The organism is Solirubrobacter ginsenosidimutans, from assembly GCF_027587205.1.
Map to the genome: position 1 here is coordinate 1 of NZ_JAPDOD010000039.1, position 55,779 is coordinate 55,779.

The 55,779-nt window shown below is 71.1% G+C and carries 58 protein-coding genes (1 of these 58 only partly in view); 21 read left to right on the forward strand and 37 right to left on the reverse strand.

Translation table 11 applies throughout. The features are described from left to right. On the forward strand, positions 1-993 hold a 993-nt coding region (locus OM076_RS31545), incomplete at its 5' end, for a CU044_5270 family protein (protein ID WP_270044121.1). A gap of 184 nt (positions 994-1,177) precedes the next feature. Here the strand turns inward: OM076_RS31545 and OM076_RS31550 are convergent. Next, the gene (locus OM076_RS31550) at positions 1,178-2,116 is read right to left on the reverse strand and encodes an ABC transporter substrate-binding protein (protein ID WP_270044122.1); all 939 of its coding nucleotides are present in this window, start codon (positions 2,114-2,116) and stop codon (positions 1,178-1,180) included. A 28-nt stretch (positions 2,117-2,144) separates the two neighbouring features. Between OM076_RS31550 and OM076_RS31555 the strand changes: the two genes are divergently transcribed. Next, a complete protein-coding gene (locus OM076_RS31555) occupies positions 2,145-2,987 on the forward strand; it encodes a queuosine salvage family protein (RefSeq protein WP_270044123.1) in 843 nt (280 codons plus the stop codon). On the opposite strand, the gene OM076_RS31560 is transcribed toward OM076_RS31555, so the two are convergent. Genes OM076_RS31560 through OM076_RS31570 form a run of 3 tightly spaced genes read right to left on the reverse strand, consistent with a single transcriptional unit; the run spans position 2,981 to position 6,339 of the window. Then, positions 2,981-4,591 carry a PP2C family protein-serine/threonine phosphatase gene (locus tag OM076_RS31560; protein WP_270044124.1) on the reverse strand — a complete coding sequence of 537 codons (1,611 nt, stop codon included), beginning with the start codon at positions 4,589-4,591 and terminating at the stop codon, positions 2,981-2,983. The two genes, OM076_RS31555 and OM076_RS31560, sit on opposite strands and share 7 nt — an antisense overlap. Positions 4,592-4,609: 18 nt before the next feature. Then, complete coding sequence (locus OM076_RS31565; protein WP_270044125.1) at positions 4,610-5,677, reverse strand: S-adenosylmethionine:tRNA ribosyltransferase-isomerase; 1,068 nt, start codon at positions 5,675-5,677, stop codon at positions 4,610-4,612. Beyond that, the gene (locus OM076_RS31570; RefSeq protein WP_270044126.1) at positions 5,674-6,339 is read right to left on the reverse strand and encodes an SDR family oxidoreductase; all 666 of its coding nucleotides are present in this window, start codon (positions 6,337-6,339) and stop codon (positions 5,674-5,676) included. Before OM076_RS31570 ends, OM076_RS31565 begins: the two co-directional genes overlap by 4 nt. A gap of 141 nt (positions 6,340-6,480) precedes the next feature. Between OM076_RS31570 and OM076_RS31575 the strand changes: the two genes are divergently transcribed. Continuing rightward, positions 6,481-7,284, forward strand: a complete 804-nt coding sequence (locus OM076_RS31575) for a class I SAM-dependent methyltransferase (RefSeq protein ID WP_270044127.1) — start codon at positions 6,481-6,483, stop codon at positions 7,282-7,284. On the opposite strand, the gene OM076_RS31580 is transcribed toward OM076_RS31575, so the two are convergent. From OM076_RS31580 to OM076_RS31590, 3 genes are read right to left on the reverse strand one after another with little or no spacing between them, the layout of a single operon-like run. Further along, positions 7,245-8,006, reverse strand: coding sequence for a glycerophosphodiester phosphodiesterase (locus tag OM076_RS31580; protein WP_270044128.1), 762 nt, complete (start codon positions 8,004-8,006; stop codon positions 7,245-7,247). The genes OM076_RS31575 and OM076_RS31580 overlap by 40 nt on opposite strands. A gap of 55 nt (positions 8,007-8,061) precedes the next feature. Beyond that, on the reverse strand, positions 8,062-8,688 hold the full coding sequence (locus tag OM076_RS31585) for a response regulator (protein WP_270044129.1): 627 nt from the start codon (positions 8,686-8,688) through the stop codon (positions 8,062-8,064). Further along, a complete protein-coding gene (locus OM076_RS31590) occupies positions 8,685-9,815 on the reverse strand; it encodes a GAF domain-containing sensor histidine kinase (protein ID WP_270044130.1) in 1,131 nt (376 codons plus the stop codon). Before OM076_RS31590 ends, OM076_RS31585 begins: the two co-directional genes overlap by 4 nt. A gap of 67 nt (positions 9,816-9,882) precedes the next feature. On the opposite strand from OM076_RS31590, the gene OM076_RS31595 reads away from it, so the two are divergent. Next, a complete protein-coding gene (locus OM076_RS31595; RefSeq protein ID WP_270044131.1) occupies positions 9,883-10,887 on the forward strand; it encodes a potassium channel family protein in 1,005 nt (334 codons plus the stop codon). On the opposite strand, the gene OM076_RS31600 is transcribed toward OM076_RS31595, so the two are convergent. Then, the gene (locus OM076_RS31600; RefSeq protein ID WP_270044132.1) at positions 10,864-11,646 is read right to left on the reverse strand and encodes a hypothetical protein; all 783 of its coding nucleotides are present in this window, start codon (positions 11,644-11,646) and stop codon (positions 10,864-10,866) included. The two genes, OM076_RS31595 and OM076_RS31600, sit on opposite strands and share 24 nt — an antisense overlap. Beyond that, the gene (locus tag OM076_RS31605; protein WP_270044133.1) at positions 11,643-12,536 is read right to left on the reverse strand and encodes an ABC transporter ATP-binding protein; all 894 of its coding nucleotides are present in this window, start codon (positions 12,534-12,536) and stop codon (positions 11,643-11,645) included. The genes OM076_RS31600 and OM076_RS31605 overlap by 4 nt, the downstream gene beginning before the upstream one ends. A 111-nt stretch (positions 12,537-12,647) precedes the next feature. Between OM076_RS31605 and OM076_RS31610 the strand changes: the two genes are divergently transcribed. Together OM076_RS31610 and OM076_RS31615 are read left to right on the forward strand one after the other, a co-directional pair. Further along, positions 12,648-13,760 (forward strand): sensor histidine kinase, encoded by a 1,113-nt coding sequence (locus OM076_RS31610; protein WP_270044134.1) that lies wholly within the window; start codon positions 12,648-12,650, stop codon positions 13,758-13,760. Continuing rightward, positions 13,757-14,425 carry a response regulator gene (locus tag OM076_RS31615; RefSeq protein WP_270044203.1) on the forward strand — a complete coding sequence of 223 codons (669 nt, stop codon included), beginning with the start codon at positions 13,757-13,759 and terminating at the stop codon, positions 14,423-14,425. Before OM076_RS31610 ends, OM076_RS31615 begins: the two co-directional genes overlap by 4 nt. On the opposite strand, the gene hypF is transcribed toward OM076_RS31615, so the two are convergent. From hypF to OM076_RS31715, 21 genes are all read right to left on the reverse strand, one after another. Then, entirely contained in the window at positions 14,355-16,616 is a 2,262-nt protein-coding gene (gene hypF, locus OM076_RS31620) for a carbamoyltransferase HypF (protein ID WP_270044135.1), read from the reverse strand. The two genes, OM076_RS31615 and hypF, sit on opposite strands and share 71 nt — an antisense overlap. Continuing rightward, positions 16,613-17,623, reverse strand: a complete 1,011-nt coding sequence (locus OM076_RS31625; RefSeq protein WP_270044136.1) for a D-sedoheptulose-7-phosphate isomerase — start codon at positions 17,621-17,623, stop codon at positions 16,613-16,615. The genes hypF and OM076_RS31625 overlap by 4 nt, the downstream gene beginning before the upstream one ends. Beyond that, complete coding sequence (gene hypB / locus OM076_RS31630) at positions 17,620-18,300, reverse strand: hydrogenase nickel incorporation protein HypB (protein WP_270044137.1); 681 nt, start codon at positions 18,298-18,300, stop codon at positions 17,620-17,622. Before hypB ends, OM076_RS31625 begins: the two co-directional genes overlap by 4 nt. Beyond that, positions 18,301-18,408 carry a DUF6893 family small protein gene (locus OM076_RS46985; protein WP_372518103.1) on the reverse strand — a complete coding sequence of 36 codons (108 nt, stop codon included), beginning with the start codon at positions 18,406-18,408 and terminating at the stop codon, positions 18,301-18,303. It lies immediately after the preceding gene. Further along, positions 18,405-19,037, reverse strand: a complete 633-nt coding sequence (locus tag OM076_RS31635) for a hydrogenase maturation protease (RefSeq protein ID WP_270044138.1) — start codon at positions 19,035-19,037, stop codon at positions 18,405-18,407. Before OM076_RS31635 ends, OM076_RS46985 begins: the two co-directional genes overlap by 4 nt. Beyond that, entirely contained in the window at positions 19,034-19,759 is a 726-nt protein-coding gene (locus tag OM076_RS31640; protein ID WP_270044139.1) for a hypothetical protein, read from the reverse strand. Before OM076_RS31640 ends, OM076_RS31635 begins: the two co-directional genes overlap by 4 nt. Next, positions 19,756-20,373 (reverse strand): DUF6084 family protein, encoded by a 618-nt coding sequence (locus OM076_RS31645; protein ID WP_270044140.1) that lies wholly within the window; start codon positions 20,371-20,373, stop codon positions 19,756-19,758. The genes OM076_RS31640 and OM076_RS31645 overlap by 4 nt, the downstream gene beginning before the upstream one ends. Then, positions 20,370-20,540 carry a hypothetical protein gene (locus tag OM076_RS31650; RefSeq protein WP_270044141.1) on the reverse strand — a complete coding sequence of 57 codons (171 nt, stop codon included), beginning with the start codon at positions 20,538-20,540 and terminating at the stop codon, positions 20,370-20,372. Before OM076_RS31650 ends, OM076_RS31645 begins: the two co-directional genes overlap by 4 nt. After that, positions 20,537-21,073, reverse strand: a complete 537-nt coding sequence (locus OM076_RS31655) for a DUF5947 family protein (RefSeq protein ID WP_270044142.1) — start codon at positions 21,071-21,073, stop codon at positions 20,537-20,539. Before OM076_RS31655 ends, OM076_RS31650 begins: the two co-directional genes overlap by 4 nt. Further along, positions 21,049-21,531: a NifU family protein gene (locus OM076_RS31660; RefSeq protein ID WP_270044143.1), complete on the reverse strand. Its 483-nt coding sequence runs from the start codon at positions 21,529-21,531 to the stop codon at positions 21,049-21,051. Before OM076_RS31660 ends, OM076_RS31655 begins: the two co-directional genes overlap by 25 nt. Continuing rightward, entirely contained in the window at positions 21,531-23,324 is a 1,794-nt protein-coding gene (locus tag OM076_RS31665; RefSeq protein ID WP_270044144.1) for a nickel-dependent hydrogenase large subunit, read from the reverse strand. Before OM076_RS31665 ends, OM076_RS31660 begins: the two co-directional genes overlap by 1 nt. Before the next feature lie 3 nt (positions 23,325-23,327). After that, positions 23,328-24,314, reverse strand: coding sequence for an NADH-quinone oxidoreductase subunit B family protein (locus OM076_RS31670; protein ID WP_272598652.1), 987 nt, complete (start codon positions 24,312-24,314; stop codon positions 23,328-23,330). 31 nt (positions 24,315-24,345) lie between these two features. Beyond that, complete coding sequence (locus OM076_RS31675; RefSeq protein WP_270044146.1) at positions 24,346-24,702, reverse strand: hydrogenase maturation nickel metallochaperone HypA/HybF; 357 nt, start codon at positions 24,700-24,702, stop codon at positions 24,346-24,348. Further along, entirely contained in the window at positions 24,702-25,721 is a 1,020-nt protein-coding gene (hypE, locus tag OM076_RS31680; protein WP_270044147.1) for a hydrogenase expression/formation protein HypE, read from the reverse strand. Before hypE ends, OM076_RS31675 begins: the two co-directional genes overlap by 1 nt. 3 nt (positions 25,722-25,724) lie before the next feature. Then, a complete protein-coding gene (gene hypD, locus OM076_RS31685; RefSeq protein ID WP_270044148.1) occupies positions 25,725-26,840 on the reverse strand; it encodes a hydrogenase formation protein HypD in 1,116 nt (371 codons plus the stop codon). Then, a complete protein-coding gene (locus OM076_RS31690; RefSeq protein WP_270044149.1) occupies positions 26,837-27,034 on the reverse strand; it encodes a HypC/HybG/HupF family hydrogenase formation chaperone in 198 nt (65 codons plus the stop codon). The genes hypD and OM076_RS31690 overlap by 4 nt, the downstream gene beginning before the upstream one ends. After that, positions 27,031-27,297 (reverse strand): HypC/HybG/HupF family hydrogenase formation chaperone, encoded by a 267-nt coding sequence (locus OM076_RS31695; RefSeq protein WP_270044150.1) that lies wholly within the window; start codon positions 27,295-27,297, stop codon positions 27,031-27,033. Before OM076_RS31695 ends, OM076_RS31690 begins: the two co-directional genes overlap by 4 nt. A gap of 51 nt (positions 27,298-27,348) precedes the next feature. After that, the gene (locus tag OM076_RS31700) at positions 27,349-28,725 is read right to left on the reverse strand and encodes an FAD-binding oxidoreductase (RefSeq protein ID WP_270044151.1); all 1,377 of its coding nucleotides are present in this window, start codon (positions 28,723-28,725) and stop codon (positions 27,349-27,351) included. Between the two features lie 15 nt (positions 28,726-28,740). Then, positions 28,741-29,919 carry a hypothetical protein gene (locus OM076_RS31705; RefSeq protein WP_270044152.1) on the reverse strand — a complete coding sequence of 393 codons (1,179 nt, stop codon included), beginning with the start codon at positions 29,917-29,919 and terminating at the stop codon, positions 28,741-28,743. Positions 29,920-30,063: 144 nt separating this feature from the next. Then, positions 30,064-31,377: a hypothetical protein gene (locus tag OM076_RS31710; RefSeq protein WP_270044153.1), complete on the reverse strand. Its 1,314-nt coding sequence runs from the start codon at positions 31,375-31,377 to the stop codon at positions 30,064-30,066. Next, positions 31,367-31,894 carry an RNA polymerase sigma factor gene (locus OM076_RS31715; protein WP_270044154.1) on the reverse strand — a complete coding sequence of 176 codons (528 nt, stop codon included), beginning with the start codon at positions 31,892-31,894 and terminating at the stop codon, positions 31,367-31,369. Before OM076_RS31715 ends, OM076_RS31710 begins: the two co-directional genes overlap by 11 nt. A 50-nt stretch (positions 31,895-31,944) precedes the next feature. Between OM076_RS31715 and OM076_RS31720 the strand changes: the two genes are divergently transcribed. Together OM076_RS31720 and OM076_RS31725 are read left to right on the forward strand one after the other, a co-directional pair. Next, positions 31,945-32,406, forward strand: coding sequence for an NUDIX hydrolase (locus tag OM076_RS31720; RefSeq protein WP_270044155.1), 462 nt, complete (start codon positions 31,945-31,947; stop codon positions 32,404-32,406). Positions 32,407-32,451: 45 nt separating this feature from the next. Further along, entirely contained in the window at positions 32,452-32,931 is a 480-nt protein-coding gene (locus OM076_RS31725; protein WP_270044156.1) for an ATP-binding protein, read from the forward strand. A 4-nt stretch (positions 32,932-32,935) separates the two neighbouring features. Here OM076_RS31725 and OM076_RS31730 read toward each other — a convergent pair whose 3' ends face one another. Both OM076_RS31730 and OM076_RS31735 read right to left on the reverse strand, forming a co-directional pair. Then, entirely contained in the window at positions 32,936-33,853 is a 918-nt protein-coding gene (locus tag OM076_RS31730; RefSeq protein ID WP_270044157.1) for an alpha/beta hydrolase, read from the reverse strand. A 12-nt stretch (positions 33,854-33,865) separates the two neighbouring features. After that, positions 33,866-35,233, reverse strand: a complete 1,368-nt coding sequence (locus OM076_RS31735; RefSeq protein ID WP_270044158.1) for a TrpB-like pyridoxal phosphate-dependent enzyme — start codon at positions 35,231-35,233, stop codon at positions 33,866-33,868. Positions 35,234-35,778: 545 nt separating this feature from the next. Between OM076_RS31735 and OM076_RS31740 the strand changes: the two genes are divergently transcribed. Genes OM076_RS31740 through OM076_RS31750 form a run of 3 tightly spaced genes read left to right on the forward strand, consistent with a single transcriptional unit; the run spans position 35,779 to position 39,106 of the window. Continuing rightward, positions 35,779-36,546 (forward strand): DUF4097 family beta strand repeat-containing protein, encoded by a 768-nt coding sequence (locus OM076_RS31740; protein WP_270044159.1) that lies wholly within the window; start codon positions 35,779-35,781, stop codon positions 36,544-36,546. Beyond that, entirely contained in the window at positions 36,543-38,075 is a 1,533-nt protein-coding gene (locus tag OM076_RS31745) for a sensor histidine kinase (RefSeq protein WP_270044160.1), read from the forward strand. Before OM076_RS31740 ends, OM076_RS31745 begins: the two co-directional genes overlap by 4 nt. Beyond that, positions 38,072-39,106: a sugar ABC transporter substrate-binding protein gene (locus tag OM076_RS31750; RefSeq protein WP_270044161.1), complete on the forward strand. Its 1,035-nt coding sequence runs from the start codon at positions 38,072-38,074 to the stop codon at positions 39,104-39,106. Before OM076_RS31745 ends, OM076_RS31750 begins: the two co-directional genes overlap by 4 nt. 41 nt (positions 39,107-39,147) lie before the next feature. On the opposite strand, the gene OM076_RS31755 is transcribed toward OM076_RS31750, so the two are convergent. Next, positions 39,148-40,383, reverse strand: coding sequence for an ROK family transcriptional regulator (locus OM076_RS31755; RefSeq protein ID WP_270044162.1), 1,236 nt, complete (start codon positions 40,381-40,383; stop codon positions 39,148-39,150). A 220-nt stretch (positions 40,384-40,603) separates the two neighbouring features. Here OM076_RS31755 and OM076_RS31760 point away from each other — a divergent pair, with 220 nt between their 5' ends. From OM076_RS31760 to OM076_RS31790, 7 genes are all read left to right on the forward strand, one after another. Continuing rightward, positions 40,604-43,963 carry a glycoside hydrolase family 2 protein gene (locus OM076_RS31760; protein WP_270044163.1) on the forward strand — a complete coding sequence of 1,120 codons (3,360 nt, stop codon included), beginning with the start codon at positions 40,604-40,606 and terminating at the stop codon, positions 43,961-43,963. Positions 43,964-44,106: 143 nt separating this feature from the next. Beyond that, positions 44,107-45,000, forward strand: coding sequence for an SIS domain-containing protein (locus OM076_RS31765; RefSeq protein ID WP_270044164.1), 894 nt, complete (start codon positions 44,107-44,109; stop codon positions 44,998-45,000). Continuing rightward, positions 45,000-45,905: a carbohydrate kinase family protein gene (locus tag OM076_RS31770; RefSeq protein ID WP_270044165.1), complete on the forward strand. Its 906-nt coding sequence runs from the start codon at positions 45,000-45,002 to the stop codon at positions 45,903-45,905. Before OM076_RS31765 ends, OM076_RS31770 begins: the two co-directional genes overlap by 1 nt. A 42-nt stretch (positions 45,906-45,947) precedes the next feature. Next, on the forward strand, positions 45,948-47,081 hold the full coding sequence (locus tag OM076_RS31775) for an ABC transporter substrate-binding protein (RefSeq protein WP_270044166.1): 1,134 nt from the start codon (positions 45,948-45,950) through the stop codon (positions 47,079-47,081). Positions 47,082-47,086: 5 nt separating this feature from the next. Then, entirely contained in the window at positions 47,087-47,821 is a 735-nt protein-coding gene (locus OM076_RS31780) for an ATP-binding cassette domain-containing protein (RefSeq protein ID WP_272598656.1), read from the forward strand. Beyond that, positions 47,818-49,050, forward strand: coding sequence for a sugar ABC transporter permease (locus OM076_RS31785; RefSeq protein ID WP_270044168.1), 1,233 nt, complete (start codon positions 47,818-47,820; stop codon positions 49,048-49,050). Before OM076_RS31780 ends, OM076_RS31785 begins: the two co-directional genes overlap by 4 nt. A 149-nt stretch (positions 49,051-49,199) precedes the next feature. Next, positions 49,200-51,353: a polysaccharide deacetylase family protein gene (locus OM076_RS31790; protein WP_270044169.1), complete on the forward strand. Its 2,154-nt coding sequence runs from the start codon at positions 49,200-49,202 to the stop codon at positions 51,351-51,353. A 51-nt stretch (positions 51,354-51,404) separates the two neighbouring features. On the opposite strand, the gene ybaK is transcribed toward OM076_RS31790, so the two are convergent. Both ybaK and OM076_RS31800 read right to left on the reverse strand, forming a co-directional pair. Next, a complete protein-coding gene (gene ybaK / locus OM076_RS31795) occupies positions 51,405-51,881 on the reverse strand; it encodes a Cys-tRNA(Pro) deacylase (RefSeq protein ID WP_272598657.1) in 477 nt (158 codons plus the stop codon). Beyond that, on the reverse strand, positions 51,878-52,816 hold the full coding sequence (locus OM076_RS31800) for an SRPBCC family protein (protein WP_270044171.1): 939 nt from the start codon (positions 52,814-52,816) through the stop codon (positions 51,878-51,880). The genes ybaK and OM076_RS31800 overlap by 4 nt, the downstream gene beginning before the upstream one ends. Before the next feature lie 26 nt (positions 52,817-52,842). Between OM076_RS31800 and OM076_RS31805 the strand changes: the two genes are divergently transcribed. Continuing rightward, positions 52,843-53,319 carry a hypothetical protein gene (locus OM076_RS31805; RefSeq protein WP_270044172.1) on the forward strand — a complete coding sequence of 159 codons (477 nt, stop codon included), beginning with the start codon at positions 52,843-52,845 and terminating at the stop codon, positions 53,317-53,319. Here OM076_RS31805 and OM076_RS31810 read toward each other — a convergent pair. Continuing rightward, a complete protein-coding gene (locus OM076_RS31810; protein WP_270044173.1) occupies positions 53,316-53,504 on the reverse strand; it encodes a hypothetical protein in 189 nt (62 codons plus the stop codon). The genes OM076_RS31805 and OM076_RS31810 overlap by 4 nt on opposite strands. Positions 53,505-53,510: 6 nt before the next feature. Beyond that, positions 53,511-53,870 carry an organomercurial lyase gene (gene merB, locus OM076_RS31815; RefSeq protein ID WP_270044174.1) on the reverse strand — a complete coding sequence of 120 codons (360 nt, stop codon included), beginning with the start codon at positions 53,868-53,870 and terminating at the stop codon, positions 53,511-53,513. A gap of 47 nt (positions 53,871-53,917) precedes the next feature. Between merB and OM076_RS31820 the strand changes: the two genes are divergently transcribed. Both OM076_RS31820 and OM076_RS31825 read left to right on the forward strand, forming a co-directional pair. Then, a complete protein-coding gene (locus OM076_RS31820; protein WP_270044175.1) occupies positions 53,918-55,390 on the forward strand; it encodes a glutamate-cysteine ligase family protein in 1,473 nt (490 codons plus the stop codon). 58 nt (positions 55,391-55,448) lie between these two features. Next, positions 55,449-55,779: the 5' portion of an ATP-binding protein gene (locus OM076_RS31825; RefSeq protein WP_270044176.1), read on the forward strand. Its footprint extends 47 nt past the window's final position; only the first 331 of its 378 coding nucleotides appear in the window; the start codon lies at positions 55,449-55,451; its stop codon lies beyond the right edge, outside the window.

A 55,779-nucleotide genomic window follows, 5' to 3' on the forward strand; every position in this document is an offset into this window, starting at 1 on the left:
GCGCGTCGCCGCGCCGCGACTCCCGGCGCCGCCGGGTTCGGCGCTCCCGGTTCGCGCCGCGCCGCCGGCTCCGGCGACGCCGGTTCGGGCCGCGCCGCCGGTTCTCGCCACGCCGCCGGTCCCCGCAGCTTCGCGCTCACCGCCTCGCGCTGGCTCGTGCTGCCCGCCATCGCGGTCGCCGCGACGATCGTCGCGCTCGCCGCGCCGGATCGCGCCCCGCAACCCCTTCGTCCCGCGCCGGCGACCGCCGCGACGGTCCTCGCGCAGCTCGGCGGCAAGGTCGCCCACGCGCCCGCGCCCGCCGGCCGCTACGCGTACGAGAAGCAGCTCTCCTACGTCTCGCACATGCGGCCCAAGCCCGGTGGCAAGGGCACGTTCGTCGTCGTGCTCCCGCACACCGACGAGCAGTGGATCACCGACGACGGCGGCGTGGCCATCACCCGCAATCAGATCGGTTGGGACCAGCCGACGTTCCCGACCCCCGAGGACAAGGCCGACTACGAGGCGGCGGGCACGAACCAGCCGCGCTGGGACGACTCGCCCCACCGGGTCGACGGCGTCACCGTCGCCGGCTTCACGCCCGCCGAGGTCCGGGCGCTCCCGACCGACCCGGTCGCCCTGCGCGCGCGGCTGATCGATCCCCACGTCCAGCTGACCGCGATCATCGGCCAATTGCTCGGCTCGGCGCTGACGCCGCAGCCCGTCAAGGTCGCGCTGTTCGCCGTGCTCAAGGGCCTGCCGGGGGCGACGCTCGTCCCCGACACGACGGACCCGAAGGGCCGCACGGGGGTCGGTGTCCGGTTCGAGAGCGACGCCTGGAACACGCTCTTCCTGTTCGATCCCCGCACCGGCGCGCTGCTCGGCACCCGCTCGATCGGGCACAGGGAGGTGCCCGGCCGTGACATCGACGACTGGAGTCTGGTGCTCGAATCCGAGCGGCGCGACGACGCGCCGGTCGCCACGGGCCGGACTCTGACAATTCCGGTTGCGTGAGTAGGACGTGTGCGCAACCATGTTCAGCAGTACATGGTTGATCCGCCGGATAGGCAGTTCATATGACCCGTCGGCGGGCAAAATAGCCCGCCACACTCGGCTCTACAGCCCCGGAGGCCCGCAAAGCGGCCACCAAAATTGATCGATGGCAGCCCGGACGGTGACAGCGGCCGGGCGCCTCGCTTTAAGGGTTGAACTCGAACGAGTCGACGACGCTGGGCTTCGTCTTCACGAGCCCGATGCGCACCTCGAAGTCCGCCCATTCCTGGAGCACGGCGCGATCGAGCACGAGGCCGTCGGCGAAGATCGGCAACACCGCGTCGAGCTCGGCGCGCACCAGCTTGGTGTCGTCGGTCTCGGCGGCCTTGGCGATCACCTTCACGGCCTCGTCCGGCCGCGCGCGGGTCTTGTCCAGGCCGGCGGTGATCGCCGCCAGCGCGGCCTCGATCCGCGGGCGCTCCTTCTCCAGCGTCTTGCGCGCCGTGACCAGCAGCACCTCGGGGTAGGCGGGCGCGCCGTAGTCCTCGACGCGGAACTCGTTCGCCTGCAGCCCGCGCTGCTTGAGCGCGACGCCCTCGGCGTTCCAGAACGCCGGGACCGCATCCACGCGCTTGGTCAGCAGGCGGGAGACGGCGTTGAAGCCGATCGTCACCTGCTTGACCTTGGAGTAATCACCGCCGTCGTCGGTCACGATCGCCTTCACGAACGCCGGGTCCGACGGCAGGCCGGAGACCCCGACGGTCCGCCCCGCGAGGTCCCGCGGGCGCTTGATGGACGGCTGCGCGATCAGCGCGGCGAGCGGCTTGGACACGAGCGCGCCGACCGCGACCACGTCGACGCCCTCCTGGCGCGCGATCGCGAGATCGTGGATGTCGAGGACGCCGAGCTCGACCTTGCCGGTCGACACGAGCTTCAGCGAGTCCGGCCCCGTGCCGGGCTTGCGGATCTGCAGCGCGTTCCCGGCCAGGTAGATCGGGGCGTGCACGGGGTTGGGGGTGAAGTCGAGCGCGATCGACACCGGCCGCACCGGCGCGGCGGGCTCCTTGTCGGTCGAGGTCGCGGTCGAGGACGAGCCGCACGCCGCGACGGCGAAGGCGACGAGGATGAGCGCGAAACGGTGCATGGCGGTCGTCACCGTAGCCTGTCTGAAAATGCTGACCGACCGCGTGCGCCTCCACTGTGCCGGTGTCGCCGCCACCGCGCGGCACGTGAGCATCGATCCCGACGCCGAGATCGCTGCCGGCGGGGTCAGCGGATTGGACGAGACGCTGCACTTCCTGGAGGGGGCGCCGGAGGACGTCGCGCGCTACGTGCTGATCCTCGACGCGATCAATTTCGGCTCGGGCTGGTTCGAGGAGCTCGGAGCGAGCACTGATGGCCTGACCGAGCGCCTCACCGCTCACGCGCGTGCTGAAGGGCCGTGGTCGGCGGCGGAGCTGCGGGAGCTCGCCGCGCGCGAGGTCGCAAGCACGCTCGGCCTCGACCCGCAGCACCAACTCACCCGCCTCTACTCCGCCGCGCTCAACCACCTCGGTGGATTCCTCGGGCACCGCCCGATCGAGCACGTCCTCGGCAACAGCGCGGAGGATCTCGCCGAGCGGCTCGCCGCGGGCATGCCCTTCTTCGACGACCGCGGCTTCTACAAACGCGCCCAGATCGCGGCCAATGACCTCCACCTGGCGCGAGTCGTCAGCTACGACGACGTCGACCGGCTGACGATCTTCGCCGACAACCTCGTCCCGCACGTGCTGCGCCTCGACGGCGTCCTTGTCTATTCCGACGAGCTCGCCGCGGACATCGACGAGGGCCGCCCGCTGCTCGCGGGCGGAGAGTTCGAGCGCGAGCTGCGCGGGTGCGCGGTCCACGCCTGCGAGGCGCTGGCCACCCGCCTGGAGGTCCCGCCCCGCCTGCTCGACAACTGGCTCTGGAACCGCGGCCAGCACCCGCCGTACAGCGAGCGTCCGGCGCACATCACCCGCACCGTCTACTACTGACGGTGGCGGCGTAGGCCGAGCAGCGCGATGTCGTCGTCGCGGGCGGCGGGCAGCTCGACCAGCAGCCGGTCGGCGATCTCCGCGACGCTTCCGGTGGCCTCCGCCGCGACGGTCGCGAGCTTTGCCAGGCCGTCGTCGAGCGGCCGCTTGCGCGATTCGACGAGGCCGTCGGTGAACAGCCACAGCGTCTCGCCCGGCGCGAGCGTGAAGTGCCCGAGCGTGCACGGCGCGGCACCGCTGAGCCCCAGCGGCGGGCAGCGCGGCGCGTCGACGTAGCCGCGGCCGGCGATCAGGGCGGGGAGGTGGCCGGCGCTCGCCAGCTCCCCCGCGCCCGTGTGCGGGTCGAGCACGACGTAGATGACGGTGACGAACGTGATCTCACCCGCCGAGACCGCGACGAGCGCGTGCAGGTCGTCGATGACCTGGGCCGCTCCCTCGCCCTTGACCGCGTAGGCGCGCAGCGCGTTGCGGATCTGGCCCATCGTGGCCGCGGCGGACACGCCGCGCCCGCCGACGTCGCCGATCACGATCCCGAAGCGCCCGTCGGGCAGCGGGAAGGCGTCGTACCAGTCGCCGCCGGCGTGGTCGCGCGCGTCCCCGGGGACGTAGCGGACCGCGAGCTCGTGTCCGGGCACCTTGGGCAGCCGTTCCGGGAGCAGGGCCCGCTGCAGCGTCGCGGCGGTCTCGTGCTCGCGGGCGAACAGGCGGGCGTGGTCGAGGGCGAGTCCGGCGCGGCGCCCGACCTCCTCCGCCAGCTCGAGCTCCCGCGTCGAGTATTGGCGCCCGGATTCGGCCCAGACGAAGGTGATCGCCCCGAGCGTGCGGTCGCGGGCGGCGAGCGGGACGACCATCACCGAGTGCATCTGCAGGTCGCGGACGAGCTGGATCTCCTCCTCGTCGAGCGCGGCGGCCTCCAGCAGGGCGCGATCGATGACGGGATAGAGCTCGGAGCGGCCGGTGCGGATGACGGCGGGGGCGCCGGTGGGTGCGTCGGGGTCGGGCGGGTAGCGGTCCTGCAGCTCGCGCGCCCAGCGGACCTTGTCGGGGTCGACGTGGGCGACCGCCACCTGCTCGTAGCGCCCGCTCCCGTCCTCTGCCGCGAGCTGCACGGCGCACCAGTCCGCGAGCGCGGGGACGGCCAGCCGCGCGACCTCCTCGAGCGTCCGGCGCGGATCCAGCGAGGCCGCGAGCACCTGGCTGGCGGCGTCGAGGAAGGCGTACGCCTCCTCGCGCTGGCGGCGGTCGGTGACGTCACTCAGCAGGCCGGTGATCCGCTCGGTGCGCCCGTCGGTGCGCACGGCCCGGGCACGCGCGTGGAGCCAGCGCAGGCCCTTGTCGGGGAGCAGGACGCGGATGTCCATCTCGTACGGCGTGCCGTGCTCGAGCGCGGCCTGGACGTGGCGGCCCATCTGCTCGCGGTCCTCGGGCTCGAGGATGCGCCCGACGAACTCCTCGACGCCGGAGGGCTGGTAGCCGCGCGGGAGGCCGTAGAGCGGGCCCATGTTGTCCGACCACTCGATGACGTCGGTGTCGACGAACCACTCCCAGTAGCCGGTCTCGGTCCCTTCCAGGGCGAGCCGGAGGCGCTCTTCGAGGCCCCGCATCCACGGAGCATATGGGCCCTACCGCAGCAGAAGGTGCAGATCTCCGAACTCGTGCCAGTGGTAGCCGCGCTCCAGGGCGGCGGCGTAGGAGCGCTCGAGCAGCGCGCGGCCGGCGAACGCCTCGAGCATCAGCAGGTGGCTGGCCTCGGGCTCATGCCAGCCGGTGAGGAGCCCGTCAACGGCGCGGACGCCCCGCTCGGGGGTGACGGTGAGGTTGGTCCACCCTGCTTGCGCGTGGACTTCGCCTTCGTCGTCGGCGGCGCTTTCGAGCGCGCGCACCACGGTCGTGCCGACGGCGATCACCCGTTGCGCGGCATTCACCCGCTGTGCCGTGTGGGCGCTCACGCGGAAGCGCTCGGGGTACGGGCGCTCGCCGCGTTCCTGCGAGCTGACCCCGGTGTGCAGGGTGATCCGCTGCACGCCGATCCCGCGCTCGCGCAGTGCCGTCAGCGCCCGCTTGGTGAACGGCCGGCCGGCGCTCGGCATCTCCGCGCTCCCGGGCTTGGTGGCGAAGATCGTCTGGTGGTCCTCGAGCGGCCGCTCGATGGGCTCGTGCGCATAGCGGATCGGCGCGCCGTGATGGTCCAGGTAGGCGAGCAGCGCCTCGGGGAGGTCGAGCTGCGCGATCCAGAGGCGGTTCGGGCTCAGGTAGGGCGCGAGCAGGGTCGCCGTGCCGCCGCCGGGCAGCGCGAGCGTCTCACCCGCCGTACCGCGAGCCCGGTGCCCGCCGCTCCGCACCTCCACCACCCACCGCGAGGGGTTCTGCGGTTCCCGCGCGTTGTATCCCACATGTATACCGGGGTCAGACCCCGGTATACCGCTGGTATGCAACGTCGGGTCGGGGGTGGAGAGGTGCAGATCGACGGCGCCGCCGTCTGCCCTGAGGGCGGGGAGTGCCGCGGGCAGCGTGGCGGAGTCGTTGACCACCAGCAGGTCGCCGGTGGTCAGGTGGGTGGGGAGGTCGAGGAAGCGGGTGTGGATCAGCGGGCGGGCGTCTTGGGCCACCATCAGGCGGACCTCGTCACGGACGGGCGGCGGTTCGGCGGCTTCAAGGCCGCGCGGGAGCTCGAAGTGCAGCGCGGTCATGCAGTCACCAGCGCCTTCGCCTGGTAGCGCCCGGACGGCAGGTCGCCTTCGATCAGCGCGAGCAGGCCGGGCACGCTGTCCTCGGGCGGTGGGCGGTCGCTGATGTCCTCGCCGGGGAACGCCTCCTGGTGCAGGCGGGTGTTCATGTCGCCGGGGTCGACCGAGTAGAAGCGCCGGCCGGGGTTCTCGGCGGCGAGGATCGCGGTCAGGTGGTCGAGCGCGGCCTTGGATGAGCCGTACCCACCCCAGCCTTCGTAGGCCTCGACGGCGGCGTCGGAGGAGACGTTGAGGACGCGAGCGGGCGCGGCGAGCTGGATCAGCGCGAGCGGCGCGAGCACATTGACCCGGTAGACGTGCTCGAGGGTGTCGAGCGGGTAGTCGGCGAGCGGTGGCTGCGGGCTCGGCCCGAGCACCGAGGCGTTGTTGACGAGCAGGTCGACGGGGCCGTTCGCGGCGGCGACCAGCGCGGCGCGGTGGGCGGGGTCGGCGACGTCGCCCGCGAGCGCGGCGACGTTCGTGGTCAGGGCGAGTTCGGTGGCGGCCGCGTCGAGCGGGCCGGCCTCGCGGGCGTCGATGACGAGCCCCCACCCTCGCTCGGCGAGGGCACGGGCCAGCGCGAGCCCGAGGCCACGGGAAGCGCCGGTGACGATGGCGATAGGCATGGCTTCGAAGCTACGCCCGGGTCCGCCCGCGCACCATCGTCAATTGGGCCTAGGACCCGAAATGCCCGCCGGTCCATACGGGAGATATTCACGAGTTGTTAAGGGGTACGTCTCCGACCCATTTCACGAGCGGAGGCCTGAATGCTGAGTGCCGAAGACACCCCTTTGGTGCAAGAAGTCGAGTTGGTTCCGGAGACCTCCGCCGCCGAGCGGGCGGTCGCCGACCTGCTGCCCATCGGCGCGGAGCGCGGCCTTGCCGAGCTCGCCCGAGACGCGGTGCCGGTCTGGTTTCACACGTTCGCGCTCGCGCCGGGGATCTACACCCCGGGGCTCGCGCGCGACCATCGCTACCGCCCGCAGGTGCTCGGGGCAGAGCGCTTCTTCGGACGGAGTGTCCTTGACATCGGGACCTTCGACGGCTTTTACGCGTTCCTCGCCGAGGCGCGCGGGGCCAGCCGCGTCGTGGGCGTCGACAACGAGCAGTACGTCGACTGGATCCGCGGGCGGTTCGGGGTCGACCTCGAGCCCGCGGCCGGCTTCGACGCGATCCACCGCCTCATCGGCTCCCAGGTCGAGTACCGGCGGCTGGACGCGCTCGACGTCGGTGAGCTCGACGAGGGCTTCGACGTGGTGCTGTGCTTCGGGATGCTCCACCGCGTGAGCGACCCGGTGGCCATCCTCAAGGCGCTCGCGGACGTCCTCGAGCCCGGCGGCGAGGTGATCCTCGAGACCTACGGGTCGACGCTCGCCTCCGACACGCCCGCGATCGAGGTGCACGCTTCCGGCGACGTCTACGCCGGCGACGACTTCGTCTACTGGGGCTTCCCGCCCGAAGGTCTACGGCGCCTGGCCGGCCTCGCCGGGTTCGGATCGGTGGAGATCGTCGACGAGGTCGAGATCGACGGTCACCCGAGGATCATCGCGGTGCTGCGCGCGGAGGCCTGATCCGCGCCGGCGCGCAGGCGCCGAGGGTCGTCGGTCGTGATCGCGTCGACGTCCAGCCGCGCCACACGGCGCGCCAGTTCGGGGTCGTTGATCGTCCCGGTCGTCACGCTGAGGTCCTCGTCGCGCAGCCGCGCGACGAGGTCGGCGTGCAGGAGGAAGTGCTCGACGCACACGCCGTGGACGCCCGCGGCACGCGCCCAGGCACCGAGGGCGTCGGGCGCGTACTCCGCCCAGACGATCAGCCGCGCCCGCTGCCCGAGCTCCGCCGCGGCCGCGCACGCCGCGCCGTGGAAGGAGATGACCTCGATCTGGTGGTCGGGGTACTGCTCGGCCACACGGCAGGCGGCCCGCGCGGTGGTCACGGCCAGCGCCGGGTCGCCGTGGGTCTTGACGTCGACCTGGATGGTGAGCCCGGCCGGGGCGGTGTCGAGCAACTCGTCGAGCAGCAGCGGAGACTCGGCGGACGGGACGCCGCGATGGTCGCGCAGGCAGAGCGTGCTGAGGGCGGGCCACGGCGTCTCGTGCGCCCAGCCGAAACCGGTCGTGCCCGTCTGCAGCCATGGGTCGTGGAGGAGCGCGAGACGCCCGTCCGCCGTCAGGCAGACGTCGGTCTCGAGCCCATCGACTCCGATCGCGAGCGTCGCGTCCAGCGCCGCTCGCGAGGAGTCGGGGCCGGGCACACGACCCAGGCGATGCGCATAGAGCGCGGGCAGATCGAGCACGCGACCAGCATCGAGCGTCCTTCGCCCTTTGGCGTTGTCGTGTGGTGAACGGCGTTCAGACGAGGCCGTGGCGCACGGCATACAGCGCGGCCTGGGTGCGGTCGGTCAGGCCGAGCTTGCCCAGGATGTGGGACACGTGGGTCTTGACCGTCTTCTCCGCCACGCCGAGCTCGAGGGCGATGACCTTGTTCGAGCGCCCGCGGGCGATCAGGATCAGGACGTCGCGTTCACGGGGCGTGAGGTCGTCGACCTGGGCGGGCGCGCCGCCGCCGTGGGCGATCTCCTCGACGACGCGGGTGGCGATCGTGGGTGAGAGCGGCGTGTTGCCGTCGGCGGCGGAGCGGATCGCGCGGACCAGCTCGGGCGGTTCGACGTCCTTCAAGAGATAGCCCGCGGCGCCCGCCCGCAGCGCGGCGAAGAGCTTGTCGTCGTCGCCGAAGGAGGTGAGGACGATGATCTTCGCGCGCGACTCGCGCAGGCGCTTCAAGGCACCCACGCCGTCCAGCCGCGGCATCACCAGGTCGAGCAGGATGACGTCCGGGTCGGTGCGGGCGGCGGCGTCGACCGCGGCCTCCCCGTCACCCGCCTCGGCGACCACCTCGATGTCGTCCTGGAGGTCGAGGAACGTGCGCAGGCCCTGCCGCACCACGGCGTGATCGTCGGCCAGCAGGACCCGGATCACGTAGGCATCTCCAGTTGCACGGTGGTTCCGGCCCCGATTTCCGAGGTCACTTTGAGCGTCCCGCCAAGCTCTGTCGCGCGCTCTTCCATCGACGTCAGCCCGAGCCGCTGCCCACGCACTTCCGGTCCGGCGGGATCGAAGCCGCAGCCGTCATCGGCGACCTTCAGGAACAGCCGGCCATCGCGGCCGCCGAGCATCACCTTGATCCGCTTGGCGGCCGAGTGGCGCATGGCGTTCCCCAGCGCCTCCTGCGCGATCCGCAGCACCTGCGTCGCCGGCCCGGGGGCGAGCCGCGGCACGTCGCACACCCGCAGTTCGATCTGCTGCCCGCTCACCCGCCGGAGCACCTCGACGTGCTTGCGCAGGACGGTCGCGAGCCCTTCCGCCTCCAAGGATCCCGGCCGCAGCTCGAAGACCACCGCGCGCAGCTCCTCCATCGCCCCGCGCGCCAGCTCGCTCACCCGCCCCAGCTCGACCGCGGCGGCGCCCGGGTCTCGCCCCAACAGCGTCGACGCGGACTCCGCCGCGAGCGCGACCCCGAACAGCCGCTGGGTGACGGAGTCGTGCAGCTCGCGCGCCAGCCGGTTGCGCTCCTCGATGATCGACAGCTCGCGCGAGCGCTGGTAGAGGCGGGCGTTCTCGATCGCGATCGCCGCGTGCGCCGCCAGCAGCTGGATCAGCTTCTGGTCGGCGGCGGAGAACATCGAACCGTCCTCCTTCTCGGTCAGGTAGACCGCGCCGAGCACCTCGTCGCGGATCACGATCGGCACGCCGAGGAAGGAGCGCATCTGCGGGTGCGCGCGCGGCCACCAGCCGCGGAAGCGCGGGTCGGCGGTGATGTCGTCGGTGAGGTGCGGCTCGGCCGATTCGAGCATCGCGCCCAGCATCCCGTGGGTGCGCGGGAGCGGACCCATCGCCTCGATCAGCTCGTCGCTCATCCCCGAGGTGATGAAGGACGCGAAGGCGCCCTCGCCGTCCGGGATGCCCAGCGCGGCGTACTTCGCGCCCGCCAGTTCGCGCGCGGAGTCGACCAGGCGCTGCAGCACCGGCTCCACTTCGTGCTCGGCAGCGATCGCCAGCACGACGTCGCTCAACGCCCTGAACGCGGTGCTGTCGGCGGCGGCCATGCACGAACAACGTTACGCGCCGCACCGCGGTTAACCCATCGGCCGCTGGATCTAGGACCATTGGCGCATGTCGCACCCCCGCGACGTCTTCCGGCGTCTGGCGATGCTCGGCCTCGCGCTCTGCGTGCTGATCGCGGGCGGGACGGTGGCGTACGCGCTGGTCGAGGACAGCACGCTGTGGAACGGGTTCGTCTGGACGATCGACACCGTCGCCACCACCGGCTCGATCCAGGCGCCGCAGGACGTTGCCGGCGAGGTGGTCAAGGTGATCCTCACGCTGCTCGGCGTCGGCACCCTCTTCTACGCCCTGGTCTCGATGACCGAGCTCGTCGTAACCGGCGAATTGGGCACACTCCTGACAGAACGGCGCGTACGCAAGATGACCGACCGACTCAGGGACCACTACATCGTCTGCGGCTTCGGCCGGGTCGGCCGGCAGGTCGCTTCAGACCTGCGCGCGGCGGGCGCGCCGTACGTGGTCATCGACGCCGACGCCGCCAACCGCGAGGCCGCCTACGCGCCCGGCGTGCGCTTCATCAACGCCCGCCCGTCCGACGACGACGCCCTGCGCGACGCCGGCATCGCCCGCGCCCGGGCGATCGTCGCGTGCGTGGACTCCGACGCCGAGAACATCTTCATCGCGCTGACCGCTCGCGAGCTACGCCCCGACATCGCGATCGTCGCCCGCGCGAGCCAGGAGGAGAACGAGAAGAAGCTGCGCCGCGCCGGGGTGGACCGCGTGATCTCGCCCTACAAGTCCTCCGGCACCGAGATGGCCCGCCTCGCACTGCACCCGAACGTCACCGGCACGATGGACGTCGCCGCCGAGTACCGGCTGGAGGAGATCACCGTGCAGCCGGGCTCGGCAGGCGACGCACAGACGGTCGGCGACGTCCGCGGCGGGTCCTACATCGTCGGCGTCCGCGCCGCCGACGGTTCCTTCCGGCCGCAGCCGGCCGCCGACGCGCTGCTCGCCGCCGGCGACGTCGTGATGGCGATCGGCACCCCCCGCACGCTCGAGCGTCTCGAGGAGCTCTTCACCGCCGGCTCAAGCGTCTCGACGGGCGACTAGCCAGATGCCGGCCGCGAGCGCCGCCGCCGCGTAGGCGCACGCGACGAGCAGTCCCACGCCTGGAGCGATCGGGATGGCGTCGTCGGCCGCCGTCGAGCGCTGGATCGCGAGGCCGGCGAGCATCGGGCAGAAGCGCCCGAGCTTGAGGCCGACGTCCATCGGCAGCATCGAGATCACGATCAGCGGGACCCACAGCACCGCGAAGACGGTCGAGATCGCCGCCGCGGTGTGGCGCAGCAGCGCGGTCACGCCGAGGCTGAACAGCGCCACCGTGGCGAGATACACGGCGGTGCCGACGACCGCGCGCAGCTCGACGCCGAAGCCCGCCACGTGGTAGCCGTTGCCCGCGGTGTAGCCGTTGCCCGCGAGGACCGTGCTCCCGATCAGGTATGCGAGGACGCTGGCCAGCAGCCCGGCGACGAACACGAGCCCGCCGACGACGACGGCCTTCGCCAGCAGCACGTGGTCGCGCCGCGGCGTGGCGGCGAACGTGGTGCGGATCATCCCGCTCGAGAACTCGCTGCCCAGCGCCAGCACGCCGAGCGAGACGGCGGCCATCTGGCCCAGGTAGGCGCCGCCGAGGGCGATCGCGACGAGGTCGTCGTGACATCCCTCGGAGATCGGGCAGCGGTTGGTGTGGGTGCTCGCGGCGATCAGCCAGCTCAACACCACGGTCGAGATCAGCAGCGCGAACAGCGACCAGGGCGTGCTTCGCAGCGCGCGCAGCTTCGTCCACTCCGCGCGAAGTGCGTCGCTCATCGGAACTCCACCGCCTCACGGGTCAGGTCCATGAACACCTCTTCGAGCGTCGTCCGCTGCGGGGCGAGCTCGTGCACCCGCAGACCGGCGTCGAACGCGAGATCGGCGATCGCCGGCGCGGACAGGCCGGTGACGCTCAGCGCGTCCCCGCCGTCGGCGCTCACCCGCCCGCCGGCGTCGGCGAGCAGCGCCATCAGCTCCTCGGCCTGCGGGCTGCGCACCGTCACCCGTCCGGTCCCGTCGTTGAGCGCGTCGCTGACGGTCGTGTCGGCGATCAGCCGCCCGCGGCCGATCACGATCAGGTGGTCGGCAGTGTCCTCGAGCTCGCTCATCAGGTGGCTGGAGACCAGGACCGCCCGCCCCTCGGCGGCGAGCGAGCGCAGCAGCCCGCGAATCCACCGGATCCCCTCGGGGTCGAGGCCGTTGACGGGCTCGTCGAACAGCAGCACCGGCGGGTCGCCGAGCAGCGCGGCCGCGATCCCGAGCCGCTGGCGCATGCCGAGCGAGTAGCTGCCGATGCGCCGGCCCGCGACACCGGAGAGGCCGACGAGCGTCAGGACCTCCGGCACGCGGCTGGGCGCGAGCGCGTTGCTGTCGGCGAGCCAGCGCAGATGATCGACGCCGCGCAGCCCGTTGTGGACGCCGCTCGCGTCGAGCAGTGCGCCGACCTCGCGCAGCGGGTGGTTGAGCTCGGCGTAGGGACGCCCGCCGATTCGCGTGCTGCCGGCGTCGGGCGTGTCGAGCCCGAGGATCGCCCGCATCGTCGTCGACTTGCCGGAGCCGTTGGGCCCGACGAACCCCGTCACCTGGCCCGGTTCGACGCTGAACGTGAGGTCGTCCACCGCCAGCGTCTCGCCGTAGCGTTTGGTCAAGCTCTCGACTTCGATCATGGTCGGCGACGGTACGTCCGCGCGGGACGCGCGTCGTCGCGCACGAGAGCCGTCTTGGACATCCCCCGTGAGAGGGATGCCATGGGCGCGCGCGGCGGCCACAATCGAGGGGTGCAGCGTCTGCGCAGCGAGTTGGAGCGCCTGGCGGGACGGCCGGACTGGCCGCTGGTCTCGGGCCTCGCGCTCGGCCTGCTCGGGCTGCTGGAGGCCTACGTCTACACGCGCGGCGGCGGCTTCGAGGACGACGCCACGACAACGTTCGTGCTGACGCTGACCGCGACGCTCCCGCTCGTGTTCCGGCGCACCCACCTCAAGACGGCGGCGGCGGTGACTAGCCTGTCGACGCTGTTCCTGGTGTCGAGCGGCGAGCCGACGCCCGAGACCGCGGCCGTGATCGTCGCGCAGGCCTGGGTGCTCTACCTGCTGGCCGAGCGGACCCGTGGCTGGGTGACGCTGCTGCTGGGCGTCGCGTTCGTGCTGCTGACGCTCTCCAGCGGGCAGGTCGTGCTCTCGAACCTGCTGCTGCTGGCGGCGGGGATCGGCGCGCTGGCGATCGGCAACGCACGCCGGCTCGGGGGCGAGGTGAGCGAGGTGCGCGCGTCGCAGGCGGCGTTGGAGGAGCGCGCGCGGATCGCACGCGAGCTGCACGACGTCGTCGCCCATCACGTCTCGACGATCGCGATCCAGGCCGACACCGCGCGGCTGACGACGCCCGGGATGCCGGCCGAGGGCGGCGAGCGGCTGGAGGCGATCGGCCAGACCGCGCGCGACGCGATGACCGAGATGCGGCGCGTGCTCGGCGTGCTGCGCACCGAGGACGGCGGCGAGCTGGCACCGCAGCCGGGGCTGGACCGGCTCGGCGAGCTGCTCGAGACCGCGCGCGAGACGGGCACACCGGTGCGCTTCGTGCTCGACGGGCGGCCCGTGCCGCTCCCGCCGAGCGTCGAGCTGACCGCGTTCCGGATCGTCCAGGAGGCGCTGACGAACGCCCGCCGCCACGCGCCCGGAGCGCCGGTCGAGGTCTCGCTGCTCTACTCCGACGACGCGCTGCTGGTCGAGGTGCGCGACCGCGGACCGGGCCCGCCGGGCGGCGGCGAGAGCGCCGGCGGCGGGCAGGGATTGGTGGGCATGCGCGAGCGGGTGACGATGGTCGGCGGCGAGCTGCGGACCGGCGCCGCCGACGGCGGCGGCTTCACGGTCGAGGCGAGGCTGCCATGGCGATGATCCGCGTGGTGGTGGCCGACGATCAGCAGATCGTGCGCGCCGGCTTCGGCGCGCTGCTCGACACGCAGCCCGACATCACGGTCGTCGCCACCGCGGCGGATGGGAGCGAGGCGGTCGAGGCGTGCCGCTCGCACCGGCCCGACGTCGTGCTGATGGACGTCCGCATGCCCGTGATGGACGGCATCGAGGCGACCCGCCGGGTCTCCGGCGACGCCCGGGTGATCGTGCTGACGACGTTCGACCTCGACGAGTACGTCTACGACTCGCTGATCGCGGGCGCCAGCGGGTTCCTGCTCAAGGACGTCCGAGCCGAGCACCTCTTCGACGCCGTCCGCGTGGTCGCGGCCGGCGAGGCGCTGCTGGCCCCGTCGGTCACGCGCCGGCTGATCGGCGAGTTCGCGCGCCGCCGTCCCGGGCGCCCGCGGTCGCTGGACGAGCTGACGCCACGCGAGGTCGACGTCCTGCGCGAGCTCGCCGAAGGCCTGTCCAACGCCGAGATCGCCGCGCGGCTCGTGGTGAGCGAGGAGACCGTCAAGACCCACGTCAGCCGCGTCCTGATGAAGCTCGGCCTGCGCGACCGCACCCAGGCGGTGATCACCGCGTACGAGACTGGGCTCGTCGTGCCGCGATCGCGGCCTGACCGTACGCGATCGCCCCGTCGTTGACGGGCAGCTGCCGCGGCGTGAGCGCCCGCGGCAGCAGCTCGAGCGTCCGCGCCAGCAGCAGCTCGTTCTGAAAGACGCCGCCCGAGAGGACGATGACCGGCTCGTCGCGCAGGGCGGCCGCGGTGGCGTTCGCGACCGCGTTGTGGAAGCGGGCGGAGACGAGCGCGACGTCGACCCCGCGCTCGACGTCCTCGACCACCGCGGCGACGGTGGGCCGCGCATCGAGCACGAGCCTTGCATCCAAGTCGTATACCGGGGTCCGACCCCGGTATACGGGTTGTGTACATGTCGTATCCAAGGGGTACGCGGCCGTCTCGTGGCGGTCGGCGCGCGCTTCGAGCTCGATCGCGGCTTGGCCTTCGTAGGTGACGGTGTCGCGGAGGCCGCAGAGCGCGGCGACGGCGTCGAACAGGCGGCCCATGCTCGACGTCAGTGGTGAGTTCAGGCCGCTGCGGACGAGCTGGGCGACGCGCGACCACTCCTCCGGGACGTCGTGGCCGATCTCCAGCAGCCAGGCGCACGCCATCCGCCACGGTGCGCGGATCGCGGCCTCGCCGCCGGGCATCCGCACGGGCCACAGGTGCCCGAGACGGGTAAAGCTCGTCAGGTCGCCGCGGAGCAGTTCGCCTCCCCACACCGTGCCGTCGGTGCCGTAGCCGGTGCCGTCGTAGATCGCGCCCGCCGCACGCTCGACGCCGTGCTCGGCCAGGCACGCGGCGAGGTGGGCGTGGTGGTGCTGGACGCCGTCCGTCGGTAGGTCGAGGTCGAGCGCGTACTTCGTCGAGAGGTACTCCGGGTGCAGGTCGCAGGCGACGAGCTCCGGGGTCACGGCGAACAAGCGCTCGAAGTGGGCGACGCCGTCGGTGAAGGAGCGCAGCGTCTCGTAGTTGCCCAGGTCGCCGATGTGATGGGAGACCCAGGCGCGGCCGTCGCGGGCGAGCGCGAACGTCGACTTGAGCTCCGCGCCGACCGCGAGCAGCGGGGGCGCGGGCGCGACCGGGAGCGTTGCCGGCACGTACCCACGAGAGCGCCGCACGATCCGCCCGCCGCGCAGCACGGAATCGTCGACCCGCGTGTGGATCGGGCGGTCGTGCAGGAGGAAGACGTCGGCGATGCCGGCCAACCGCTCGAGCGCGTCATCGTTCTCGAACGCGATCGGCTCGTCGGAGACGTTCCCGCTGGTCATGACGAGCGGGACGCCGACGTCGGCCAGCAGGAGGTGGTGGAGCGGCGAGTAGGGGAGCATCACGCCGAGCTCGGGGGTGCGCGGAGCGACGGAAGGCGCGACCGCCGCGCCGGGAAGGCGCGGCGCGATGACGATGGGGCGGGCGCGCGACGTGAGCGCGGTGGCGGGCGACGAGGGCGCGGTCTCGGGCGGCGACGGCGCCGGCTCGAGGGCGACGAGCGTCGCCGCCATCGCGGCGTCGCGCGCCATCAGCGCGAACGGGCGCTCCTCGCGGTGCTTGCGAGCGCGCAGGCGGGCGACCGCCGCCTCGTCGTCCGCGCGGCACGCCAGGTGGAAGCCGCCGATGCCCCTGACCGCGAGGATCGCGCCGCCGCGCAGGGCGCGCGCGGCGGCCGCGAGCACGTCGTCGGCCGCGCCCGCGCCGCCCGCCTCCGCGCCGGCGTCCTCCGTCAACGTCACCCGCGGCCCGCACTCCGGGCAGGCGTTCGGTTGGGCGTGGAAGCGGCGGTCGCGCGGGTCGTCGTACTCGGCCTGGCACGCCGCGCACATCACGAACGAAGCCATCGTGGTCCACGGGCGGTCGTACGGCACGCCGGTGACGATCGTGAACCGCGGGCCGCAGTCGGTGCAGTTGATGAACGGGTAGCGGTAGCGGCGGTCGAGGGGGTCGAAGAGCTCGGCCAGGCACGCGTCGCACGTCGCGGTATCCACCGAGATCGGCGCGTCCGGGGCGCCGCCACGCGGGCTCGCGCGGATCTCGAAGGAGCGCGCGCCCTCCTCCGGCACGACGACGCTCGACACGGACTCGACCGACGCCAGCGGCGGCGCCTCCGACCGCAGGCGCAACAGGAACGCATCCACCTGCGGGCCCTCGACCTCGACCACCACGCCCGACGCGTCGTTGAACACGAAGCCCGTCAGCTCCAGCTCCGACGCCAACCCGAACACGAACGGCCGGAACCCCACGCCCTGCACCACGCCCGACACCCGCGCTCGGACCCTCAAGCCAGCTCCACCAGCCGGTGATAGGCGGAAGCCTGGGCTTCCTGGATCCGCGGTATGTGCTCGGAGCGGACGACCACGACGAAGTCGGCAAGCCGCTCCGAAGCGATCCGCCCACCGTCGTAGCCGACCATCGCGATCGTGGCCAGCCCGCGCCGCCGCGCCTCCGCCAAGGCCGCCAGCACGTTCGCCGACGAGCCCGACGTCGACAGCGTCAGCAACGTGTCATCCGGGCGTCCGTACGCGATCACCTGGCGGGCGAAGATCGCCTCGACGCCGATGTCGTTGGCGATCGCGGTGAGGATCGCGGGATCGTCGGTCAGGTCCAACGCGCGGCGCCCGCGCGCCCGGAAGTCGGCCACGACGTCCATCGCGTCCGTCGCCGAGCCGCCGTTGCCCACGGCGAGCAGCCGTCCCGAGCGCAACACACCCGCGGCGGCGACGAGCACGTCCGCGTTCTCGCGCAGCGTCTGCTCGCGCAGCGCGCCGATCTCCGCCGCCTTGGCCTCGATCGAGCGCCGCACGTCCGCGCGCACCGCGTCGAGATCCTCGGCCCCGCCGCCCTCGAGGAACGGATACAAGAAGCTGGCCGCCCCCGCACCCACCCGCGACCGGTCCCGGTGCTCGAGGAACACGTGCACGAGCTCCCAGAGCATGTGGTAGAGCGTCTCGATCAGCTCCTGGCGGATGAACGGATCGTCGGTCGGCGGGATGAACGACTCGCCGTCGACCCGCACGCCGAGCTCGCTGAAGATCACGACGATGTCGTCGGGCTCGCACTCGAGCTGCAACGCGTCCAGCGTCGGCATCGCCATCGCCGGCAGCGCCCGCTTGCCCACGATCACGGGATGGACGAACTCGACGGCGATGTGGCGCGCGTCGGACTCCTCACCCACCGCCAGAAGCCGCCCGCCCCGCAGGAAGCGCTGCGCCATCTCGTCGCACAGCGCCGCCAACCGCTCCGATTCGGCGGCGAAGAAGTCGTGGTTGGCCCGCGTCCGGTCCGTCAAGCCTCCACCAGGCGCCGTTCCGGCAGCGCGGAGAGCCAGTCGCGGAACGCGTCGACGCCCTCGCCGGTGCGGGCGCTCGTGAGCAACACCGGCACGCCCGGGTGCACCGTCTCCAGATACCCCCGCCACTTCTCGACGTCGAAGTCGACATGCGGCAAGAGGTCGATCTTGTTGAGCACCACGAGCTCGCAGGCGCGGAACATCAGCGGGTACTTCAACGGCTTGTCGGCGCCCTCGGTGACGGAGGCGACCATCACCCGCGCGTCCTCACCCACGCGGAACTCCGCCGGGCACACGAGGTTGCCGACGTTCTCGATCACCAGCAGGTCGATCTCCTCGAGGGGGATCGACGGCAGCGCGGAGCGCACCATGTTCGCGTCGAGATGACACTCCCCACCGAACCCGGCCGACGTCTGCAGCTGCGTGACCGGGACGTGCAACGAGGCGAGCCGATCGGCGTCGAGCGTGCCCTGCACGTCGCCCTCCAGCACGCCCGCGCGGACGCCGCCGAGGTCGCGCAGCACCCACTCCAGCAGCGCGGTCTTCCCCGCCCCGGGCGCGCCCATCAGGTTCGCGACGCTCACCCCGGCGCGGTCGAAGTCGTCCCGGTTGGCGCGCGCGATCGTGTTGTTGGCGTCGAGCGCGTCCTCGACGATCCTCACCCGGACCCGGTGCATCTACATCGCCCGGACCTTCAGGTACCGCTTGATCTCGGGCAACATGGCCGCCGCCAGCGCACCCCCCAGGGCCACCAGTCCGCCGATCACGATGATCGCGTTCTTCATCCCAACTCCTTTCGCAGGACTTCTTCGAGCAGCTTCTCGGCCCCATCCAACGCCGCCTGCACCGGATCGCTGAGGCCGGTGAACTCCTCCACGGCGGCCGGCTCACAGCCGAGGACCAGCGTCCGCGGCAGCTCCCCGCCGAGCGTCTTGGCCAGTGCCAGCACGGAGACGGGGTGCATCGCGTGCGCGTCCACGTCGAGCGGCACGCCGTCCAGATCCGGCTCGATCAGGTAAAGCGTCCCCGGAGCCGACCCGCGCGGCGTCGCGTCGAGGAACACGACGACGTCGTAGTCGGCGAGCGCGTAGGCCAGGTCCATGCCGCGGATCCCGAAGTCCGCGACGTCGACCCCCTCGAAGGACACGCGCCGAGCGAGCTCGCACCCGAACCCGTCGTCACCGAGGAAGACGTTGCCGATCCCCGCCACGAGCACCCGCAACGGGAACACCTCGGCGGGGGTGAAGAAGAACCGGTGCCCGCGCTCACCGAGGTCGCGCCCCGGGTCGTCGTCGACGAGCACGCCGACGAACACGCGGCCCTCCATGTCGGTCTCGACCACGTCGACGACCGCGGTCTTGCCCGCCAGCGCGAGGTCGAAGACGTCGCCGCCCACACGCGGGCGCAGCTTCACCCGCGTTCCGACCGGTATCCCGACAACGTCCACAGCTGCTCCTCGGTCAGGTTCTCCGTGCGTTCCAGGACCTCGCGAGTGCGCGGATCGGCGCGCATCTCCTCCTTCTCCCAATCGGAGAGCGCGAGGATGTTCAAAGCCAGCAGGCCGTCGATCTCGCCGCCGTCGAAGAGGTCACCGGGCGACTCCGGCGCGATCCGCGGATGGTCCTCGAGGATGATCGGCGACGCCAGCATCGAGTCATCACCGACGAGCACGGGCCACAACCCGACGTGCGAGCACCCGGCGGCCTCGGTGGCCGAGACGAAGCGCCCACCGACGAGCAGCGCGTGCGTCGAGCAGAGCGCATGGCGCAGCGCCTCCTCTCGCGCGTCGCCGACCCACGGCGCCGTGTTGCGAATCGTCACCGTCAGCCGCTGCCCCGAGACGTCGACCTCGACCACACCCGCGACCCCGTCGAACGCGAACGCACCGCGCCCCACCGAGCGCTCGACGCCTTCCTCCAGGAAACGCACCGTCACATCGACGTCATGCGGATCGCTCTCCAAGAGCACCTCCGTGCGCATCAGCGAAGCGTCGTCGGGATGCAGCGCGCTCCACGCCGGCGGGAACACGCAGCCGAACGTCCACCGGCGCTGGTTCTTCAACGCGCTCGGCCGGTACGGCCAGAGCATGTAGCCCTCGTACATGACCGCGTCCGCGAGCGTGCGCAGGTCGCTCATAGGCCCAGCGCCTCCAGCGCGTCGTCCCACGACGCCAGCGCGTTGCGCGACTTGTAGGCCGAGAGGCGGTCGAAGCTCTCCTTGCTCAGGCGCACCCACGCCGTACCGCGGAAGTAGCGCTCCATCGTCTCCTTCCACACCTGGACCGGCAGTCGGTACTCCGCCTCGCTCTCCCAGGACAACCGCGTCGTCTGCAGCTCACCGGCGCCTCCCGTGTAGAACACGCTGCCGCTGAAGAGGAACTCGAGCGGCACCTCGCCGTCGCTCAACGCGTCCAAGTACCGCGACGCCGTCACCTCGAGGTCGTACGAGCACGGCACGTCGACATCGACCACCGTCGAGCCCTCGAAGGCCGGGACGACGAGCGTCGTCCGCGTCCACAGCAAAGTCCGCAGCGTCGTGCCCCAATCCGCGGTCGGCCCGAAGAGCTCGAACAGCCGGTCGTGCGCGCTCGCGTCGTACCCGCGCCGGCGCGCCGCGATCTGGATCTGCACGTCGAGCAGCACCGAGCGCACGGGCGTCTCCGACGTCACGCCGAGCGCGAAGCGCAGCGTCGGCACCGCGGTGTGCTCGACCCGCGCGGCGCCTTCGACGGAGAAGCCCAGCTCGATCACGCGGGCGAGAGATTTGGCATCCGCGGATCGATCGGCTCTCGCGCGGCGGCGTTGATGCCGGTCGAGCGCGCCTGCGTCGACGTGCCGTCCGCCTTATGCGCGGCGGCCATCTTCTCGTAGTTGCCCTTCGAGTTGCCCTGCTTGATGCCGTCCACGTGCGTGCTCACCCTCGGCTCCTTCGGTCCAGTCCCGCGAAGAACGTGTCCAGCTCGCGCCGGACCTCAGCACCGCCGGTGAGCCCGCGCCAGTGGGTGCGAACCACGCCGACGAGGGCGAAGCACACGTCGATCCCCACGATCCAGGCATGCCCGCGGTTGACGAGCAGCGCCTCGACGTCGTCGGCGAGCTCGACCCCGGGGTCGACCGCCAGCAGCGACTCGGTCGGGCCGACCGGGCTCGGATAGAACGCCTTCGTCGCGCCGTTGATCCGGACGCAGAACACGATCTCGACCGGCAGCCCGAGATCGATGTCGCCCACCCGCCGCACGTCGCCCGGGATCAGCTTCATCCGGTCCGAGCGCTCGAACAGCAGCCCGCACGGCCGGCACGCGCATTTGACGTCGCGTGTGGCGAGCTCGAGCACGTGCCGGTGGTCCGCCGGGATCGGCGTGCCGCACAGCTCGCAGTGCTCGAGCGCCGCCTCGCGCTCGACCGTCGAGCGCTGCGCGAGGCGCATCAGCCCGCTTGAGGCACCGGGCATGCGATCTCGATCTGCAGCAGTCCGGAGGGAGCCGTGGCGCCCTCCGCCTCGACCCGCTCGACGTCCGGCGCCGCCCGCGCGATCGCATCCTCGACCGCGGTCGTCAGCGTCAGCGCGGAGGACGGACAACCGTTGCACGCGCCCTCCAGTCGCAGCCGCACGACGCCGTCGGAGACATCCAGCAGCTCGACGCCGCCACCGTGCGCGACCAGGTAGGGCCGGACCTCGTCGAGCGCGCCCAGCACCCGCTCGCGCACCGGCACCGGATGCAGCCCGTGCAGGAGCAGCAGGTGCGCGACCAACTCGTCCTCGACCGGCACCGAATCGGCCGCCACGATCCGCGACAGCCCCTCGCCGTACATGTCCAGCAGCGCCTGTACCAACTCGGTCGCGACCTCGCGCTCACGCGGTGGGAACGTCTCGACCTGATCGAGCAGCGCCTCGACTTCTTCGAGCATCAGCCGTGCTCCCCGAACATCGGCGAGTGCACCTGCTTGATGGTCTTGCCGTTCCCGAGGTACATGTGCACGCCACACGGCAGGCACGGGTCGAACGAGCGGACCGCGCGCATGATGTCGATCCCGCGGAAGTTCTCGGCATCGGCCTCCTCGAAGATCGGCATGCCGTTGCACGCGTCCTCGTACGGTCCGGGGGTGCCGTAGGAGTCGGTCGGCGAGCCGTTCCACGGCGTCGGCGGGTACGGGTGGTAGTTGGCGATCTTGCCGTCGCGGACGACCATGTGATGCGAGAGCACGCCGCGCACCGCCTCGTGGAAGCCGCAGCCGATCGCGTCGTCGGGCACGTCGAAGTTCTCGAACGTCTTCGTCCGCCCCGCGCGGATCTCCTCGAACGCCTTGTCGAGGAAGTGGAACGCGCAGCCCGCGGCGTAGGCGACGAAGTAGATCCGCGCGCGGTCGCGCTCGATCGCGTTGGACCACTGCGGGATCTTCCACTCGAGCTGCATCTCAGGGGTATCCGGCGTTTTGGGGAGCGTGATCTCGACCGAGTGGCCGGTCGCGTTGACCATCGGGATGTGGACCTTGTTGGCGAGCGCCGTGGACCACAGCCGCGCGATCGCCCCGCCGCCCGTGTCCATCGCCAGGTAGTCGCCGGTGCGCTGGTCGAACCAGCGCGGGCTCATCACCCACGAGTAGTTGCCGCCGTCGAGGTCGCGCTTCTGCGGCGCCGGGGTCGTGGTCTGGTTCCACGGGTGGCGCTTGTCGACGGGGTTGCCGAGCGGGTCCTTGGGCACGAAGACCTCGCCGCTGCCCTCCCAGTCCTTGTAGTAGGACGAGCCGAGCAGGATCCGGATGCCGAGGTTGATGTCCACGAGGTTCGTGGTCACCAGCTCGCCGTCGACGACGATCCCTGGGGTGACGAACATCTCGTTGCCCCAGTCGCCCATCGTCTTGTAGTCGTACGTGCAGAAGTCGGGGTTGTTGAACGCGCCCCAGCAGTTCAACAACACCCGCCGGCGCCCGACCTCCTCATAGCCCGGCAGCGCCTCGTAGAAGAAGTCGAAGACGTCGTCGTTCATCGCGACGGCCTTCTTGATGAAGTCCAGGCAGCGCAGGAGCCGCGACTGGTAGTCGGTGAGCAGCGTGGGCGTGGCGACGGTGCCGACGCCGCCGGGATAGATCGTGGACGGGTGCACGTGGCGCCCCTCCATCAGGCAGATCATCTCGCGCCCGATCCGGCTCATGTGCAGGGCCTCGCGGTACGTCGCGCCCGTGAACGGGTTGTACGACGTCATGATGTCCGCGATCGTCTTGTAGCCGTGGTGCTCGACGCCCGGCGCGGCGGTGTTCTGCGCCTTCGCCCACACGCCCGGGTTGGTCTCCTTGACCATCTGCTCGCAGAAGTCGACGAAGACGAGATTGTCCTGGAAGATGATGTGGTCGAAGATGTACTCGGCGGCCTCGCCGAGGTTGACGATCCACTCGGCCAGCGGCGGCGGCTTGACGCTGTAGGCCATCTGCTGCGCGTAGCACGAGCAGACCGCGTGGTTGTCGCCGCAGATGCCGCAGATGCGGCTGGTGATGAAGTGGGCGTCGCGCGGATCCTTGCCCTTCATGAACACGCTGTAGCCGCGGAACAGCGATGACGTCGCCTTGCAGCTGACGACCTCGCGCCGGTCGAAGTCGATCTTCGTGTAGATGCCGAGGTTGCCGACGATGCGGGTGATCGGGTCCCACGACATGTCGACGATGCGGCCCGCCTCAGGCTTGACGGGTTCTCGTGTGGCGGCCATCGGTCAGCTCCTCCAGGTCGGCTTGAAGCCGGTCGTCAGCTCGTTGCCGTTGTGGCGCCACTTCGGCTCCTTGTTGACGGTCTTGTTGGTGATCGAGCGCAGGCGCCGGATCGCCTTGCCATAGGCGCCGATGACGTTCGAGGAGATGGCCGCGCCGGGCGGCGCGTCCATGAACGGCATGAACTTGTCGGGGAAGCCGGGCATCGTGCAGCCGATGCAGATGCCGCCCACGTTGGGGCAGCCGCCGAGGCCGTTCATCCACCCGCGCTTGGGGACGTTGCAGTTGACCACCGGCCCCCAGCAGCCGACCTTCACCAGGCACTTGGGCGAGTTGTAATCGGCGGCGAAGTCGCCCTGCTCGTAGTAGCCCGCGCGGTCGCAGCCCTCGTGCACGGTCTTGCCGAAGATCCACGTCGGGCGCAGCTGGTCGTCGAGCGGGATCACGGGCGCGAGACCGGCCGCTTCGTAGAGCAGCCAGACCAGCGTCTCCATGAAGTTCTCGGGCTGGACCGGGCAGCCGGGGACGTTGACGATCGGCAGGCCACCGGCGGAGCGGAAGTCCCAGCCGAGGTAGTCGGCGAGGCCCATGCAGCCGGTCGGGTTGCCCGCCATCGCGTGGATGCCGCCGTAGGTGGCGCAGGTGCCGATCGCGACGACGCCCCACGCCTTCGGCGCGAGCTGGTCGATCCACCAGTTCAGCGTCAGCGGCTCGCCGGTCGCCTCGTCGTTGCCGAACGACGTCCAGTAGCCGTCGCCGTTGATGTTCTCGTTGGGGATCGAGCCCTCGATGACGAGCACGAACGGGAGCGTGGCCTCGCCGCGGGCGGCCGCCCGGAACGGCGTCAGGAACTCCTCCCCGCCGAGCGTGGGCGAGAGCACCTTGTTGTGCAGGTTGACCTTCGGAAGCCCCGGAATGGCACCGAGGAGCACGTCCTCGATGCTCGGCTGGCCGGCGGCCGTGACCGAGACAGAGTCGCCGTCGCAGCTCATCCCCTCCGAGATCCAGAGGATGTCGACCTCCTCAACTCCGGCCACTGGGCACCTCGCCTTCCATCGTCAGTGCGTCCACGAGCAACTCCTCACCGCGGACCAGCTCGACATCCAGGCTCCCGCACGCCTCGCAGGCGAGCGGGAAGCCGGGCAGTTCACTCTCGATCCCGCAGCGCCGGCAGATCCCGGCGGCGGGAACCTCTTCCAGGAGCAGCTGCGCGCCCTGCGCCTCGGTCCCCTCCGCGACGAGGACGAACGCGAACTCCAGCGCGTCGGGCACGACCTGGCGCAGGTACCCGACCTTGACCTCGATGGTCTCGATCTGGCGGCCGCCCGCGTGGGCGGTCGCGATGCGCACGATGGCGTCGGCGATCGAGAGCTCATGCATCAGCAGATCCTCGGCAGCGGGTCGCCGACCAGCTCGTCCAGCACGCGCTTGCCGCCGAAGCTGGTCGCGACCAGGACCATGCCGGGTGGGTCGGTCTTGACCTCGCCGATGTCGACGAAGCCGGGCGCGACGAAGCCGGGTTCGACGATCGCGAGGAAGACGCCCTCGTTGGCGACGTACATCGGGTCGATGCCGAGCAGCTCGCAGGCGCCGGCGACCGCGGGCGCGACCGGCACCGCCGACTCCTGGATCAGCATCGCGACGCCGTCGTCGCGCGCGAGCTCGTTCAAGACGGACGCGACGCCGCCGCGGGTGGCGTCGCGCAGCCGGCGAACCGCGCCGAGCCCGAGGATCGCGTCGACGGCCGGCCACAGCGAGCGGGTGTCGGAGACGATCTCGTCGGAGTCGAGGTCGAACTCGCCGCGCGCGAGCATGATCGCGGTGCCGTGGGCGGCGATCGGGCCCGACAGCAGGATCCGGTCGCCGGGACGGGCGGGTTGGAACTGCGCGCGCTGGTCGCGCTGCCCGAGCCCCGTGGTCGTGATGTACATCCCGTCGGCGTGCCCGCGCTCGACGACCTTCGTGTCGCCGCCGACGATCCTCACGCCCGCTTGCGTCGCCGCTCGAGCGATGGCGTCGACCTCGGCGCGCAACACGTCGCTCCCCAGCCCCTCTTCGAGGATCAGGCTCAACGTGAGCGCGAGCGGCTTCGCTCCGCCCATCGCGAGGTCGTTGACGGTGCCGTTGACCGCGAGCTCACCGATCGACCCACCCGGGAAGCGCAGCGGCTTGACCACGAACGCGTCGGTCGTGAGGGCGAGCTCGCCGATGGTGGCGGCGTCGTCGAGCGACTTGATCCCGAACGCGGGCGCGAGCAGCCCTTCGACCAGGCTGCGGGTGGCCTTCCCGCCGGCGCCGTGGGCCATCGTGATGCGCTCGTCGCGGAACTTCGCGCGCTTGCCCCGGGCGGTCTCGATGATCCCCAGGACCCGCTGCTCGCGTTCGGAGACGGAGGACACGGCTCAGACCACTTCCCGCTCCCGCGCGAACCGTCCGTAGTTGTAATAGGCCGCGCAGGCGCCTTCGCTGCTCACCATGCACGTGCCGATCGGCCGCTCCGGCGTGCACGCCGTGCCGAACACCTTGCACTCGAACGGCTTGATGACGCCCTTGAGCACCTCGCCGCACTGGCAGGCCTTGGGGTCGGCGACGCGGATGCCGGGAACGGCGAAGCGCAGCTCGGCGTCGTAGTCCGCATAGGCGCCTGAGAGCTTGAGGCCGGAGTGGCTGATGAAGCCCAGGCCGCGCCACTCGAAGTGCGGGCGCAGCGCGAAGACCTCGGCCATCACCTCGAGCGCGCGCTGGTTGCCGTCGTAGGGGACGACACGCGCGTACTGGTTCTCGACCTCGCAGCGCCCGTCGCGCAGCTGGGTGAGGAGCATCTGGACGGCGTGCAGGATGTCCAGCGGCTCGAAGCCGGCGATCACGACCGGCTTGCCGTACGTCTGGGGGATGAACTCGAACGGCCGCGCACCCACCACCGTGCTCACGTGCCCGGGGCCGATGAAGCCGTCCAGGCGCAGGTCGGGCGAGTCCAGCAGCGCGCGCAGCGGCGGCACGATCGTCACGTGGCTGCACATCACGCTGAAGTTCCGCAGGCCCTCGGCCTTGGCGCGTTTGAGCGTGAGCGCGGTCGACGGCGCGGTGGTCTCGAAGCCGATCGCGAAGAAGACGACCTCGCGATCCGGGTTCGAGCGGGCGATCCGCAGCGCGTCCAGCGGCGAGTAGACCATCCGCACGTCGGCGCCGCCCGCCTTGGCCTCCAGCAGCGTGCCATTCGACCCCGGCACCCGCATCATGTCGCCGAAGCAGGTGAAGATGACGCCGGGAACGTTCGCCACCGCGATGCCGTCATCGACGCGGCCCATCGGGATCACGCACACCGGGCAGCCCGGCCCGTGCACGAGCTCGACGTTCTCCGGCAGCAGGTCGTCGACACCGTACTTGTAGATCGAGTGGGTGTGGCCGCCGCACACCTCCATCAGCTTGTAGTGGCGGCCCGGCTCGACGGTGGCGAGGATCTGTCCCGCCAGCACCTGGCCGAGCTCTGCGTCGCGGAACTCGTCGACGAACCTCACAGCGTCACCAGCGCCACACCCGCATGCACCAGGACCTGATCACCGGCCCCGGCGTCGACCAGTGCGAGCTCCACCGTGTGGTGCGCGCCGTCGGCGTCTTCACAGAGGGCGAGGGCGTCGTCGCGGACCCGCAGCACCCGCATCGGCACGCCGTCGTCGCCGCACGTGATGCAGTGGCCCGAGTCGCAGCTCATTCGATCACGCTCTCCGAGAGCTCGTGCAGCTCCTGCTCGAACTCGGCGCCCATCGCCTGGAGCAGTTCGAGCGTCGCGGTCGCCTCGGCCTCGTCGATCACGGAGATCGCGAACCCGACGTGGATCAGGACCCAGTCACCGGGTCCGATGTCGTCGAAGAGGCCGATGTTGACGGTGCGCCGCACTCCGGCAACGTCGACTCGGGCGAGTTGATTGGACTCGTCGACGACTTCCACGATCTGGCCGGGGATGGCCAGGCACACGTCGTCACTCTCCTCGTCTCCGACCCCGGTGCGGGTCGAGACCGAGTTGTATCACTCCTGAATCCGGCTCGCGACCTTGCCCGGATTGAACAGGCCGCTTGGATCCAAAGCAGTCTTGATCGCGCGCATCATCTCCACCGCGGCCGCGCCATGTTCGAGCTCGAGGAACGCCGATTTCCCATAGCCCACGCCGTGTTCTCCCGTGCAGGTGCCGTCGGCCGCGATCGCGCGCCTCACCAATCGGTCATTGAGATCGACGGCGCGCTGGAGCTCTTCCGGGTCGTCCGGATCGACCAGGATCGCGAGGTGGAAGTTCCCGTCGCCGACGTGGCCGACGATCGGGGCGATCAGGCCGGACGCGTCGAGGTCCTCCTTGGTCTGCTTGATCGTCTCGGCGAGGGCGGAGATCGGGACGCAGGCGTCGGTGGTGAAGCCCTGGCTGCCGGGTCGCAGCGCGCGGCCCGCCTCGTAGGCGCCGTGGCGGGCGTGCCAGAGCGCGCGGCGCTCGGCCTCGTCGGCGGTCCACTTGAAGCCGAGGACGCCGTGGGCCTCGGCGATGCCCTGCGTCTCGGCCGCCTGCGCCTCGGTCTCGGCGGCGTTGCCGTGGAACTCGAAGAAGAGCGTGGGCGCGACGTCCAGGTCGAGCTCGAAATGCTGGTTGACCGCATCGATCTGGACCTCGTCGGCGAGCTCCATCCGGGCGACCGGAATGGCGTGGGCGAGGACCTCGATCGCCGTGTCGACCGCGGCGTCGAGGGTGGGGAAGGCCGCCGTGGCGGCGGTCATCGCCTCCGGCGTCGGCTGGACGCGCAGCGTGACCTCGGTGATCAGGCCGAGCGTGCCCTCGCTGCCGACGAACAGGCGGGTGAGGTCGTAGCCGGCGCTCGACTTCCTCGCCCGTGAGCGGGTCCGCACGATCTCGCCGTCGGCGGTGACGACGGTGAGGCTGATGACGTTCTCGCGCATCGTGCCGTAGCGCACGGAGGTCGTCCCGGACGCTCCAGTCGCCGCCATCCCGCCGATCGTCGCGTCGGCGCCTGGGTCGACCGAGAAGAACACGCCCTCGGGGCGCAGCCGCTCGTCGAGCTGGCGGCGCGTCACCCCCGCCTGCACGGTCACGTCCATGTCCTCGACCGAGAGCCGCAGGATCCGGTTCATCTGCGCCGTGTCGATCGACACGCCGCCATCCAGCGCCGCGACGTGGCCTTCGAGGCTCGTGCCCGCGCCGAAGGGGACGATCGGCGCGCCGTGCTTCGCGCAGAGCTTGACGATCGCCGCCGCCTCCTCACTGTCGCGCGGAAGGACGACGATGTCGGGCGCGGCGGCCGAGTGCCAGCCCTCGTCGGTCCCGTGCCGGCGGCGCTCGTCGGCACCGGTGACGACGCGGTCGGCATCGAGTGCGGTGACCAGCTCCTCCTTCAAGCCCATCGCCTGGACCATACGTCACTCCGAGTAGAGGGTCCGCGTCACCTCCCGCCCGTCCTTCATATGCGCGGTGGCAGTGACCTTGCCGGTGGGGAAGCCGCCGTCGTAGACGGCGATGATCGCGTGCGCCAGGCCGGAGGGGACGAGCGTGCGGACGTCGCGGGGCGTGCGGATGGTGACGCTGACGACGTCCTCGTACACGCGCCCCCAGTAGACCGTCCGATTGTCGAGGACGCGGCGCTCGATGCGACCGCGCGGGTCCTCGCCGCCGACGCTCGAGCCGAGCACGTCGAGCCGCATCGGGAACGCCCGCGTGGGCGGTTTCCGGGTGTCCGGACAGTACTGCTGGAGCATCTCGAAGCCTGGGTACGCGATGCCGAGGCGGCGGTCGACGCTCGCCAGGCGGGTGCCGACGAGGCGGCCCGGCGCCGTCACGCAGATCCCGCCACGGTCGCCGCGCGTGGCGATCAGCGCCCAGGGCTGGCCTCCGGCCGGGTCGGGAGCGCGGACGGCGACCGTCTCGGTGCCCGCGACCGGCCGCTCCCCCTTGGGCCGCGGCATGCCGGTCCGGTTGAAGCGCACGCGGTGGCCGTCGCGGTACTCGGCGACGCCCGTGAGCAGCCGCCCCGGCGACGCGTCGCCGGCGACGATACGGAGCACGATGCCGTCGGCGCCGGGAGCCAGGGGCGGCTCGTCGTCGGGCACGAGGCGGGTGATCGCGGGCGCGGCGACGCCGAAGGTCACCGTCTCCAGCGGCTCCAGCGCGCCGTTCTCGGGCTGCGTGAGCGTCGTGAAGCGCTGGACGCTCACGCCCACCGCCCGCTCCTGATCGGGGTTCTTGCAGATCATCGGTGTTCCCGCGTGGCCCGGCAGCGTGGGCGCGAACGCCCCACTCGCGCCGATCCACCCGAACCGCTCGCCGTCGAGCCGGCCGACCTCGGAGCACTCCACGGTCGTGCCGTTCTTCAGCGGCGACTTGAAGCGCCGGATCGCCCACGGCGCGCCACCCTTGGCGTCCGGCGCCTGGGTCACGACGCGGACGTCGCGGGCGTCCATCGGCGGCGGCGTGGGCTCGGCGGGGGTGCTTGCCGCCGCCACGGCCGGCACCGGAGCCGGCGCACGGTCGTCGGCGAGCACGGCCGCGGCCCCGACCGCGGAACCGCCGAGCGCGGCGACGAGGGCGAGCTTGGCGATCATCGCGGCCTCCGTGCCGAGGTCGACGGCCCGTCGGCGCGCCCGCGTGCCGCCATCGCATGCGAGCCGGTCGTCATCGCGGCCTCCGGGACAAGGTCGACGGCCCGTCGGCGAGCCCGCGTGCCGCCACCTCGTGCGAGCCGGTCGTCATCTTGGCCTCCGTGACTTGACGAGGTCCGGGGTGAGGCCCTCGCCCGGTTTGCCGTGCTGGACGGCGCCGTCGGCCAGCACGACGTCGAGCGCGAGCTTCGCGGGGTCGACGGCTGCCGGCAGCACGGCGGCGAAGGCGCCCTGCTTGGACACGGCGAGCTTGCGCGGCGCACCGGCCCCGCGCAGGGTGACGCTGCGCAGCGTCTTGCCGTTGCGCGCGACACCCCAGACGACGGTGCGCGGGGGGTTGTGCTGCCACCCCCAGCGATCGAAGCCCGGGACGCCCTCGTCACCCGGCTTCAACCGGCGCGCATCGGCCACCCACGCGCGGTCGGAGGTGCGCAGGGCGAGGCACGCGGTCGGCGTGACGACCTGCCCGGTGCTGCCGTCGGCGCGGACGATCACGCCCTTCCCGCTGCGGCGCGCGGGACGGACGTGCGCGCATTGCAGCCGCGTGCCGAGCGTGTAGCGCTCGACCGCCCACGCCTGGCCGCCCTCCGGGTCGGGGATCGTGTCGCTCGCGGCGCCGAAGTTGTGGTGCTCGACCCGCCCGCCGGCGAACCGCAAGGTGACGGCCGCCGACTGGTCCTCGGGGTAGCCGCGCAGGGCGGCAACGTACGTCCCGCCCGGCCCGATCCGCAGCGGGCGGTCGCCGGTTGCCGTCCGCAGCGTCACGGCCCGTAGCCGGTCACCCGCGACGCCGTAGACGATCGAGCGCACGTCCGCCACGCGGTCGGCCGCGAGCACCCGCGCGCCCGTGAGCGTCCCGCCCTGCCCGCAGGCGTCGGAGAGCTCGGCCGGAAGCCGCCGGAACACGCCGTCGAGCCCGGTCAGGCCGAACACGCCGTCGCGCACCTGCCCGACCGTCGTGCACGTGAACCCGGTCTTGGACCGCGCCACCCGCACCGCCCACGGCAGCCCGCGACCCGGATCGGCCGCCCGCACCGCACTCACCCGTGCCGTCCCGGCCAGCGGCGTCTGCTCGTCCGGCACCTGCGACGGATCCGGCGCGCTGATCACGGCCTCGCGCAACACGACCGCGGTCGCCGCCCCGCTGGTCGCGGCGATCGGCACCGCCACACAGAACCCCAGCGCCACCCGCCGCCACCGCGCCCGCCGCCGATCCAGCCGCCGCGTCCGCGCCACCAGCCCCCGCCCGACGCGCTCGAGCACCGGCAGATCGCTTGCATACATGTCGTATACCGGGGTCTGACCCCGGTATGCATCTGGTATGCAACGCGCGTCCTCGCGGCGGGTGGCGGCGACGAGGGCCTCGCCGAAGGCGTCGAGGCCGGGGAGGTCATCGGCCACGGGCGGCCTCGGCTTCCAGGTCGGCGGCCAAGCCGCGTAGGGCTCTCGACACCCGGGCGCGGGCGGCTTGCTCGTCGACGCCCAGCGCCGCGGCGACCTCGTCGTACCCACGCTCCTCGACGACCCGCAGGCGCAGCGCGAGCTGGTGCTCGTCCGGCAGCGCGCCGAGCAGGTCCGCGACGCGGCCGCGCAGCTCGGCGAGGCCGCTGAGCTCCTCGATGCGCTCGTACTCGTCGTCGGTCAGCCCGGGCGGGTCGAGGCCGAGTCGCGCCAGCGCGCGGCGCTCCACACCCGCCCGCCGGTACCACTGCAAGAGCTGGTGGCGGGCGATGCCGTACAGCCAGGCGCCCGCGTCGTCGCCGCGGAACCGGCGGCGGTCGGCGACCGCGGACGCGAAGGTCTCGGCCATCAGCTCGGCCGCGGCCTGGGCGTCGAAGGTGCGGCGCGCGAAGTAGGCCACGAGCGCGCGGGCGTGGGTGCCGTAGAGGCGGGCGATGTCATCGGCGTCGAGCGGCAAGGCGAGAAGGTCTCGATCCTCTAAGGGAACGCAGCCGCAAAACTGTGACGATGGCCAAGCGCAGCTCGGGGATCCTCCTCTTCCGGCACACACCTGCCCTCGAGGTCCTGCTGGTGCACCCGGGCGGCCCGTTCTGGGCGAAGAAGGACCTCGAGGCGTGGTCGATCCCGAAGGGCGAGCACGACCAGGCCGAGGAGGCGCTCGCGGCCGCGCTGCGGGAGTTCGAGGAGGAGACCGGCTCCAAACCCGACGAGGGCGAGCTCACCGACCTCGGCAGCGTGCGTCAGAAATCGGGCAAGGTCGTGCAGGCGTGGGCGCTCGAAGGCGATCTCGACGCGGACGCGATCCGCTCGAACACGTTCACGATGGAGTGGCCGCCGCGCTCCGGCCGCCAGAGCGAGTTCCCCGAGGTCGACCGTGCGGCGTGGTTCGCGCTCGATGAAGCGCGTAAGCGCATTAATCCCGCTCAGGCGGCCTTTCTCGACCGGCTGGCCGAGCGGTTTGCGTCATGACGGCAAGTCGGGTGTAGTCCGGCTAGGAGTGGGCATACCCTTGGCATGAGACGGATTGCGACAGCCAATCTGCTCGATGTCGATTTGCCGGCCGAGCCCAGAAGTGCGTCGCGAGCGCGCAGCGCAGTACTGGACGCGCTCAAGGGGATCGCCGTCGACAGGGACGCCATCGGAGTGGTCGTGTCAGAGGCCGTGACCAACGCGGTGATCCACGCGTACCGCGACCGCGAGCGGCCCGGCGAGGTCCACGTGTCCACGCGACTGGATGACGAGGGCGTCGAGGTCGACGTCGTCGACGACGGCGTCGGACTGAGCCCGCGGTTGGACAGCCCGGGCGTGGGCCTCGGGATGCCGTTGATCGCCGACCTCGCCGACCGCATCGAGATCCGCCACCAGCACTCGGGCGGCACCCGCGTGACCGCCCGCTTCGTCCTGATGGGCGCCGCCGGCCCGCACGGTCGCGCCGTCGCGCGGACGGTCACGGGCCGTGCCGAACGGCACACGGCCCGCCTCGTCGCCGCGTAACCGACTACGCGTGCGCGTGCTCCCGCGCGCCCGCCATCAGGTGCTGGACGAACCAGTCGCGGGCCGCGGTGCTGGAGCGCTCGAAGTCCGCGATGTAGGCGTCGAAGTGCCCGCCGTCGAGGATCTCCAGCTTCTTCGGCTCACGCGCCCGCTCGTACGCGTCGATCGCCAGGTCCGACACCGTCAGGTGATCGCCCCGCGCGACGACCAGCAGCAGCGGCGTGGGTGAGATCCACGGCAGGTACGTGCCGGGCTCGTACTCGAGGAACATCTCGACGCTGCGCAGCGTGCACTCGTTGATCCACGACGGCGCCCGCTCCGCCCCGGACGTCGTGAACCACTCGTAGGAGTCCGCCGTCGGCAGCGCGCACGGCTCGCCCTCGGGGGCGACGACCGGGATCATCGCCGGCGCCTCGCCGCGGTAGCGCGCCTCCCGGTCGGCCTCGAACATCCCCTGCGTCGGCGCGATCAGGTCCGAGCGGATCAGCCGGCGCGCGTTCTCGTGACCGCTGATCAGCGGCACCTGGGCGACGACGCACTTCACCCGCCGGTCGATCGCGCCCACCACGAGCACGTGCGCGCCGCTGTAGCTCGAGCCCCAGACGCCGATGCGGTCGGAGTCGACCTCGTCGAGCGAGCGCGCGAACGTGATCGCGTGGCGGTAGTCGGCGATCTGCGCGTGCGGATCGATCTCCTGCCGCGGCTCGCCGTCGCTCGCCCCGAGGTTGCGGTTGTCGTAGACCAGCGCGCAGAATCCCGCGTCGCAGAACACCTCGGCGAACGCGTCGAGGAACAACTCCTTGACCGCGCTGTACCCGTGGCACATCACGATCGCCGGCGCCGGTCCCGTCGCCCCGTCCGGGAGGTACAACCACCCCCGCAGGGTCGTGCCCTCAGCGTCGAACGAGATGTCCTGCCGCATCTTCGACCTCCCTTACGCGATGGCCGGCGTGTTCGCCGGCAGCGCGGCAAGCGCCGACTCGAGATCCTCCTCCGAGAACTCGGGATCCTCAAGGGTGCCGCCGAGATAGGCGTCGTAGGCGGCGAGGTCGAAGTTGCCGTGGCCCGAGAGGCCGAACAGGATCGTGCGCTCCTCGCCCGCCTCCTTGGCCGCCAAGGCTTCGACGATCGCCCCGCGGATCGCGTGCGCGGACTCGGGCGCCGGGATTATCCCCTCGGTGCGGGCGAACTGCACGGCGGCCTCGAACGTCTCGTTCTGGCGATAGGCGCGCGCCTCGATCACGCCCGCCTTGACGAGCCCGCTGATCATCGGCGCGGCGCCGTGGTAGCGCAACCCGCCGGCGTGCAGCGGCGGCGGGACGAAGTCGTGGCCGAGCGTGTGCATCGGCATCAGCGGCGTCAGGCCGACGGTGTCGCCGAAGTCGTACGCGTAGACGCCGCGGGTCAGCGTCGGGCAGGCGGCGGGCTCGGCGGCGACGTAGCGGATCGAGTTCTCCCCGCGCAGCGTCGCGCGGATGAACGGGAAGACGAGCCCGGCGAAGTTCGAGCCGCCGCCGACGCAGCCGACGATCACGTCCGGGACCCCGGCGCCCGCGAGGTCGAGCTGCAGGATCGCCTCCTGGCCGATCACGGTCTGGTGCAGCAGCACGTGGTTGAGCACGCTGCCGAGCGCGTAGTTGGTGTCCTCGCGCTGCGCGGCGACCTCGACGGCCTCGGAGATTGCGATCCCCAGCGAGCCCGTCGGATGCGACGCCTGCCCCTTGCCGGACTCCGTCAGCGCCGACGGCGAGCGGTGCACGGTCGCGCCCCAGGTTTGCATCATCGACCGGCGATATGGCTTCTGGTCATACGACGAGCCGACCATGAAGACCTCGCACTCGAGGCCGAACAGCGAGCACGCGAACGCCAGCGACGAGCCCCACTGGCCGGCACCGGTCTCGGTGACGAGCTTGGTGATCCCGGCCTGCGCGTTCTCGTAGGCCTGCGGCACCGCGGAGTTCGGCTTGTGCGAGCCGGTGGGCGAGACGCCCTCGTACTTGTAGAAGATCTTCGCCGGGGTGCCGAGCGCCTGCTCGAGCCGGTGCGCGCGGTACAGCGGCGTCGGCCGCCACAGCCGGTACGCGTCGCGGACGGCGTCCGGGATCGCGACCTCCGGCTCGGGCGAGACCTCCTGCATGATCAGCCCCATCGGGAAGATCGGCGTCAGGTCGGGCGGGCCGGCGGGCTCACCGGTCTGCGGATTCAGCGGCGGCAGCGGCTCCCCGGGAAGGTCGGGCAGCAGGTTGACCCAGTGCGTCGGGATGGCGTCCTCGTCCAGCACGAACTTCGTCGGCTCGCTCATGGACAGAGTATTTCGCCTCCGGCGATCGCGCCTGGCAGTGACGTGGCGCGACACCGCGCCGGCGTTCGGCGCGCTCGCCTCCGGCGACGTTACAAAAAGGAGGGTGACCCGCCGCGCTGGTCAGGCGCGACGGGTCTAAGGCTCATGAACGGCCAGCAGGCGTCGGGGAGAGAAAGGAACTGCCCAGGGCCGGAGCGGAGGGAACGAGGAGAATCCTTGCAACCGAACCTTGGCGGGACCTTGAGGCAACCTTGCGATCTCATAAGGAACGCAGAGCATGTCGATTCGAGCAGTCCTTAAAGGACTGAGCCGCCGCGTTGGTCAGACGCGACGGCTCTAAGGTGCTGGCCGGCCGGCGGACGTCGGGGGGAGAGAAAGGGCGCCCTGGGGCCGGTGCGGGGAGAGAGAGGGGCCCGTCCGTGGGCCTCATGGTGTCCATTCGGGAACGATGTGGATACTTCCACGCCAAAGCAAGCGTCGGCATACGGCGAACCTGTCAGCAATGGTGTGGTCAGCCGCACCCCCCGCCCTACTACGGTACGCGCGTGACCGTCACGGAAGATGCGCCGGTGGGAGCGCGGCACCAGCCACGTGCGGCACCCGGGCGCTCGGCGGCCTGGTGGTGGCTCGTGGCGGCGTGCGCGGCGATCCTCGTCGTGGTCGCGGCGACGCTCGCGGTCTGGTGGGCGGCGTCACGCGAGACGCGCACGACCAGCTATCGCGTGCTCGGCGACCTCGCCGGCGTCCGGCTCGACCTCGGGGACGCCGACGTCGAGATCGACGGCGGCGCGACCGCGGTGGAAGTGCGGCGGGTCGACCGCTTCGCGTACGGCGCCCCCTCGGTCGAGCGCCGGTCGGTGTCCGAGGACGGCACGCTGAGCATCAGCTCGCGCTGTCCGGACCAGGTCCTCGGCTCCTGCCGCGCCTCCTACCGGCTGGCCGTCCCCGACAACGTGCCGCTCGACATCCGGACTTCGGGCGGCTCCGTCAACGTCACCGGCGTGCGCGCCTCGGTCTCGATCTCCACCGGAGCGGGGCCGATCACCGCCAGCGGCTTCTGCGGCTTCCTGCTGCGCGCGAACTCCGACGCCGGCGACGTGCGCGCGCTCTCGGAGTGCTCCGCCGACCGACTCGAGCTGCGCTCGCGCGCCGGCGACGTGCGCGCGGTCGTGCCGTCGGGGCGGTACCAGGTCGACGCCGAGAGCGAGACCGGCACGGTCCGCATCCGCGGCATCACCAACGCGCCGGACGCGCCGTTTCAGATCCAGGCGCTGAGCACGAGCGGGGACGTGTCGGTCGAGGCCGCCCGGTGACCGCCGCCATCGACCTCTCCCCGCACCTGCGCGCCGCGCGCCGCGCGCTGCTGTACCTCGTCGTCGGGTTGGGCCAGGGCCTGACCTACCTGCTGGTCATCGGCGGCGGCCTCGTCGTCGGCGTCGTGCTCGTGCCGCTGTGGGTCGGGCTGCCGATCCTCGCCGGCACCGCCCGCCTCACCTGGCGGCTGGCCGAGGGGGAGCGCCGGCAGGCCAACCGACTGCTCGAGACGCATCTCCCGCCGGTCGAGCCGGTCCGCGGCCGCGGCGTCCGTGCGCAGCTCGGCAACCGGATCTTCTGGCGCGCCGCCGGGATGCTGCTGCTCAAGCTCCCGGTCGCGCTCGTTGGCCTGGCGATCGCGGGTCTGCCGGTCGTCCTCGCGATCGCGATGGCCGGCCTGGGGGTGAGCGGCCTCGCCGGTGACGACGGGCGCCTCGTCGGCCCGTGGTCGCTCGGCCCGGCGCTCGGCATCGCGCTCTGCCTGCTCGCGCTGCCGGCCGCGATCGTCTCGATCGCCGCGCTCGAGGGCGTCGGCGCCGCGCTGCGCTCGCTCGTGCGGCGGCTGCTGCGCTCGCGGGTCGCGGAGGGTGGTCCCGTGCGCGAGATGCTCGCCGAGCGGCTCGGGGACCGCTCGCTCAACATCGCCTATTGGCTGCCCGAGCGCGAGATCTTCGTCGACGACGCCGGCCGCCCGGTCACGCTGCCCGACCCGGGCTCCGGCCGCGCCTGGACGGCGGTCGACCGCGGCGGCGTGCGCCTGGCCGCGATCGTCCACGACGCCGAGCTCGACGCGACCCCCGAGCTCGTCACCGCCGCGGCCAGCGCCGCCGCGCTGGCGATCGACAACGAACGCCTGAAGGCCGAGCTGCGCGCGCGGGTGGAGGAGCTGCGGGTGTCGCGGCTGCGCATCGTCGAGGCCGCCGACGACGCCCGCCGCCGGATCGAGCGCGACCTGCACGACGGCGCGCAGCAGCAGCTCGTCTCGCTCGCACTGGACCTGCGCATGCTCAAGGCGCGCCTGAGCGACTCCGGCCTCTCGACCACCGTCGACCAGATCGGCGAGAAGCTCGCGATCGCGCTCGCGGAGTTGCGCGAGTTCGCCCGCGGCATCCACCCCGCGTTCCTGTCCGAGCGGGGGGTCGGCGCGGCGGTCGACGCCCTGGTCGCGCGGGCGCCGTTGAACGTCGAGGCCAAGGTGGACCTCCACGAGCGCCTCCCCGCGCCGGTCGAGGCCGCCGCCTACTTCGTGATCGCGGAGGGTCTGACGAACGTCGTCCGCTACGCCGAGACCCGCAACGCGTGGGTGGAGGTGCGGCGTGAGGGCGGCGAGGTCGTCGTCGTGGTCGCCGACGACGGCAAGGGCGGCGCGATCAGCGAGGGCGGCACCGGGTTGCGCGGGCTGATCGAGCGCCTCGCGGTGCTCGACGGCCGCCTCGACGTCACCAGCCCACCCGGCCAAGGCACCCGCTTGGAGGCCCACATCCCGTGCGAACCCGGCTCACTCGTCTCCGAGGCGGCGCGCAAATGACCGCCCGCGTCTCGCTCCTGTTCGCGCTGCTCGTCCTCGTCGCCGGCTGCGGGCGGGTCACGAACGTCCGCGAGCGCGACCTCCTGGTGCGCGGCAACGCCACGGCCGCCGCACGCGAAGCACCCGACCGCCAGACCCGCGGCGTGCGCATCGCCACCGCGCGGATCGTCTTCATCACCCACGGCCAGGCCTCCGACGAGTTCTGGAAGGTCGTCCAGCGCGGGGAGGAGGAGGCCCACAAGCAGAGTGGCGCCGCGGTCTCCTACCGCTCGCCGGACTCGTTCTCGATCGAGCGCATGCGCCGCTACATCGACCTCGCCGTCGCCGATCATCCCGACGGGATGGTCATCTCGCTCCCGGATGCCAAGGCGCTGTCCCCGTCGATCAAGGCCGCGGTCAAGGCGGGCATCCCCGTGATCACGATCAACTCAGGCAGCGACGAGTTCAAGAAGCTCGGCGTGCTCGCCCATGTCGGCCAGGACGAGTACGAGGCGGGCGTGGAGGCGGGTCGCCGGATGGGCAAGGCGGGCGTCAAGCACGCGCTGTGCGTCAACCAGGAGAACGGCAACACCGGCCTGGATCAGCGTTGCCGCGGACTCGGCGACGGCCTCGCCAAGACCGGCGGCACGATGAAGCCGCTGCCCGTCCCGCTCCAAAACGCGACGGCCGCGCAGACGCGGATGGCCGAGGCGCTGGCGAGCGGGCCGGTCGACGGTGTCGTCACGCTCGGCCCGGGCGGCGCCAAGCCCGCGCTCGACGCCGTCCGCGCCAGCGGCCTGGAGTCGAAGGTGACCCTCGCGACGTTCGACCTCTCCCCCGACGTGCTCGCCGCGGTCCGCGACGGCAAGATGCTCTTCGCCGTCGACCAGCAGCCGTACCTGCAGGGCTACCTGCCGGTGATGCTGCTCGCCGAGAAGGTGCGCTACGGCGTGTTCCCGGCCGAGGGCGAGCTGATCCCGACCGGCCCGAAGTTCGTGACCAAGGCCGATGCGGCCGACGTGATCCGGCTCTCGGCCGAGGGCGTCCGCTGAACTTAAACCCCACCTAAGGGGCCAGACCCCTTAGGTGGGGTTTAGGAAACGGCGGCGCGGCGCTCGCGCGAGAAGAGCTGCGAGCGGGCCTCGCGCAACCCCATCGCCAACGCGCCTTCCAGCGCCGCCCGCTCGGCGAGGATCGAGGTCTCGATCCGCGTCGGGAGCGGCAGCAGCCGGCCGACCGTCGCCCGCACCGCCGGCAACAGATCCGCCGCGCCACCGATGCGCCCGCCGAGGACGACGAGCTCGGGGTCGATCACGGCGCAGACGGTGGCGATCGCCAGGCCGATGCGCTGCGCGGCGTTCTCGATCACCTGCGTGGCGGCGGTGTCGCCGCCTTGGGCCGCTTCGAAGACCTCGCGGGCGGAGTCCGCCGACCCGCCCGCCTCGCGGTAGGCGGTGAGGATGCCCTCGGCGCCAATCTCGTCCTCGAGGCCGCCGAGCTTGCGGTGGTGCGCGTCGAACGGGTCGCGCGCCAGCGGCAGATAGCCGATCTCGCCCGCGGCGCCGTGGAAGCCGCGGAAGAGCTCGTCCTGGATGACGATCCCCATGCCGACGCCGGCGCCGATGGAGATCACGACGAAGGTCGAGACGCCGCCCGCGAGCCCGCGCCACTTCTCGCCGACCGCGGCCATGTTGATGTCGTTGTCGACCAGCACGGGGACGTTGAAGCGGCTCTCCAGCGTCGCCAGCGAGTCGAACTCGCCGGTCGCGCTCACGTGCCACGCCAAGGAGGTCACCCGGCGGGTCTCCGGATCGACGACGCCCGGCGTCGAGACGCCCATCGCCAACAGGTCGCCGTGGCGGCCGCTGAGCTCGCGGTCGATCTGGCGGACGGCGCCGGTGATCTGCTCCTCGACCGCGCGCGGGCCTCCGCGCGAGGTCTCGAGCTCGAGCTCGCGCAGCGCGCCGCCGTAGATGTCGACCGCCGCGACGCGCAGGCGGGTGGAGCCGATGTCGATCCCGACCACGAACCCGGCGGCGGAGTTGACCGTGAACGCCAGCGGCGTGCGCCCGCGGCGGCCCGGGCGCTCGCCCGCGGTCTGGACGAGCTGGGACTGCACGAGCCGCTCGACGACGGCCGACACCGTCGGCTTGGAGATGTTGGTGCGCTCGGCGATCTCGGGCCGCGTGATCGGGCCCTCGCGGAAGATCGTCTCGAGGATGGCCTGCTCGCTGAGCTCGCGCAGCAGGTTCGGTCGCGGGCTCTCGCGCGGTAGGGACTCACTCCTGGACAGGGGAGGGAGGTTACCTATTTCAACTGGCTTGACCAAGGGGCGCGGAAGCTATAGCGTGCCGTTTTGTTAGGAAAGGCTACGAATGAATGACTTCGTCGCCGAGGGTGCAAAGAGGAAACGCGGGGCTGGTCGCCCGCATCAGATCCACGAAAGGAACTCCGTGCCCGGATCAAGATTCCGTGCGCGCGCTCTCACCGCGGTGGCCGTGGCCACCGGGTGTGCTTGCGCGATCCTCACACCGGCCGCGATGGGCGACATGACGGACCTCGCCCCGAACTGGCAGGTCTCAAGCAGCGTCTCGGTCACCGACACCGGGGGTGGCCTGTCGCAGGCCGGGTTCGACACCACCGCCTGGCTGAAGGTCAAGACCAACGACGCCAACGCCGTCGGCTCCGAAGTCGCGGCCGAGATCCAGAACGTCGCCGCCGACTCCCAGTGCGGCGACAACAACATCTTCTTCGGCGAGAACATCACCGCGTGCCAAGGCGCACAGCCCGGGGCGCACGACGCTCCTCTCGCCGCTTCGCGCTACGCGGTGCCGTGGTGGTTCCGCACCGAGTTCACGCCCGACCTGAAGGCCGGCCAGAGCGCCGAGCTCCAGATCCGCGGGATCATGGGCAAGGCCGACCTGTGGGTCAACGGCACGCAGGTCTCCACGCAGGCCGTGCTCCAGGGCTCAGAGCCCGAGTACGACTTCGACATCACGAGCCTGATCAAGCCGGGCGCCAACGCGATCGCGCTCAAGCTCTACGCGAACAACCCGGGCGCGATGCTCAACCAGGACTTCAACGACTGGACGCAGGCCGCGCGCGACCAGAACACGGGCCTGAAGTACCCGGTCCGCCTGCACGTCTCCAACACGCTCGCGCTGAGCGACGCGCACGTCAATCAGGCCAACGCCGACGATCTCTCCAGCACCGACCTGACGCTCAAGGGCACGGTCAAGAACACCTCCGCGAGCGCCCAGACGGGTGACGTCGACGCGACGATCACCGACCCCAACGGGGCGAACCCGATCAACGTCCACCAGACGGTCAGCCTGGCCGCGGGCGAGAGCAAGACGGTCACGTTCGACCCGGTCCACATCGCCAACCCGAAGCTCTGGTGGCCGTACCAGATGGGCGACCAGCCGCTCTACAAGTTCACGATGAAGACGTCGCAGACCGGGGTCACGAGTGACACGGCCGCGCGCACGTTCGGCATCCGCACGATCAAGACGTTCCTCTCCGCCAAGGGCACCAAGGCCTACAACGGCTCGCGCTGGTTCTCCATCAACGGCAAGCCGTTCGTCTTCCGCGGCGGCGGAATGATGGACTCCGACATGTTCCTGCGCTTCTCCAAGACGCGCCTGGACCATGAGGTCAGCCTGATCAAGGCGATGGGGCTCAACGGCCTGCGCCTCGAGGGCGACGACCAGCCGGACGTCTTCTACGACGAGATGGACAAGCAGGGCCTGCTCGTCTACGGCGGCTTCCTGTGCTGCAACTACTGGGAAGAGCCGAACAGCTGGACGGCCAAGGACCTCGACGTCAACTACAACACGGCGCTCACGCTCGGCCGCCAGCAGCGCAACCACCCCAGCGTGATCTTCTACAGCTGGAGTGACAACACGCCTGGCGCGGCGCAGGAGCAGGGCGTCATCAAGGGCATGAAGGACGCCGACTTCGACATCCCGCTGACGGCTTCGGCGGAGTACAAGTCGACGACGACGCTCGGCCCGTCGGGCATGAAGGAAGGCCCGTACAACTGGTTCCCGCCGAGCTACACGTACAGCCTGAACTGCTCGGGCTCGACCGGCGCCAACCCGTGCACCAGCGGCTCGTTCGTCAACCGCGGCGGCGCCTGGGGCTTCGAGACCGAGGCCAGCCCGGGCTCGACCGTGCCGACGCTCGACTCGCTCAATCGCTTCATGCCGGCGGCGGCGCAGCAGCAGATGGTCACCTCGCCCAACCTGCGCCTCTTCAACTCCGGTCGCGGCGGCCAGGACAGCGGCACGAGCTACTCGTCCTTCCAGCACATCGGCGTGCAGGCGACGGCGATCTGCCGCCGCTACGGCACCTGGACGGCCACGCCGGTCACGTGCCCGACGAACCCGCCCGGCGCGACCGGCCTCTACGCCAACAGCCCGAACATCACCGACTTCGTCAAGAAGGGCATCGCCCTCAACTACGAGTCGGTCCGGGCCCAGTTCGAGTCCTACATCGACCACTCCACGCGGACGGACTCGCCGTCCACCGGCATCGTCTATTGGATGATGAACAAGCCGATGCCGAGCTTGTTGTGGAACCTGTACAACCACGACTACGACCAGGCCGGCCCGTACTTCGGGGCCAAGAAGGCCAACACGCCGCTGCACGTCTACTACTCCTACGCGGCGCCGGAGTCAGACCCCGGCAACCGGATGGTCAACGTCGCCAACCTCACCGGCTCGACGCAGGCCGGCCTGACGGTCAACGCCCGCACCTACGACATGACGGGCAAGCTCCTGGACTCCAAGGACGCCTGGAACATCACCCTCCCGAGCCAGGGCGTGATGAACCAGCTCTTCCAGATCCCGAACCCGACGCTGCCCGACGTCAACGGCGTCCCGCAGAAGACGTACTTCCTCGAGCTGCAGCTCAAGCGCGGGAAGACGGTCGTGGACCGCAACGTGTACTGGCTGTCGACGGTCAACGACGTTCCGGCCTACACCGGCAACGCCTACCCGAACCTGACCACCTACGGCGACCTGCGCAACCTGCAGACGCCGCAGCAGGACCCGATCAACGGCCTGCTCTCGAAGACCACGCTGGCGGCCTGCGCCACCACGCACGCCCAGTCCGGGCTGCCGGACGGCCAGGACACGGCGACCGACGTCCGCCTCACCAACCAGTCGAGCACGGTGGCCTTCCTCGCCCGCGTCGACGTCCGCAAGGGCTCAGGCACCACGCCCGCCACGGGTGACAACCAGCTGCGCCCGGCCAACTACTCCGACAACTACGTGACGCTGTGGCCCGGCCAGTCGCAGACGATCACCGAGACCTACAAGGCCTCGGATCTCGGCGGCAGCGGCTCGGTGGTCAGCGTGACCGGCCACAACGTCGACACGTTCAACATCGCCTCCAACGCCGGCTGCAGCCCGCAGTCGGGCGTCGAGGACCTCGGACTCGCCGACGGCGACGTGCCGCTCGGCGGCGCGACCCCCGGCCAGGCCAACACGCCTGAGGCGATGGCGGCGGCCAGGGCGGCCGTGGTCGTCGGCAAGCGCACCGACGTCGACGGCTCCGCCGGCGGCACGGTCCCGGCGACGCTGGCGCTCACGGTCAGCGGGCCGGCGACGTTCGGGGCGTTCACGCCCGGCGTCGCGAAGGACTACACCGCGACGACGTTGGCCAACGTCATCTCGACGGCGGGCGACGCGGCGCTGACGGTGTCCGATCCAGGCCACCTGATGAACGGCACGTTCTCCCTGCCCGATCCGCTGCAGGTGCTGTTCTCGAAGTCCACCTGGTCGGCGCCGGTCTCCAACGACGCGGTGACGATCACGTTCAAGCAGCACATCAACGCGAACGACGCGCTGCGCACCGGCGCGTACAGCAAGACGCTGACGTTCACGCTGTCCACGACGACGCCCTAAGAGGGGTCTCCGCCCGGAGGGCGCGCGCGGTCAGCGCGCCCTCCGGGTCGCCTCTTGTTTGGTTAGGAAAGGTCACGAATTTGCGCTCCTTCGCAGAGGGCGTCCGCCTTCAGGCAAATCATCTTCAAGCAGGCCGGGAGGACGTGCGCGAAGCGCTCGCCGCCACCGACCTGGGCCCGGCCCGCACCGGCACGCTCATCCTGAGCGGGATCGGCGCGAGCTGGCACGCGCTGGCGCCCGCCGTCGACGCGCTGCAGGCCGCCGGCCGCCGCGCGTATGCGATCCACCCGTCGGCACTGGCGGGCGACGGCATCAGCCGGCTGGGCGACGCCTTCGTGCTGGTCTCGCAGTCGGGCAAGAGCACCGAGGTGCTCGACGTCGTGGAGCGCCTGGACGGCGCGCCGACGATCGTCATCAGCGCGTTCGGTGACAGCCCGCTCGCCCGCGCCGCGGACGCGTGGCTGCCGCTCGGTCCCGAGGCCGACACCGCGGTCTCCACGCTCGGCTACACGGCGACGCTGCAGACGCTCGGCCTGCTCACCGACGCGCTGCTGTCCGCGCCGTCGCGTGAGTGGGACGCGCTGCCGGAGCTGGTGGACGCCACGCTGGCACGCCTCGCGCCACACGCGGAGGAGCTCGCGCCCGCGTTCACGCGGATCCGCATGCTCGACGCCGTCGGCGCCGGCCCGGCCGTCGGCTCGGCCGGCGAGGCCGCGCTGCTCGCCCGCGAGGCGCTGCTCCTGCCCGCGGCCGAGTACGAGACCCGGCAGTATCTGCACGGCCCGATGGAGTCCGTCGCGGACGGCTTCGGCGCGGTGCTCTTCGGCGCCGAGCGCGAGCTGCGGCTGGCGCAGACGCTCGCGGGCTACGGGGCGACCGTCGTCACCATCGGCAAGGGCGCCGACTTCCTGGTCGAGCCCGATCCCATCCTTCAGATCCTCCCCATGCAGTTGCTGGTGCAGTTCGTCGCGGAGCTCCGCGGCCTGCGGGTCGACTCCCTCGCCCGCGAACAGGACGACACCAAGGTCGTCGCGTGATGCAGTCCGTCACCGTCATCGGGTGCGTGCAGGTGGACCTCCTGCTGGCGCCCGTCCTCGATGTCCCGCCGCCGGGTACGGCGGCGTTCGTCGACCACATGAACCTGCGGGTCGGCGGGGCGGGCGCCAACGCGGCGCTCGCGCTGATCGAGGCGGGCATGACGCCGCGCCTGGTCGGCGCGGTCGGCGACGACCACTTCGGCCGGTGGGTGCTCGAGCAGCTCGCGGACTTCGGTCTCGGCGAGGACATCGTCGTCGACGCCGAGCAGGCGACCGGCCTGACCGTCGCCGTCGAGGCGCCCGGCCGGGATCGCTCCTTCATCACCTACCTCGGCGTCACCGGCACCGCGAACGCCGACATCGTCCCGCCCTCGAGCCTGGCCTCCGACCATGTGCTCGTGTGCGACTACTTCTGCGCGCCGGCGTTGCGGGGGGAGCCGACCCGCCTGCTGCTGCAGACCGCGCGTGAGCTCGGCGCGCGGACGTACTTCGACACCGCCTGGGACACGGACGGCTTCACGGCCGCCACCCGCGAGGAGATTCACGCGATCCTCCCGCTCGTGGACGTGTTCCTGCCCAACGAGGCTGAGGCTCGGGCCTTGACGGGCACCGAATCCGTGAGCAAGGCCGGCCGGGAGCTCCAGCGGCGCTCCGGGGGTTGGGTCGTGATCAAGCTCGGCGCGGACGGTTGCATGGCGTTCGGGCCACACGGCGGGCGCCTGGCATCTCCGGCGCCCGTGATCGAGCCGACGGACACCACCGGTGCGGGCGATGCCTTCAACGCCGGGCTGGTGTCCGCCTTTGCGTCGGGCAGGGATTGGCCCGACGCGTTGCAAGCTGCGACCGGGCTGGCTTCGAACCTGCTCGCGCGGCCTTCGAATGATCGGCACACGGTGCGTCGCTAAGTGATGCGCGCACGGATGGAATCCCTGGGGGAAGGAGTGAGGATGAGGACGAATCGCAGGAGTGCGCTCGCGGTGCTCGCCGCGCTTGCGCTCAGCGCCGGAGCCGCCGCTTGCGGTGGCGACGACGGTGGGAGTTCGAGCACGAGCAGCGGTGGCGGTGGAGGGGCGAAGTCGGGCAGCAGCGACGAGGGCGGCACGATCGCCCTGCTGCTGCCGGAGACCAAGACCACGCGCTACGAGGAGCAGGACAAGCCGCTCTTTGAAGCCAAGGTCCAGGCGCTCTGCCCGAAGTGCAAGATCATCTACCAGAACGCCAATCAGGACGCCGCGCGTCAGCAGCAGCAGGCTGAGGCGGCGATCACCAACGGCGCGAAGGTGCTCGTGCTCGATGCGGTCGACGCCAAGGCGGCGACGGCGACGGTCAACCGCGCCAAGCAGTCGAAGATCCCCGTCATCGCCTACGACCGGCTGATCTCCGGCGCGCCGATCGACTACTACGTCTCCTTCGACAACGTGCGCGTCGGCAAGCTGCAGGCGCAGGCGCTGCTCGACAAGCTGGGGACGACGGACGGGAAGCAGATCGTGATGCTCAACGGCTCGCCGACGGATCCTTCCTCGGGCGACTACAAGAAGGGTGCTCACGAGGTGCTCGATCCCTCCGGGATCAAGATCGCGCGCGAGTACGACACGCCCGACTGGAGCCCGGACAAGGCCCAGCAGGAGACCGAGCAGGCGATCACCGCGCTCGGCAAGGACAAGGTCGCGGGCGTCTACAGCGCCAACGACGGCATGATCGGCGGCGCGATCGCGGCCATGAAGTCGGCCGGCATCGACCCCAAGACGGTCCCGACCACGGGCCAGGACTCCGAGGTCGCCGCGATCCAGCGGATCCTCGTCGGCGAGCAGTACATGACGATCTACCTGGCGATCAAGAAGCAGGCCGAGTCGGCCGCGGAGCTCGCCGTCGACCTCATCAAAGGCACGCAGCCGCCCGCGTCACTGGTCAACAACAAGGTCAACAACGGCTCGGGTGACGTCCCGACCGTGCTGTTGGATCCGACGGCCGTGACCAAGGACAACATCAAGGACACGATCATCGCCGACGGCTTCCACCCGGCGTCGGAGATCTGCACCGGGGAGTTCGCCAGCGCCTGCACGGAGGCGGGGATTTCGTGATCCCGCTGCTGGAGATCAGCGGCGCGTCGAAGCGATTCGGCGCCGTCGAGGCGCTCCGTGACGTCGACCTCACCGTGCACCGCGGTGAGGTCGTCGCCCTCGCGGGCGACAACGGCGCGGGCAAGTCGACGCTGATCAAGGCGATCTCGGGTGTGCAGCCCGCCGACGAGGGCGAGTTCCGCTTCGACGGGCAGCCGGTGCACATCCGGGGGCCACACGATGCGCCCGCGCTGGGCATCGCGGTCGTCTATCAGGACCTGGCGCTGTGCGACAACCTCGACGTCGTCGCGAACCTCTTCCTGGGCCATGAGGCCCGGGAGGGCGGTTTGCGCTTCATGGACGAGATCTCCATGGAGGAGCAGGCGACGACGCTGCTGCGCTCGCTTTCGGTGCGGCTGCCCAACGTGCGGGCGGAGGTCGGCACCTTGAGCGGCGGCCAGCGGCAGTCGGTCGCGATCTCGCGCGCGCTGCTGGGCGAGCCGAAGATGGTGATCCTCGACGAGCCGACGGCGGCGCTCGGCGTCGCGCAGACCCAGCAGGTGCTGGACCTCGTGCTGCGCTTGAAGGAGCGCGGGCTGGGCGTGCTGCTGGTCTCGCACAACCTGGCCGACGTCTTCCAGGTCGCGGACCGCGTCGTGATCCTGCGCCTCGGTCGCAACGCCGGCGAGTTCGAGGCCGACGTCTCCAATCACCAGGCGGTGGTCGGGGCGATCACCGGCGCCGTAGGGCTGATGGCATGAGCGCGACCATGCCAGGGCAGGCGGCTCCTTCGCCCTCGCCAGAGGCCAAGCCCGAGTCGCCGCTGCACCCTCGGGTGGTGCTGCGCAAGCTGGCGGAGGGCGAGGCGGGATCCCTGCGCGTCCTGATCACGCTGGCGATCATCTGGATCATCTTCGCGATCGCCCACGATCGCTTCCTGACCCCGATCAACCTGACCAACCTGGCGCTGCAGAGCGTCGCGGTCGGGACGATCTCCGTGGGGGTCGTGCTCGTGCTGCTGCTGGGGGAGATCGACCTGTCGGTGGGTGCGGTGAGCGGTCTCTCGGCCGCGATCGTGGCCTCGCTGTCGGTGAAGTCCGGCTGGGCGCCGGTCCCGGCGCTGCTGGTGGGCTTCGCGGCCGCGCTGGCGATCGGGTTCTTCCAGGGCTCGATCGCGACGCGGCTGTCGATCCCGACGTTCGTGGTGACGCTCGCGGGTCTCTTGACCTGGCAGGGCGCGCAGCTGAAGGTGCTCGGGACGACGGGCACGCTGAACATCACCGACCCGACCATCACCGGCCTGACGTCGACGTTCTTCTCGGACGTCGTGGGCTGGATCCTGGCCGCGGTCGGCATCGCTTGGCTGGCCCTGGCGGCGCTGCGGCGGCGTCGGCGGCGGGCGCGCAAGCAGCTGCCGACGGAATCGAACGGGCTGCTGGTCGCCCGGCTGCTCGCGCCTTCCGCGGCGATCATCGCCACGGTGGCGGTGCTGAACGCCGACCGCGGGGTCCCGCTCGCGCTGCTGATCCTCGTCGGGCTCGTGATGATCGTCAACACGGTCCTGACGCGGTCGACGTACGGCCGCCACATCTACGCGATCGGCGGCAACGCCGAGGCGGCGCGCCGCGCGGGCATCCGCGTGCAGTGGATCCAGACGTCCGTGTTCATGCTCGCGTCGCTGTTCGCGGCGGCGGGCGGGATCATGGCCGCCTCGCGGCTGCTCGCGGTCAACCAGTCCTCGGGCGGCGGCGACGTGCTGCTGATGTCGATCGCCGGGCCGGTCGTCGCGGGCGTGAGCCTGTTCGGCGGGCGCGGCTCGGTGTGGGGCGCCCTGCTGGGCAGCCTCGTGATCGTGTCGATCTCCAACGGGATGGACCTGCTGGCGCTCGACACGGCCGTGAAGTTCATGGTCACCGGCGGCGTGCTGCTGGCCGCCGTGGCGTCGGACGCGATCACGCGTTCGCGGCGCCGCTCTGCCGGGCGAGCCTGACGGCTCGCAACTTAAAGCCCACCTAAGGGGTCTGACCCCTTAGGTGGCGTTTAGAAATCCAAATTCATCGGGGGAAGTCCATGCCCGGCCGGCCAGGCCTCCTGGCAGCCGCCATCGCGACGACGCTGTTGGTCACAGCGTCGCCGGCGATGGCGGCTGCCGATCTCACGATCTCCGCGACCCATTCGCGCGGGACGCTGTTGAAGGTGGAAGGGACGAACACGACCGTCAATCCGGCGACGTTGACCTTGAAGGTCGCAAACGCCGGAGCCGACCCGACGTCCGGGGTCGTGACGGTGGCCGACGCGCTGCCGGCCGGGCTGACGGCGCTGATCAACGACGCGCCTTCGGGCGCGGGTGCGGTCGCGGCTTCCGGGGCGGGCTGGACCTGCGTGACGACGACGTGCACGCGGTCGGACGCGCTGGCGCCGGGCGCGTCGTACCCGGAGATCAAGGTGACGGTCAAGACGGCCAACACGGCACCCGCGTCGGTGACGAACGCGCCGACGGTCTCGGGTGGCGGGGACGCGGACGGCGCGTCGGCGTCGGACGTCATCCCGATCGTCACCGACGCGTGCACCAACGGGTGGGCGGCGTCGGAGAAGATCCAGTTCGCCCCGCCGGTGCCGGCGATCGACTCGGGCGTGTTGAACGTCGAGCGACTGGACGGCTGCACGGTGCTGGACAAGATCTGGGAGGCGGAGCCGTTCGCGTCGCACACGGCGTTCGTCGCGCATGTGACGTCGGTGCTGGGTGACTTCTCGCTGACGCAGGGCGAGAAGGACTCGATCGTCTCGGCCGCGACGCAGTCGCTGGTGGGGACCACGTCGGACCATCAGGTCGACAACTCCTGCACCAACCGCGTGGCGTTCACGTTCGACGACGGCCCGTCGATGTACCGCCCGCGGACGCTGCAGTACTTCCGCGACAAGCAGGTGCACGGCGACTTCTTCGACCTCGGGATGCGCGCCGAGGCCAACCCGGACATCGAGCGCTTCACGGTCGCCGAGGGCCACGTCCTGCTCTCGCACACCTACAACCACACCGACATGAACGCGCTCTCGGACGCGGCGAAGATCGAGGAGATCAAGCACAACGAGAACGTGTTCAACGCGATGGGCGCGCCGTTCACGTTCAAGGGCATCCGCACGCCCTTCGGGTCGGCCAACACCCACACGCAGGAAGTGGTCGCCGCGCAGGGCTACACGTACTTCCTGACCCGGATCGAGACCGGCAACGACTACGAGCCGGCGACGACCGCGCAGCAAACCGCCGACGGCATCATCTCCCGGTTCCGCCCGGGCGCGATCATCGGCATCCACGACGGGCCGATCGACACGCCCGCGGGCTTGGCGACGTCGGACGCCGTGCCGATGATCATCGATCGCGGGCGCGCGATGGGGTACTGCTTCGGCAAGGTGGACCGGTCCGGCCAGGTCGTGGCCGACCGCTACGTGTCCTCGGATCGCCCGATCCCGCAGGCGACCAACCCGGTGCCGTACAACTTCCTCGAGCGAGCGGGCACGCCTCCGGGGCAGTGGTTCGTCGCGCCCGACGGGCTCGCGATCGACGCCACGCACTCGCCGGCCGTGTTCGTGCGCGGCGGCAACGGGACGATCACGATCAACGTCTCGAGCCTGCTGGACGTGCCGAGCGACGCCGACCCGGTGGGCGGGTCGGCGGTCACGGTCACGGACGCGATCCCGACCGGGCTCAACGTGGTCTCGGCGACCGGGACCGGGTGGACGTGCACCGGCTCGCGGACGCGCACGTGCACGCGGGCCGACACGCTCGCCCCGCACGCGTCCTACCCGCCGATCACGATCGCGGTGACGGCGGCGACCACCGCGCCGGGCGTCGTCTCCAACGTGCCGAAGTACATCGCGCACGGGCAGAGCTGGGCGAACATCGACACCGATCCGATCTCGGTGGGTGTGCCGGCGACCGGCGACGTGGGCGGCTCCGTGCCGGCGACGCTGGCGCTGACGATGGGCCCCGCGGCGGTGTTCGCGCCGTTCACGCCGGGCGTGGCGAAGGACTACACGGCGGCGACCACCGCGTCCGTCACCACGACGGCGGGCGACGCGACGCTGAGCGTGTCCGGTCCCGACCACCTGGTCAACGGCGCGTTCGCGCTGCCCTCGGCGTTGGCGGTCGATTGGGCGCCCAAGACCTGGTCGGCTCCGGCCTCCAACGACCCGGTGGCGATCACCATCAAGCAGCACATCGGCGCCGCCGACGCGCTGCGCACCGGCGCGTACTCGACGACCCTGACCTGGACGTTGTCGACGACCACGCCCTGACCCCTCCGAAACCTAAACCCCACCTAAGGGGTCTGGCCCCTTAGGTGGGGTTTATCTTGCGATCGCGGCTGCGACCGCGTTCGTGAGCCGGATCAGGTCGGCCGGTGTGAGCTCGATCTCGAGCCCGCGCCGGCCGCCTGAGACGTGGATCGCCGGGTGGTCGAGCGCGCTCGAGTCGAGCACCGTCGGCAGCGCCTTCTTCTGGCCGAGCGGGCTGATGCCGCCCGCGACGTAGCCGGTCGTGCGCTCCGCCTGCTTGACGTCGGCCATCTGCGCCTTCTTGCCCTTGACGGCTTGGGCGAGCGCTTTCAGGTCGAGTTGGTGCTGGACCGGCACGATCGCGACGGTGAGCTTGCCGTCGACGTCGGCGACCAATGTCTTGAAGACCGTGGCGGGATCGAGGCCGAGCGCCTCCGCGGCCTCCAGCCCATAGGACTCGTGCTTCGGATCATGCTCGTAGGCGTGGGTGACGACCGGGACCTTGGCCCGTTCGAGCGCCTTCGTCGCGGGTGTCGCCTTGCTGCTCAGGCGGTCAGCTTTACACGCTCGCGCACGTAGGGTTCGAGGCCGTCCATCGCGCGGGCGATCGCCCACGTGTGGTTCCAGCGCAGGACGGGGCGCAGGAAGGGCGTGAGGAGCTTCAGCAGCCGGCGGTCGGCGTGCACCTGCCAGTCGAAGCGCACGTGGGTGCCGCCGTCGGCGTTCTCGCTCAGCGTCCAGATGCCGGTGCCGCGCAGGTCGCCGTCCGTCTCGCCCTGAAGGCGGTGCGGGCGCTCGGAGTGGATGGTCCGCGTGCGCGTGTGCAGGTGGTACGGCAGCCTGCCCTTGAAGTGCTGGTGGGTGTACTCGCCGTCCTCGGTGGCGCTGATGTAGACGCCCTTCCACCACTGCGGGTAGGTCGTGCCGTCGGCGAGCGCGTCGAAGACGTCCTCCGGCGGCGCGGCGACGTCCCACTCGTCGACGAACGTGTACTCGTCGTCGAGCAGGGCGGCGATCCGCTGCTGGGTCTTCAGGCTCGGCCGCGCCGCGTGGCCCGCCTCACCCAGCTCGCGCACGAACTTCGCCCCGGAGAGTGGCTTCGGGAAGCCGAAGCGGTTGTATTCGAGCTCGGCGAGGCGGGTGAAGAACTCGTCACTGCGCCCGCTCGGGGTCAGGCGGATGCGGATGCGACCCGGCTCGGCGCTCCCGGGCTTCTGGACGTGGGGCGTGTCGGGCGGGATCGTGATCTCGTCGCCGGCCGTCAGCACGTGGGTCTTGCCGTGCAACTTCACGATCATCGCGCCCTCGATCACGGTGTGGTGCTCGGTGACGCCCACGTGGACGTGGGCGACGGTGATGAAGCCGCGGGGCTCGCCGATGACGTCGACCTCGGTGTACTCGCCGGCGGTCGACTCCGCGGTCGCGCGGAACTCCACGCGGACTCCGAGCTCCGGCACATCGATGACGTCACCTGGCTTGGCCATTTCGATTCCCCTATACGCTCGCGGTTATGAGCGCTTATGCACGTCTTGCACCGATTTGGATCACTGCCGCGGTACTGATCTTCGCACCGTCCGCGCAGGCCCTGGTCCAGATCGATCAGGGGATCGCGGGCGCACGCCTCGAGAACACGCGCGACCAGGTGCGCGCGGCGCTCGGCAAGCCGATCAAGATCAAGTCCTCGAAGAACGACTTCGGGCCGTTCGTCGAGTACCGCTACTCCGGTGGCCTGCGCATCACGTTCCAGGGCCGGGACAAGGTGACCGCGGTCGAGACCACCGGCAAGGGCGACCGGACGACGTCGGACATCGGCGTCGGGTCGAGCGAGGCCGACGTCGTGGCGAAGGTCAAGGGCGTCAAGTGCGAAGGCGTCGGCTCGACGCGCTCCTGCCACACCGGCAACTTCGTCGCGGGCCAGAAGATCACCGACTTCCGCATCGTCAACGGGAACGTGGCGAGCGTCACCGTCGGCATCGTGGTCGACTAATCGAGGCGCCAGAACTCGCCCGTCAGGCCCACCGAGTCGAGGATCGCCTGCGACTCCGCGAGCGTGCGCGGGCGCCAGTCGGGGTCGAGGCGGTTGCCGTACCAGCGCCGGGCGAGCTCGGCCAGCGTCGTCAGGTCCACCAACTCGCCCTCCGTGACTTCCTCCTCCGACCGGAAGAGCCGCATCGTCGCTCAGGTGAAGGCGATGTCGTCCCACCAGTGCGAGGCGGGGACGAGGACGCCGAACACGGCGTCGCCGTCGCGCGGCAAGGTGACGCCCTGGGCGGTGATCGTCGCGTCCTGGAGGCCGAGCGCGGCGACGATCCCGAACGCGTCCCACGCGCAGTTGCCCCACCAGGTACGGCCCCCGCAATCCACCCGCGCGCCGGCGGTGTGGTTGGCGAACGGGTGCGCCATCAGGACCCGGCCGTCGTCGTCGAGGGCGACGACGTGCTGCGCGGCGAGCGAGCGATAGTCGGCCTCGGGCAGTGGCGCGCCGGCCGCGAAGGCCTCCAAGAGCGCTCGGCGCAGCTGGAGGTCGTGCTCGTCCATCCACTAATTCTTGACACACTTCACGTTCCGCCGGGAAAGGGAGCCCCATGGGCGATGAAGTCGCCGATATCACTTTCAGCCGCGAGAACCGTCAGCGCTATCGCGACAAGGTCAAGCTGTGCCTCGACGTCTTCGCTCGCATGCTGGCCGAGTCGCGCTTCGATCCGGACCGCCGGTCGATCGGATTGGAGATCGAGCTCAACCTGACCGAGGAGACCGGCGACCCGGCACTGGCGAACACCCACGTGCTCGAGCTGATCGCCGACGACGACTTCCAGACCGAGCTGGCGCAGTTCAACATCGAGATCAACATCCCGCCGCGCAAGCTCGAGGGCAAGGTCTTCTCCGAGCTCGAGGAGACCGTCCGGCGCGATCTCAACCACGCCGAGGAGCAGTCCTCCAAGGCGCACGCGCACATGATGATCATCGGCATCCTGCCGACGCTCACCGAGAAGCTGCTCAACGGGTCGGCTTTGAGCGCGAACCCGCGCTACAAGCTGCTCAACGAGCAGATCTTCGCCGCCCGCGGGGAGGACTTGGAGATCAACATCTCCGGCGTCGAGCGGCTCGCGATCATGGCCGACACGATCGCCCCCGAGGCGGCCTGCACGAGCGTGCAGCTGCACCAGCTGATCGATCCGGCGCGGTTCGGCGCCCACTGGAACGCCGCGCAGGCGATCGCCGGGCTGCAGATGGCCGTGGGCGCGAACTCGCCGTTCTTCTTCGGGCGCGAGCTGTGGCGGGAGACGCGGATCGCGCTCTTCGAACAGACCACGGACACGCGGCCGGAGGAGCTCAAGGCCCAAGGCGTGCGCCCGCGAGTGTGGTTCGGCGAGCGCTGGATCACGTCGATCTTCGACCTCTTCGAGGAGAACGTCCGCTACTTCCCCGCGCTGCTGCCGGTGGTCGAGGACGAGGATCCGATGGCGGTCCTGGAGAGCGGTGGCGCGCCGAAGCTGCAGGAACTGCGGCTGCACAACGGGACGATCTACCGCTGGAACCGCCCGATCTACGACATCGCGCGCGGGCGCCCGCACCTGCGCGTGGAAAACCGCGTGCTGCCGGCGGGCCCGACGATCGTCGACACGCTGGCCAACGCCGCCTTCTACTACGGCCTCGTGCGGGTGCTGGTCGAGGACGATCGCCCCGTCTGGTCCTCGATGTCCTTCGACGCGGCGCGCGAGAACTTCTACGAGGGCGCGCGACTGGGCATCGACGCGCGGGTGTACTGGCCCAACGTGGGTGAGGCGCCGGCCACCGAGCTCGTGCTCCGTCGGCTGCTCCCGATGGCCCGCGACGGCCTCGCCCGCTGGGGTGTGGACTCCGCGGATGCCGACCGCCTGCTCGAGATCATCGAGCGCCGCTGCGTCCTCGGCGTCAATGGCGCGTCCTGGCAGGCGGCCGCGTTCCACCGCCTCTACGAGAACCTCGACCGCGCCGACGCCCTGCGCGAGATGACCGTCCGCTACCGCGAGCACATGCACTCCAACGAGCCGGTCCACACCTGGCCGCTGCCCTGAGTCACAACGCTGATCGCCGCGGTTTCCACGCGTCGGACTAAGGGCACGCCACTAGGCAATGGACGGAACGCTCGACCTGACGTTGCGGCGCGAATCTCGCTCGGTGGCCGAGGCGCGCACGCGGGTCTGCGAAGCGATCGGACCGCAGCTCTCCAACGGCATGGGCGAGACGCTCAAGCTGCTCGTCTCCGAGGTGGTCACGAACGCCGTCAGACACGGCGGCAACGACGGACCGGTGGAGCTGCACGCGAGCTGGAACTCCGAGATCCGCGTCGCGGTGCAGGACCACGGCGAGGGTTTCTCACCCGCCCCGCGCAACGGCGGGCCCGACGAGTCCGGGGGCTTCGGTCTCTACCTCGTCGGCCAGCTCGCCGATCGCTGGGGCGTCG

Excerpts from the sequence above, each read along its gene's own strand:
- OM076_RS31775 (WP_270044166.1), top strand. The coding sequence starts at position 45,948 with ATGAGGACGAATCGCAGGAGTGCGCTCGCGGTGCTCGCCGCGCTTGCG.
- OM076_RS31555 (WP_270044123.1), top strand. The coding sequence starts at position 2,145 with ATGCTGACCGACCGCGTGCGCCTCCACTGTGCCGGTGTCGCCGCCACC.
- OM076_RS31810 (WP_270044173.1), bottom strand. The coding sequence starts at position 53,504 with ATGCGGCTCTTCCGGTCGGAGGAGGAAGTCACGGAGGGCGAGTTGGTG.
- OM076_RS31720 (WP_270044155.1), top strand. The coding sequence starts at position 31,945 with ATGGCCAAGCGCAGCTCGGGGATCCTCCTCTTCCGGCACACACCTGCC.
- OM076_RS31805 (WP_270044172.1), top strand. The coding sequence starts at position 52,843 with ATGAGCGCTTATGCACGTCTTGCACCGATTTGGATCACTGCCGCGGTA.
- OM076_RS31820 (WP_270044175.1), top strand. The coding sequence starts at position 53,918 with ATGGGCGATGAAGTCGCCGATATCACTTTCAGCCGCGAGAACCGTCAG.
- OM076_RS31570 (WP_270044126.1), bottom strand. The coding sequence starts at position 6,339 with ATGCCTATCGCCATCGTCACCGGCGCTTCCCGTGGCCTCGGGCTCGCG.
- OM076_RS31590 (WP_270044130.1), bottom strand. The coding sequence starts at position 9,815 with ATGGCCGCCGCCGACAGCACCGCGTTCAGGGCGTTGAGCGACGTCGTG.
- OM076_RS31565 (WP_270044125.1), bottom strand. The coding sequence starts at position 5,677 with ATGACCGCGCTGCACTTCGAGCTCCCGCGCGGCCTTGAAGCCGCCGAA.
- OM076_RS31560 (WP_270044124.1), bottom strand. The coding sequence starts at position 4,591 with ATGCGGGGCCTCGAAGAGCGCCTCCGGCTCGCCCTGGAAGGGACCGAG.
- OM076_RS31615 (WP_270044203.1), top strand. The coding sequence starts at position 13,757 with ATGATCCGCGTGGTGGTGGCCGACGATCAGCAGATCGTGCGCGCCGGC.
- merB (WP_270044174.1), bottom strand. The coding sequence starts at position 53,870 with ATGGACGAGCACGACCTCCAGCTGCGCCGAGCGCTCTTGGAGGCCTTC.
- OM076_RS31550 (WP_270044122.1), bottom strand. The coding sequence starts at position 2,116 with ATGCACCGTTTCGCGCTCATCCTCGTCGCCTTCGCCGTCGCGGCGTGC.
- OM076_RS31595 (WP_270044131.1), top strand. The coding sequence starts at position 9,883 with ATGTCGCACCCCCGCGACGTCTTCCGGCGTCTGGCGATGCTCGGCCTC.
- OM076_RS31665 (WP_270044144.1), bottom strand. The coding sequence starts at position 23,324 with ATGGCCGCCACACGAGAACCCGTCAAGCCTGAGGCGGGCCGCATCGTC.
- OM076_RS31785 (WP_270044168.1), top strand. The coding sequence starts at position 47,818 with ATGAGCGCGACCATGCCAGGGCAGGCGGCTCCTTCGCCCTCGCCAGAG.
- OM076_RS46985 (WP_372518103.1), bottom strand. The coding sequence starts at position 18,408 with ATGAAGAACGCGATCATCGTGATCGGCGGACTGGTGGCCCTGGGGGGT.
- OM076_RS31790 (WP_270044169.1), top strand. The coding sequence starts at position 49,200 with ATGGCGGCTGCCGATCTCACGATCTCCGCGACCCATTCGCGCGGGACG.
- OM076_RS31760 (WP_270044163.1), top strand. The coding sequence starts at position 40,604 with ATGACGGACCTCGCCCCGAACTGGCAGGTCTCAAGCAGCGTCTCGGTC.
- OM076_RS31605 (WP_270044133.1), bottom strand. The coding sequence starts at position 12,536 with ATGATCGAAGTCGAGAGCTTGACCAAACGCTACGGCGAGACGCTGGCG.
- OM076_RS31575 (WP_270044127.1), top strand. The coding sequence starts at position 6,481 with ATGCTGAGTGCCGAAGACACCCCTTTGGTGCAAGAAGTCGAGTTGGTT.
- OM076_RS31640 (WP_270044139.1), bottom strand. The coding sequence starts at position 19,759 with ATGAGCGACCTGCGCACGCTCGCGGACGCGGTCATGTACGAGGGCTAC.
- OM076_RS31705 (WP_270044152.1), bottom strand. The coding sequence starts at position 29,919 with ATGATCGCCAAGCTCGCCCTCGTCGCCGCGCTCGGCGGTTCCGCGGTC.
- hypB (WP_270044137.1), bottom strand. The coding sequence starts at position 18,300 with ATGCACCGGGTCCGGGTGAGGATCGTCGAGGACGCGCTCGACGCCAAC.
- OM076_RS31800 (WP_270044171.1), bottom strand. The coding sequence starts at position 52,816 with ATGGCCAAGCCAGGTGACGTCATCGATGTGCCGGAGCTCGGAGTCCGC.
- OM076_RS31600 (WP_270044132.1), bottom strand. The coding sequence starts at position 11,646 with ATGAGCGACGCACTTCGCGCGGAGTGGACGAAGCTGCGCGCGCTGCGA.
- OM076_RS31700 (WP_270044151.1), bottom strand. The coding sequence starts at position 28,725 with ATGGGCTTGAAGGAGGAGCTGGTCACCGCACTCGATGCCGACCGCGTC.
- OM076_RS31655 (WP_270044142.1), bottom strand. The coding sequence starts at position 21,073 with ATGCCCGGTGCCTCAAGCGGGCTGATGCGCCTCGCGCAGCGCTCGACG.
- OM076_RS31675 (WP_270044146.1), bottom strand. The coding sequence starts at position 24,702 with ATGCATGAGCTCTCGATCGCCGACGCCATCGTGCGCATCGCGACCGCC.
- OM076_RS31725 (WP_270044156.1), top strand. The coding sequence starts at position 32,452 with ATGAGACGGATTGCGACAGCCAATCTGCTCGATGTCGATTTGCCGGCC.
- OM076_RS31670 (WP_272598652.1), bottom strand. The coding sequence starts at position 24,314 with ATGAGCTGCGACGGCGACTCTGTCTCGGTCACGGCCGCCGGCCAGCCG.
- OM076_RS31770 (WP_270044165.1), top strand. The coding sequence starts at position 45,000 with ATGCAGTCCGTCACCGTCATCGGGTGCGTGCAGGTGGACCTCCTGCTG.
- OM076_RS31690 (WP_270044149.1), bottom strand. The coding sequence starts at position 27,034 with ATGAGCTGCGACTCGGGCCACTGCATCACGTGCGGCGACGACGGCGTG.
- OM076_RS31735 (WP_270044158.1), bottom strand. The coding sequence starts at position 35,233 with ATGAGCGAGCCGACGAAGTTCGTGCTGGACGAGGACGCCATCCCGACG.
- OM076_RS31730 (WP_270044157.1), bottom strand. The coding sequence starts at position 33,853 with ATGCGGCAGGACATCTCGTTCGACGCTGAGGGCACGACCCTGCGGGGG.
- OM076_RS31660 (WP_270044143.1), bottom strand. The coding sequence starts at position 21,531 with ATGCTCGAAGAAGTCGAGGCGCTGCTCGATCAGGTCGAGACGTTCCCA.
- OM076_RS31750 (WP_270044161.1), top strand. The coding sequence starts at position 38,072 with ATGACCGCCCGCGTCTCGCTCCTGTTCGCGCTGCTCGTCCTCGTCGCC.